At 42.1% G+C, this 57,671-nt stretch carries 47 protein-coding genes and 1 tRNA gene (2 of these 48 running past the window's edge); 28 read left to right on the top strand and 20 right to left on the bottom strand.

Annotated features, from left to right (window positions below; genetic code table 11):
• Nucleotides 1-239, top strand: the end of a protein-coding gene (locus ACI2JM_RS09135; protein WP_404643698.1) for a UDP-2,3-diacylglucosamine diphosphatase. The gene continues 616 nt to the left of window position 1, outside the view; only the last 239 of its 855 coding nucleotides appear in the window; its start codon lies beyond the left edge, outside the window; its stop codon occupies nt 237-239.
• A gap of 132 nt (nt 240-371) precedes the next feature.
• Here ACI2JM_RS09135 and orn read toward each other — a convergent pair whose 3' ends face one another.
• Nucleotides 372-959: an oligoribonuclease gene (gene orn / locus ACI2JM_RS09130; RefSeq protein WP_045446983.1), complete on the bottom strand. Its 588-nt coding sequence runs from the start codon at nt 957-959 to the stop codon at nt 372-374.
• Between the two features lie 220 nt (nt 960-1,179).
• Between orn and rsgA the strand changes: the two genes are divergently transcribed.
• From rsgA to secB, 4 genes are all read left to right on the top strand, one after another.
• Nucleotides 1,180-2,283 (top strand): ribosome small subunit-dependent GTPase A, encoded by a 1,104-nt coding sequence (rsgA, locus tag ACI2JM_RS09125; protein ID WP_055123794.1) that lies wholly within the window; start codon nt 1,180-1,182, stop codon nt 2,281-2,283.
• Between the two features lie 194 nt (nt 2,284-2,477).
• Nucleotides 2,478-2,933: a rhodanese-like domain-containing protein gene (locus ACI2JM_RS09120; protein WP_045446990.1), complete on the top strand. Its 456-nt coding sequence runs from the start codon at nt 2,478-2,480 to the stop codon at nt 2,931-2,933.
• A 317-nt stretch (nt 2,934-3,250) separates the two neighbouring features.
• Nucleotides 3,251-3,514 carry a glutaredoxin 3 gene (gene grxC / locus ACI2JM_RS09115; protein ID WP_045446994.1) on the top strand — a complete coding sequence of 88 codons (264 nt, stop codon included), beginning with the start codon at nt 3,251-3,253 and terminating at the stop codon, nt 3,512-3,514.
• Nucleotides 3,515-3,682: 168 nt separating this feature from the next.
• Nucleotides 3,683-4,135: a protein-export chaperone SecB gene (gene secB / locus ACI2JM_RS09110; RefSeq protein WP_045446997.1), complete on the top strand. Its 453-nt coding sequence runs from the start codon at nt 3,683-3,685 to the stop codon at nt 4,133-4,135.
• A gap of 240 nt (nt 4,136-4,375) precedes the next feature.
• Here the strand turns inward: secB and adk are convergent, their stop codons facing one another.
• The 6 genes from adk to ACI2JM_RS09080 all read right to left on the bottom strand — a co-directional run bounded on the left by adk (nt 4,376) and on the right by ACI2JM_RS09080 (nt 11,368).
• Nucleotides 4,376-5,032 (bottom strand): adenylate kinase, encoded by a 657-nt coding sequence (adk, locus tag ACI2JM_RS09105; RefSeq protein WP_045451169.1) that lies wholly within the window; start codon nt 5,030-5,032, stop codon nt 4,376-4,378.
• A 220-nt stretch (nt 5,033-5,252) separates the two neighbouring features.
• On the bottom strand, nt 5,253-6,533 hold the full coding sequence (gene ccmI / locus ACI2JM_RS09100) for a c-type cytochrome biogenesis protein CcmI (RefSeq protein ID WP_404643695.1): 1,281 nt from the start codon (nt 6,531-6,533) through the stop codon (nt 5,253-5,255).
• Complete coding sequence (locus ACI2JM_RS09095) at nt 6,530-7,024, bottom strand: cytochrome c-type biogenesis protein (protein ID WP_372862127.1); 495 nt, start codon at nt 7,022-7,024, stop codon at nt 6,530-6,532. The genes ccmI and ACI2JM_RS09095 overlap by 4 nt, the downstream gene beginning before the upstream one ends.
• Before the next feature lie 65 nt (nt 7,025-7,089).
• The gene (locus ACI2JM_RS09090) at nt 7,090-7,749 is read right to left on the bottom strand and encodes a DsbE family thiol:disulfide interchange protein (RefSeq protein WP_404643693.1); all 660 of its coding nucleotides are present in this window, start codon (nt 7,747-7,749) and stop codon (nt 7,090-7,092) included.
• A gap of 1 nt (nt 7,750) precedes the next feature.
• Nucleotides 7,751-9,781: a heme lyase CcmF/NrfE family subunit gene (locus ACI2JM_RS09085; RefSeq protein WP_055123789.1), complete on the bottom strand. Its 2,031-nt coding sequence runs from the start codon at nt 9,779-9,781 to the stop codon at nt 7,751-7,753.
• A gap of 252 nt (nt 9,782-10,033) precedes the next feature.
• Complete coding sequence (locus ACI2JM_RS09080) at nt 10,034-11,368, bottom strand: hypothetical protein (RefSeq protein ID WP_087815527.1); 1,335 nt, start codon at nt 11,366-11,368, stop codon at nt 10,034-10,036.
• Nucleotides 11,369-11,846: 478 nt separating this feature from the next.
• Here ACI2JM_RS09080 and mrdA point away from each other — a divergent pair, with 478 nt between their 5' ends.
• From mrdA to scpB, 8 genes are all read left to right on the top strand, one after another.
• Nucleotides 11,847-13,832, top strand: a complete 1,986-nt coding sequence (mrdA, locus tag ACI2JM_RS09075) for a penicillin-binding protein 2 (RefSeq protein ID WP_404643690.1) — start codon at nt 11,847-11,849, stop codon at nt 13,830-13,832.
• A gap of 36 nt (nt 13,833-13,868) precedes the next feature.
• A complete protein-coding gene (gene rsmD, locus ACI2JM_RS09070) occupies nt 13,869-14,555 on the top strand; it encodes a 16S rRNA (guanine(966)-N(2))-methyltransferase RsmD (protein ID WP_404643688.1) in 687 nt (228 codons plus the stop codon).
• 210 nt (nt 14,556-14,765) lie between these two features.
• A complete protein-coding gene (gene rplM, locus ACI2JM_RS09065; RefSeq protein WP_045447009.1) occupies nt 14,766-15,194 on the top strand; it encodes a 50S ribosomal protein L13 in 429 nt (142 codons plus the stop codon).
• Between the two features lie 10 nt (nt 15,195-15,204).
• Nucleotides 15,205-15,591, top strand: coding sequence for a 30S ribosomal protein S9 (gene rpsI / locus ACI2JM_RS09060; RefSeq protein ID WP_045451158.1), 387 nt, complete (start codon nt 15,205-15,207; stop codon nt 15,589-15,591).
• A 231-nt stretch (nt 15,592-15,822) separates the two neighbouring features.
• Nucleotides 15,823-16,914, top strand: a complete 1,092-nt coding sequence (locus ACI2JM_RS09055; RefSeq protein ID WP_404643685.1) for a lipid A biosynthesis acyltransferase — start codon at nt 15,823-15,825, stop codon at nt 16,912-16,914.
• 155 nt (nt 16,915-17,069) lie between these two features.
• Nucleotides 17,070-18,170, top strand: coding sequence for a tryptophan--tRNA ligase (trpS, locus tag ACI2JM_RS09050; RefSeq protein WP_404643683.1), 1,101 nt, complete (start codon nt 17,070-17,072; stop codon nt 18,168-18,170).
• A 158-nt stretch (nt 18,171-18,328) separates the two neighbouring features.
• Nucleotides 18,329-19,135 (top strand): ScpA family protein, encoded by an 807-nt coding sequence (locus tag ACI2JM_RS09045; RefSeq protein ID WP_226950294.1) that lies wholly within the window; start codon nt 18,329-18,331, stop codon nt 19,133-19,135.
• 136 nt (nt 19,136-19,271) lie between these two features.
• Nucleotides 19,272-19,817: an SMC-Scp complex subunit ScpB gene (gene scpB, locus ACI2JM_RS09040; protein ID WP_374190066.1), complete on the top strand. Its 546-nt coding sequence runs from the start codon at nt 19,272-19,274 to the stop codon at nt 19,815-19,817.
• A gap of 168 nt (nt 19,818-19,985) precedes the next feature.
• On the opposite strand, the gene lolA is transcribed toward scpB, so the two are convergent.
• The 3 genes from lolA to rplU form a co-directional block, all read right to left on the bottom strand.
• Nucleotides 19,986-20,672: an outer membrane lipoprotein chaperone LolA gene (gene lolA / locus ACI2JM_RS09035; RefSeq protein ID WP_045451149.1), complete on the bottom strand. Its 687-nt coding sequence runs from the start codon at nt 20,670-20,672 to the stop codon at nt 19,986-19,988.
• A gap of 454 nt (nt 20,673-21,126) precedes the next feature.
• A complete protein-coding gene (rpmA, locus tag ACI2JM_RS09030; protein ID WP_055123782.1) occupies nt 21,127-21,384 on the bottom strand; it encodes a 50S ribosomal protein L27 in 258 nt (85 codons plus the stop codon).
• Nucleotides 21,385-21,475: 91 nt separating this feature from the next.
• Complete coding sequence (rplU, locus tag ACI2JM_RS09025) at nt 21,476-21,787, bottom strand: 50S ribosomal protein L21 (RefSeq protein ID WP_010199185.1); 312 nt, start codon at nt 21,785-21,787, stop codon at nt 21,476-21,478.
• A 551-nt stretch (nt 21,788-22,338) separates the two neighbouring features.
• Here rplU and ACI2JM_RS09020 point away from each other — a divergent pair.
• From ACI2JM_RS09020 to hemB, 5 genes are all read left to right on the top strand, one after another.
• Complete coding sequence (locus ACI2JM_RS09020; RefSeq protein WP_404643681.1) at nt 22,339-23,364, top strand: polyprenyl synthetase family protein; 1,026 nt, start codon at nt 22,339-22,341, stop codon at nt 23,362-23,364.
• A 620-nt stretch (nt 23,365-23,984) separates the two neighbouring features.
• On the top strand, nt 23,985-25,382 hold the full coding sequence (locus ACI2JM_RS09015) for an efflux RND transporter periplasmic adaptor subunit (RefSeq protein WP_404643679.1): 1,398 nt from the start codon (nt 23,985-23,987) through the stop codon (nt 25,380-25,382).
• A gap of 34 nt (nt 25,383-25,416) precedes the next feature.
• Complete coding sequence (locus tag ACI2JM_RS09010) at nt 25,417-28,647, top strand: efflux RND transporter permease subunit (RefSeq protein WP_201554406.1); 3,231 nt, start codon at nt 25,417-25,419, stop codon at nt 28,645-28,647.
• Complete coding sequence (locus ACI2JM_RS09005) at nt 28,644-30,455, top strand: efflux transporter outer membrane subunit (protein ID WP_404643676.1); 1,812 nt, start codon at nt 28,644-28,646, stop codon at nt 30,453-30,455. Before ACI2JM_RS09010 ends, ACI2JM_RS09005 begins: the two co-directional genes overlap by 4 nt.
• A 241-nt stretch (nt 30,456-30,696) precedes the next feature.
• Nucleotides 30,697-31,704, top strand: coding sequence for a porphobilinogen synthase (gene hemB / locus ACI2JM_RS09000; protein ID WP_404643674.1), 1,008 nt, complete (start codon nt 30,697-30,699; stop codon nt 31,702-31,704).
• 104 nt (nt 31,705-31,808) lie between these two features.
• Here hemB and ACI2JM_RS08995 read toward each other — a convergent pair whose 3' ends face one another.
• Complete coding sequence (locus tag ACI2JM_RS08995; protein ID WP_404643672.1) at nt 31,809-32,786, bottom strand: glutathione S-transferase family protein; 978 nt, start codon at nt 32,784-32,786, stop codon at nt 31,809-31,811.
• Between the two features lie 307 nt (nt 32,787-33,093).
• Between ACI2JM_RS08995 and ACI2JM_RS08990 the strand changes: the two genes are divergently transcribed.
• Nucleotides 33,094-33,170, top strand: a tRNA-Val gene (locus ACI2JM_RS08990).
• A gap of 230 nt (nt 33,171-33,400) precedes the next feature.
• Here the strand turns inward: ACI2JM_RS08990 and ACI2JM_RS08985 are convergent.
• Nucleotides 33,401-33,628 carry a helix-turn-helix domain-containing protein gene (locus ACI2JM_RS08985; protein ID WP_404643670.1) on the bottom strand — a complete coding sequence of 76 codons (228 nt, stop codon included), beginning with the start codon at nt 33,626-33,628 and terminating at the stop codon, nt 33,401-33,403.
• Nucleotides 33,629-33,745: 117 nt separating this feature from the next.
• Between ACI2JM_RS08985 and ACI2JM_RS08980 the strand changes: the two genes are divergently transcribed.
• The 4 genes from ACI2JM_RS08980 to ACI2JM_RS08965 are packed head-to-tail and all read left to right on the top strand — an operon-like array spanning nt 33,746 to nt 35,787.
• Complete coding sequence (locus tag ACI2JM_RS08980) at nt 33,746-33,961, top strand: hypothetical protein (RefSeq protein ID WP_404643668.1); 216 nt, start codon at nt 33,746-33,748, stop codon at nt 33,959-33,961.
• 11 nt (nt 33,962-33,972) lie between these two features.
• Nucleotides 33,973-35,169, top strand: a complete 1,197-nt coding sequence (locus ACI2JM_RS08975; RefSeq protein ID WP_404643666.1) for an Arm DNA-binding domain-containing protein — start codon at nt 33,973-33,975, stop codon at nt 35,167-35,169.
• On the top strand, nt 35,166-35,456 hold the full coding sequence (locus tag ACI2JM_RS08970) for a hypothetical protein (protein ID WP_404643664.1): 291 nt from the start codon (nt 35,166-35,168) through the stop codon (nt 35,454-35,456). Before ACI2JM_RS08975 ends, ACI2JM_RS08970 begins: the two co-directional genes overlap by 4 nt.
• 10 nt (nt 35,457-35,466) lie before the next feature.
• Nucleotides 35,467-35,787, top strand: a complete 321-nt coding sequence (locus tag ACI2JM_RS08965) for a hypothetical protein (protein WP_404643662.1) — start codon at nt 35,467-35,469, stop codon at nt 35,785-35,787.
• 450 nt (nt 35,788-36,237) lie between these two features.
• On the opposite strand, the gene ACI2JM_RS08960 is transcribed toward ACI2JM_RS08965, so the two are convergent.
• The 6 genes from ACI2JM_RS08960 to ACI2JM_RS08935 form a co-directional block, all read right to left on the bottom strand.
• A complete protein-coding gene (locus tag ACI2JM_RS08960) occupies nt 36,238-37,062 on the bottom strand; it encodes a M48 family metallopeptidase (protein ID WP_404643660.1) in 825 nt (274 codons plus the stop codon).
• Nucleotides 37,063-37,090: 28 nt separating this feature from the next.
• Nucleotides 37,091-40,402, bottom strand: a complete 3,312-nt coding sequence (locus ACI2JM_RS08955) for a type I restriction endonuclease subunit R (protein WP_404643744.1) — start codon at nt 40,400-40,402, stop codon at nt 37,091-37,093.
• Between the two features lie 147 nt (nt 40,403-40,549).
• Nucleotides 40,550-41,293: a hypothetical protein gene (locus ACI2JM_RS08950; protein ID WP_404643658.1), complete on the bottom strand. Its 744-nt coding sequence runs from the start codon at nt 41,291-41,293 to the stop codon at nt 40,550-40,552.
• Between the two features lie 47 nt (nt 41,294-41,340).
• The gene (locus ACI2JM_RS08945) at nt 41,341-42,558 is read right to left on the bottom strand and encodes a DUF6161 domain-containing protein (RefSeq protein ID WP_404643656.1); all 1,218 of its coding nucleotides are present in this window, start codon (nt 42,556-42,558) and stop codon (nt 41,341-41,343) included.
• Nucleotides 42,558-43,799, bottom strand: coding sequence for a restriction endonuclease subunit S (locus tag ACI2JM_RS08940; protein ID WP_404643654.1), 1,242 nt, complete (start codon nt 43,797-43,799; stop codon nt 42,558-42,560). The genes ACI2JM_RS08945 and ACI2JM_RS08940 overlap by 1 nt, the downstream gene beginning before the upstream one ends.
• Complete coding sequence (locus tag ACI2JM_RS08935; protein WP_404643652.1) at nt 43,789-45,324, bottom strand: type I restriction-modification system subunit M; 1,536 nt, start codon at nt 45,322-45,324, stop codon at nt 43,789-43,791. Before ACI2JM_RS08935 ends, ACI2JM_RS08940 begins: the two co-directional genes overlap by 11 nt.
• A 156-nt stretch (nt 45,325-45,480) precedes the next feature.
• Here ACI2JM_RS08935 and ACI2JM_RS08930 point away from each other — a divergent pair, with 156 nt between their 5' ends.
• From ACI2JM_RS08930 to ACI2JM_RS08910, 5 genes are all read left to right on the top strand, one after another.
• The gene (locus ACI2JM_RS08930; RefSeq protein WP_404643650.1) at nt 45,481-46,584 is read left to right on the top strand and encodes an SEL1-like repeat protein; all 1,104 of its coding nucleotides are present in this window, start codon (nt 45,481-45,483) and stop codon (nt 46,582-46,584) included.
• Nucleotides 46,585-46,598: 14 nt separating this feature from the next.
• Nucleotides 46,599-47,276, top strand: coding sequence for a hypothetical protein (locus ACI2JM_RS08925; protein ID WP_404643648.1), 678 nt, complete (start codon nt 46,599-46,601; stop codon nt 47,274-47,276).
• Between the two features lie 600 nt (nt 47,277-47,876).
• Entirely contained in the window at nt 47,877-48,323 is a 447-nt protein-coding gene (locus ACI2JM_RS08920) for a hypothetical protein (RefSeq protein WP_404643646.1), read from the top strand.
• 49 nt (nt 48,324-48,372) lie between these two features.
• Nucleotides 48,373-50,847: a hypothetical protein gene (locus ACI2JM_RS08915; protein ID WP_404643644.1), complete on the top strand. Its 2,475-nt coding sequence runs from the start codon at nt 48,373-48,375 to the stop codon at nt 50,845-50,847.
• Complete coding sequence (locus ACI2JM_RS08910; RefSeq protein ID WP_404643642.1) at nt 50,834-54,175, top strand: tyrosine-type recombinase/integrase; 3,342 nt, start codon at nt 50,834-50,836, stop codon at nt 54,173-54,175. Before ACI2JM_RS08915 ends, ACI2JM_RS08910 begins: the two co-directional genes overlap by 14 nt.
• A gap of 298 nt (nt 54,176-54,473) precedes the next feature.
• Here the strand turns inward: ACI2JM_RS08910 and ACI2JM_RS08905 are convergent, their stop codons facing one another.
• Entirely contained in the window at nt 54,474-55,643 is a 1,170-nt protein-coding gene (locus ACI2JM_RS08905) for an HlyD family efflux transporter periplasmic adaptor subunit (protein WP_060491563.1), read from the bottom strand.
• Nucleotides 55,636-57,671, bottom strand: the 3' portion of a protein-coding gene (locus tag ACI2JM_RS08900; RefSeq protein WP_227678128.1) for a type I secretion system permease/ATPase. It continues 277 nt past the right edge of the window; 2,036 of the gene's 2,313 nt are visible here — the last part of the coding sequence; its start codon lies off the right edge, out of view; the stop codon is at nt 55,636-55,638. Before ACI2JM_RS08900 ends, ACI2JM_RS08905 begins: the two co-directional genes overlap by 8 nt.

Raw genomic sequence — 57,671 nt, 5'->3', positions numbered from 1 at the left:
AAGCCATAGCGGATAGCGATGCTTTACTGCACGGACATACTCATCGTCCAGCTATTCATCACGCGACTCATGATAAAAAACGCTACGTGCTTGGCGACTGGCGATTGTTAGATAAAGATACACGCCAGCCAAAAGTTAGTGCGGTGATTGGCGCAGTGACAGGCGACGAGCATTCAAATGACAGTTTTAATAGTACTGCTGCTGAATTTAGATTGATTGAGTTTACATCGCTCATTTAATGTCATTTTTTTTGAGCGCCTCTGAACAATAAAAAAGGTCTGTTGAGTTATCAACAGACCTTTTTTATTTAAATTACACTGCATGATTGAAGCGAATTTAAGTGTCAAACTATTGATCGCTCAACTCTTACTTTACGGTATTAATTTAAAGAAATGTTGACGATAATGCTTCAATTCACGAATAGAATCACGAATGTCATCTAACGCTAAGTGACTGCCACCTTTTTCAAAGTTTCTGAGAATATCAGGACGCCAGCGGAAACAAAGCTCTTTGATTGACGACACATCCAGATTACGATAATGGAAGAATTTTTCTAATTCCGGCATTTGACGCGCCATAAAGCGGCGATCTTGACAGATGGAATTGCCACACATTGGCGACTTACCACTATCGACCCATTTATTGAGAAACTTAATGGTTTCAGCTTCGGCCTCTGCCAATGTCACGGTACTACGGCGGACACGGTCGACCAATCCTGACTGACCATGCTGCTTGGTATTCCAATCATCCATTTTATTTAACGTTTGATCCGATACTTTTATAGCGAACACTGGCCCTTCGGCAAGGACATTCAAATCTTCATCAGTGACAACGGTAGCAATCTCGATAATCTCGTCATTCAAGGTATCCAGCCCGGTCATTTCTAGGTCAATCCATACCAGCCCTTTTTTGCCTTGGTTTCTAATTTTAATCTTGTTGGGGTGGTCACCGGTACTCATAAAATATCCTATGGTCAATAAAGTTTAGAACAACTTTGGAGCAATATTAATTAGATAAATCGCCTGTCAATGTTCATGCATAAGTAGCAAAACGTTGCATCTACTGATTTATAACCCTTAAAACGTTACAAAATCTCTGTCTGCAGCAGGCGCTTTAGGCTGTATGTTATCAAACTTTCACGCTACACTTAGCAATATTTTTTTAATAGGTTTAAAACCCATGGCATTAATTCGGCAACGCAAGCTGACTAAGCAACAGATTCGTCGCATCGACAAACAACAGCTGGCAAGTCAAGACAGCATCGATGACAGTTTGATGGATGGCGTGGTCATGGCGCATTATGGCAAGCAGTTGGAAGTACAAGTGACCAGCTTGCCTGCGGTGATACCTGTGCAGCCGGAGATTGCACCCGATGATCCTGAGCCGTTTTGGCAAGAGCTGGCATTAGGCGATATTTGGCGTTGTCATGTGCGTACCAACTTACCGATGCTAGCTGCTGGCGACCAAGTACGCTGGAGTGCTGATCCTAATACTGGCTTTGGACGTATTGAATCGGTCAAGCCGCGTACCTCTCTGGTCTCGCGTCCTGATCGTTATCATAAACTTAAACCTGTCGCCGCCAATGTCGATATTTTAGCCATTGTCTTCGCGCCGCTACCTGCTGCCGCGCCAACCCTCATCGATCGTTATTTGGTCGTCTGTCATCATGCTGGCGTAAAGCCGCTGTTGGTGCTTAATAAAGCCGATTTATTGGCAGAGGAAAACGGCGTCGATACCAAAGAATTACTCGCACAATATGCTTCTCTCGGTTATGAGAGCGTCTTGACCTCAGTCGACTGCCCTGAAAACGTTGCGGATAGCGATGAGCAAGAAGGGCTGGATGAATTAAAACGTTATATCGATAAAAAACTGGTTATTTTTGCAGGGCAATCTGGTGTCGGTAAAAGCAGTTTAATCAATGCACTGCTACCTGAATCGGCACAAAGCGTCAATATCATCTCTGATAACTCAAAACTTGGTCAACACACCACCACCACCAGTCGCTTATTACCATTTAATCCAGCTGACTTGACCCAAGGCGGTATCGTCGATACGCCAGGTATCCGCGAGTACGGCATTTGGCATCTCACACCCGATGATATCATTTCAGGATTTGTGGAACTTGCACCCTTATCTGGCAACTGTCAGTTCCGTGATTGTCGTCATACTCACAACAGCAAAGGCTGCGCACTATGGCAAGCGGTTGCTGACGGCGTGGTATTGCAGCGCCGTGTGGAAAACCTCGTGACTTTAAGAGAAGAGGCTGATACTAAGCCCTATTAATACGGGCAGTATTAATATTGGCAGTATTAGTATCCGCCTTATTAATCGTAATCGCTGCCTTATAGCTCGTTAATCGCTTGGTTGACCATCGCCCGTTTACTATGGATGGTCTAATCGGTATAATAGCGCCTTGTTCAGTATCGTTAGGCTGTCTTCTCAGCTTAACCGAACACTTATTTTTTTGGAGGTATGGTTTGGATCGTGCGCTGGAATTTGTGGGCAACCACCCGTTTTTATTTGGTATATTAGCCGTACTTGCCGTGCTATTTTTTACGATTGAAAACAAACGTAGTGGCAGAAAAATATCGCCCAATACCTTAGGTATGATGGTTAACTCGCAAAACGCGCAGCTAATCGATATTCGTGCCAAAAAGAAGTTTGAGACCGGTTACATTCAAGGCAGCCGTAACATACCGTTCACCGAGCTCAAAGACCGCTTAGAAGAAATCCGTGCAATTGAGCAGCCAGTGATTATCATTTGTGATATGGGTGTGCAAGCAGGCGCGGCTATTCAGATGATCGGCAAGGACAGTGTCTATCGCTTAGAAGGTGGTATCGGCGGCTGGCAAGCAGCGGGCATGCCATTAGTTGGTTTAAAAGACGCAAAGCCTAAAAATAAAGGCAAAGCCAAACCAAGTCTACATAAGTAGTCCGCTATACTGATGTTTAAAAATATTTAGCCCGTATCAATTGATATATGATTGAGGGGCGTTGAATATTTATAAATAAAAAAGACACCTTATCGATAGGTGTTTTTTTGTTTGTGGCATTTGTGCTACCGTCAGAGCTTTTATACTCAAGCATCTTGAATTTGCTCTGCTCATCCCCACTTTAATAACGAGCATTACCGAATCTATCTTCAATTTACTTGCTGGTAACGGATTATAAGAATTTTTATCAAATAATTATTTATAATACTTTTTATAATAAAACGATTACCTTCTAAATTTATAAATAAGGATTTACCATGACTGTCGCTGTTAAAGTTTACACCACCCCTATCTGCCCATATTGCTCAAACGCCAAACAACTCTTAAAAACTAAAGGCGTTGACTACGAAGAAATTGGCATGCACGATATGAGCCGCGAAGAGCGTCAAGAATTAATGAAAAAAACCAATAACTATCGCACTGTGCCACAGATTTTCGTCGGTGAGACCTTTGTCGGTGGTTTTGATGAACTCAATCAAATGAACCAACAAGGCAAACTTGACGAGCTATTAGCAGGTTAATCTGCTACTTTTCGTTGCTGTCTGTCTTTGCCTGTGCAATGATAGACAGCGGCAAAGATAAAAGAGAGTAATAAAAACATCCAGATTTTGTCTCGATTTACATTACAATGAACTTTTATTAAAATGACAGTTTGTCCAACTATTTGAATAACTTTTAGAGGATTTATCATGGCTGAAGAACAAGCACAACCACAATTGGCACTAGAGCGTATCTACGTAAAAGATATGTCACTTGAAGTCCCAGGCGCTAGTGTGTTCACCAAAGAGTGGAACCCAGAGCTTGATATCAATTTGTCTAGCAACGCTGAAAAACTCGATGACGATCATTATCAAGTCATCTTAACGGTGAGCGTTACAGCAAAAAATGCGGAAGAAGCGGCATTTATCGCTGAAGTGCATCAAGCAGGTATCTTCTTATTAAAAGACATCCCAGAAGACCAAATCGGTCAAATCTTAGGTGCATACTGCCCGAACGTTTTGTTCCCGTATGCTCGTGAAGTCATCAGCGACATCGTAACGCGTGGTAGCTTCCCGCAGTTATTGCTAGCCCCTGTCAACTTTGACCAAGCTTACGCGCAAAGCCAGCAACAAGCACAAGTTGATGCTGAAGGTAATGCATAAGTTTTAAGCAAAAATGTGCTAGCTTTATTCGCAGTATATTTTGATAAAAAAGCCGTTTACTCATTAGGAGTGAGCGGCTTTTTTGTGGATGCTGTTTAAGCGCTTATTCAAAAAAATCGTTGAGCAATGAGAGTTCTACTGAGTAATATTGTAAGACATACAGTTAAAACCATCAGACATAAAAAACCCTGCTAATAAACAGGGTCTTCAATCGCGTCATCAATTATTTAAAATCGATGATTAGCCTTTTAACGCTGATAAAATTTGTTGCTTAACATCATCGATGCCTTGCGTGCCATCAAACTTATCATAATTAGGGGCATCGGCACCTTCTTTGGCCTTGTCTTGATAAAAACCAACAAGCGCTGATGTTTGCTCATGATAAGTCGCTAGACGATCACGAATGGTAGATTCTTTATCATCTTCACGCTGGATTAGTGCTTCGCCCGTAACATCGTCGATACCATCGACCTTAGGTGGATTGTGATCAACGTGATAAACGCGACCTGAACCAGGATGTTGGCGGCGACCAGATAAGCGCTTGACAATCTCGTCATCCGGCACGCTAATTTCGATTACATGATCGATAGCAACGTCAGCATCTGCAAGTGCTTGAGCCTGTGGAATCGTACGCGGAAAACCATCCAAAATACAACCATTGGCACAATCAGGCTTAGCGATACGTTCTTTCACTAGGTTAATAATGAGGTCATCAGAAACCAAACCACCAGCATTCATGATGTCTTTGGCTTTTTTGCCAAGCTCGCTGCCTTCTTTGATTGCTGCACGCAGCATATCGCCAGTTGAGATCTGCGGGATATCATATTCTTTAGAAATAAACTGGGCTTGGGTACCTTTACCGGCGCCTGGTGGACCTAGCAAAATAATACGCATCATTACACGATTCTCCTTAATAGATAGGATTTTGGGACTAATAAAACTCAGGGATTGGTTGTTTGCCAAGCTACCTTACCTTGTGGCTTGGCAAAGCTCAAGTATTTTCATTATTTGCAGTGATAAGTTGTCATGACTTATCTGTTCATATAATGCTGTTGCGCGCTGCTGTATCGGACAACAGCGCTTACGTCAGAGGTGCTGACAACAACAGATATAAATACTATGGAATTTGTTGATTGATTTCAACATTGACCTGATTTTGTTCCGCACTAATCACCACTGGATTACCTGACAAATCCCCTGACTCTGCACTGGCAGTGCCACTATGGCTGATACGAGCGATGACAGCCAACTGAACTTTATCCGCTCTCGCCGATTTCAAAGTACGTTCAGGCATCATGGCATCCAAATCGCTTAGGCTAATACTGGCTTCACCTTGCTTGATGACACTGATAGGCAAACGTTTGGCAGCAAATGGTGGTCCACCATTGACATCACGTATGGCCACAAATAACACATCGTCGGCTTTGACTAACGGCAGCAGGCTGGCATTAATTTTAACAGTCACTTCAATACCTTCAGAGGCTTGCTGTTGCTGAGCGGTGACATTAGCACTTAGCTCATCTAGACTCGCCAATGCTTTGGTATGATCGCCAGGTTTAGCCGCAATACTGTCACGTAGACGCTTAATCCAGCCTTGTGCTTGATCAAAATTACTACTCCGTGCCTCACCCATTGCCATGAGCATTTGCGCGCCCTCATGCTCTGGATTTTTAGCCAACACGTCTTGTAGCACTCGGCGACTATTAGCGTCTAATTGGCCTTTATTGGCAAAGAAGCTAATCTGTGCATAAGTGGTTGCAATCTCTTCATTGTCTGGTGACAAACGATAAGCACGCGACAAGGCTTCAATTGCGGAGTCAGTGGCTTCTAATGATAAGAATAATTCTGATAAACGCATCCATCGATCTGGATCATCAGCGTGACGATAAACATTGGTCTGCATGGCACTAATCAGCTGTTGACCATCTTCAATCGCCCAAGCAGGCGGCTGATCAATCTTACCCGTTAATAAATCATCAGCCACTTGACCTACTTTATCTTCAGCTGCCCAAAGCTCGAACACAGGCGTACGATCGCCGACCATCAAATACGCCATCGCCGCGAGGACTGGCACCCAGACAGTAATGATCAGGCGGCTTTTGATACCAGGCGCGACCATCGGTGTGACTTCACGCTGAGCATCTAATAATTGACGTTCAAGCTCCAGTTTTTGGTTCTGGTAATGGCTGTCATCGATAGTGCCATTGTCTTTATCTGTTTTTAGTTCTGCTAGACGCTCACGGAACACAGCAACGTTGATATCCAACAGCTGATTGTCCAGAGGCTTTTCTGGCGAGCGTGACGCTCGCAGCCAAGGCATGATGGTAATAACAGCGAGTATTAAGGCGATGAGTAAGCTTAGAGCAATAAATAAGCCCACAGTAGAGAATATGGTCATTTTTTGTCCTTGAGGCTTGTAATATCATGGTCGTTTTTGTCATCGCTCGAAGCACGTGATAACAGACGATCAATCTCGGCTTTTTCAGCAGCAGACAGAGCAGCAGCCGTACTATTGACCGTTACCCCGCTTTCACCACTAGCGACAAGCTGACGTCGTTTGCTTTGCCAGAACCAGCCTATGAGTAAACTGATGAGTAATAGTGGCGGAAAAAACCACAAAATCCACGTTGATGGACGGACAGGCGGCTTATAAGTGATGAAATCGCCATAACGTTCCTGCATATAAGCACGAATCTCGCCATCACTACGACCGTCTTTTATCAAATCATACGTTTTTTGCTTTAGATCTTGAGCAATGGGCGCATCCGATCCTGCAAGATTTTGGTTTTGACATTTTGGGCAACGCAGCTCTTCGATGAGACCACGATATTGGGCTTCTTGCTGCACAGAATCAAAGTCATAGACCTCAATAGCAGCATAGCTTGCCATACTTATTAGACAAGCTATTAATAAGCTCGAGACTTTTAACGTAACGGTTGTTATTTTATTGGCTATCATTTACACGCCTCCGCAACCTGAGTCGGATCTGGACTGACGTTTTTATTATTGGCTTCATTGAGCACCATCAAGCAAGGCGTAATACGGCTTTGCCAGTTGCTTTCATTGATCTCACCAATGATGTGCTGACGAATAATACCATTACCATCGACTACGAAAGTCTCAGGCGCACCCGTCAAACCTAAGTCCAAAGCAAACTGACCAGATAAATCCTGAATAGACATCGAGAACGGATCGCCACCTCGGTTTAAGTAGCCTAGAGCATCACCAATGTCATCTTTATAGTTGACCCCGACCAGATTGACACCGCGCTCCTCTAGTTGCATAAGAAAAGGATGCTCAATAATACAAGTTGGGCACCAAGAGCCCCAAATGTTCATCAAAAAAGGCTTATCAGGTAGGTTCTCATTGGTCATGATACGACTGGTATCTGATAATAAAGGCAGCTCGAAAGCGGGCACTGGGCGCTCAAGTGCCGTATTGGTAACGATATCCGTCGGCTTACCCAAACGCAGATATAGCATGATGATTAAGCCAATGAAAACGATCAGTGGAATCAAAAACCATAGCTTAAGTTGCTTTTTGTTCATGGTTTTCGTGCCACCTACCTTATCTTGCTTTGCATTTTGCTCAGGGGATTGCTTTGATGTGCTCATATTAATTATCCCCTGTCTTTAATGCTGACGCATCCAAATCGGCGACGGTGGTAAAGCCTGCTTTATTTGCCGCAATTTGTGCAGGTGTCTTGGTTTTCTTAATACGATAGCGATGATCAAGAATACTCAATACTGCACCAAACGCCATAATCAGAGCGCCTAGCCATATCCAGCGGATAAGCGGTTTCACATAAATACGTACTGCCCATTCGTTGCTATCTTCGGCGATAGGTTCGCCCAGTGCCACGTAAACATCACGCATGAGGCTAGCATCAATCGCGGCTTCTGTGACTGGCATCATACTAATGATGTAATTACGTTTTTCAGGATACAGCGTAGTCACAGCACGGCCATCTTTGCTGATTTCAACCTCAGCTTGGGTGGCATCAAAGTTACTGCCTTTGACTTCACGAAAGCCTTTAACGGTAAAGTCATAGCCTTGGACATGAACGCTATCGTTTGGTCCAAGCGCGACATCACGTTCAATACTTAACGTACTGGTAAATGCGACGCCGATGACGGCAATAATGACACCGATATGAGCGGTCTGTTGACCCCAATAGCTCAGACGTAACTGGCGTAACCCTTTAACAAAATTGGGTGCGTTTTTGGTTTTGTCTTTGAAATCAACCACCATCCATAGCAGTACCCAAAAACTGACCGCCAAGGTAACGCCAATATTAAGCATCGCAGACGGGCTCACAAAATACGTGATAACTGCCGCAAGCACTAAACTACTGGCTGCAATGACCATACCAGCGCCCAATAGCGGACGGCTGTCTTTTTTCCAGCGAATGTTCGAGCCCATACCCATTGCCACTAAGATCAGCCACGTTAGCGGTACAAATAGCGCATTAAAGTAAGGAGGGCCGACAGACACCTGACCTAAATTAAAGGAGTCAGCAATGATAGGATAGAGCGTGCCGAGTAGTACGACCAAAGTCGAAATCAAAATAATAACGTTGTTAATGACTAAAAATGACTCGCGTGAGATCAGTTGATACTGACTTTCGACCGTTAAACGCCAACCACGTACCGCAAACATCAACAATCCACCGCCGATGATCACACCGAGAATGACTAGAATGACCAGACCACGCGTTGGGTCGGCGGCAAACGAATGCACCGAGGTAATAACGCCAGAACGCACGAGAAAGGTGCCCAATAGACTGAGTGCGAAAGCAAAAATCGCCAGCATAATCGTCCATGCTTTAAAGACACCACGTTTTTCTGTGACGGCAAGCGAGTGTAACAGCGCTGTACCAGCCAGCCATGGCATCAATGAAGCGTTCTCTACTGGATCCCAGAACCACCAACCACCCCAGCCAAGCTCATAATAGGCCCACCATGAGCCAAGCGCGATACCAACGGTCAAAAAGCCCCAAGCCGCCAATGCCCACGGACGCGACCAGCGTGTCCACACTGCATCTAAACGACCTTCCCACAATGCCGCCATACAAAAGGCAAACGGCACGACCAAACCCACATAACCCATATACAGCATCGGTGGATGAATAATCAAACCAAAATCTTGTAGCACAGGATTTAGATCCGCACCATCAACAGGCAAATTTGGTAATGTACGATCAAATGGCGACGAGGTAAAAATCAGCATCGCTAGCATCATCATCTGTACGCCGGCCAAAATCACCAACACTCGCGCACGCATAGACAGTGGCAAACCACGGCTAAAGTAAGAGACCAGCGCACACCAAGTAGCCATGATGGTCATCCAAAGCAGCAATGAACCCTCATGACCACCCCAAGTTGCCGACAGCTTATAATACCAAGGCAACAGCGTATTAGAATGCTGAGTGACATAGACGAGGCTGAAGTCATTATAATAAAAGCCTGCCATCAGCGCGGCAAATGATGTGATCATGGCAGCAAATTGTGCCCACGCCAGACTTGGTGCCAGACGCTGCCACGCAACGTGGTCACGCATGATACCGACGGTTGGTAATACCACCTGCAAAATCGCCAATATAAAGGCGGCTAGCAAGGCAAAATAACCCAATTCTGTGATTAACATACGGTCTAACCTTGTTTACCTTAATACGGTCATTGTTTATTTTAGGGATTGGTTTTGTAGGATATTCGAAAGTATCCAGTAATCGTTACTACGAGTATTTATAATGCTGGTCTTTATTAGTATTATTTATTATAAAAGCGCCATTAGCCATTGCAGCTGAGGGCGCTTACAGCAAGGTACATTAGCGTCAACTTGTCACGTTTCTGTATCCACTCTGTATGCGATGTGTATAAAGACCTAAAAAATGCGTCATTACTGAATCGCAGGAAAAAACACTAAGACCAGATGCAACCAGCCTGCTAAAAACCCTGTCAAACCACCCAACACGATTAATGTCATTTCATCTTCACGAAAAGCGGGACGTAATAAGTTCTGAAACTCATCTGGCGTCAGCGCGCGAATACGGTCACGAAACAGCCCAAATATTTTACTGGCACGGCTTTCATTGAGCTCAGGATCTCGCAATGGCACCATTGTCGCAACAATTGACTTATCAATGATGGTGTTTTTTAGCTGTCCATATTCGCGGCGGCCCAAGCCTAGGCGCAGTGTCGTACTAATCACTGGCGACTCTAGCACTTTATATAAATGCGACTTCATCAACTCACGCGTTTGCGCAGCACGGTCACCATACATCATCTCATTCATGATGTTCTCAAGCGTCACCAAATCTTTTACCACAATCTCAGCAAAAACCTCAGAAACTTCCTCTTGGCGTTTCATAAAACCGCCTTGCAAACGATACTGGGCGATATGTGGTAATTGCGGTCTAATAAATGGAAAGCGACTCTGGACGGCAAAAAACTTCACATAAGGAATAAATCGCGGCTCTACAGGATTAAACACCATCCAAATAGCAATCCAATTGGTAAGAAAGCCCCAAATCGCGGCAAAAAACGGCACTGTCCAATGCTGCGGCACCACCAAAAATATAAACATTTGGATAATACCGAAGACCAAGCCAATCAAAGCACTGATATGCCAAATAAAATCGATCTCTTTTTGACCAACCTTCAAAAACATATTGACCATTAAACGACGATCACTTTCCATCGTGTTAACAATCATTTTGCGCATATCAACCAAGTCTTCGACGTTATGGGTCAAGTCAGTCACCAAAGACTGCATGATATTAGGCAGCTCTTGATGCGCTTGAGCGTAGACACGGCGCTTCAACGCATAAGGCAGATTACCCCACAGCGCTGGCGAATGGTCCAACATGATTTCATCAATCAATGCTTCAAGGTTTTTGTCCACGGTATCCGTGATAAATACCGCCATCTGCTCAGGCTCCATCGCCTGAAAAAATTCATCAAGCGAGCCAAGCTTTGACAGCGTTTGATCCACGATAACGCCTGATATCTTGCCAGCCTTTCGTGGGACGATACCTTGCCAGCCAATACCCGGCAACCCAAAAAACGGGAAGTTTGGAATACGAATACCCCGAAACTTAATCGGATAGAACAGCATTTTAAGCGCCATCCACACGTGTATCCATGTAACAAATGCGGTCACAGGCGGAATAGTCAGCATGGCAAAAAACTCTGGGTGTTCAGCTATTGTCTGCCACAATGAAGTTGCATCCATGACTTATCTTGCCCCTGACAGGTTAATTGTCGTCGCTAATTAAAAAGGATTAGCAAATTAGAACGCTTAACAAAAAGCCGCTCTGCCCATGATGATTATTATCAAATAAATCGCCTGATTTTAGCATACTTGCCATTCATTAGCACACGTCGAGCCTAGGTAAGTTGTGACTAGGGATGACACGTTTTACTATTACTTTCGATAGTAACAATATTAATATCATCTACAGGCGCTTTAGATAATAACGACCACAAAATAAATGGCGGTATACTGCGGCGGCTCATTTGTTCTGTTATAATTTGTGATTGTATGACCGCACATCGCTGTATATAGATTGAGGGATTATTATTTCAACTCATATCAGTCCATGTAATTGAAATTCTTATTATTATCCTTTATGCTCGCCGCACTTTGATGAACGACCCTGCCCTTTTACTCTCTTTTATTGACTCACTGACCGTTTGGGCTCTTACTTTCTATGAATAAACCGCTAACCCCCAATACTGAACAGGTCAATCGTGTTTTCACCAGTCGTATTATTATCCTTGGAATTCTGATATTTATTGGATTGAGCGGCTTGATCGTGCGTTATGGTTACCTGCAAGTCTATGCGCACGATAAGTATACGACGCAAGCAGACAATAACCGTATTAAACTGATCTCTGCACCGCCCAGCCGCGGCTATATTTATGATCGCAATGGGGTCATATTGGCAGATAACCAGCCCGTATTTACGGCCATGTTAAGCCCTGATGAAGTCGAAAATCCAGAGCGTACGCTAAATTTGCTTGCGCCTATTTTTGAGCTAACAGATGAGAATATTACCGATATTTTAGCGCGATTGAGTAAAAGCAAAAACGATCCTGTGACCATTAAAATTGACTTAACCGATGCCCAATTGGCGCAGTTTAGTGAGCGTAAACCCTTCTTTCGCGGTGTGACCATTCAAAGCAAGCTGACACGTTCATACCCTTATGACGAGCTATTTGCACACGTCATCGGCTATGTTGGGCGTATCAATGATAAAGAAACCAAACGCATTGACAAAGATCGCTACGCTGGCACTGACCTTATCGGTAAAATCGGTATCGAAGATTATTACGAGGACATATTGCTAGGGCAACCGGGTTATCAGTCGGTAGAAACCGATGCTCTTGGCAATATTTTGCGTCAATTAGACACTAAACCACCCGTAGCTGGTAATGACATTACGCTGAGCTTAGATTATGGCTTACAGCAAGTCGCCCAGCAGCAGCTAGACGGTCGTCGCGGCGCTATCGTGGCAATCGATCCAAAAAATGGCGATGTATTGGCGTTTGTCAGTAATCCAAGCTATGACCCCAACCCTTTTATCTCAGGCATCTCCTTTAAGGATTATGGCAATCTGCGTGAAGATCTGGATCAGCCGCTCTATAATCGTGCGCTACAAGGGATGTATCCTCCTGCCTCCACTATTAAGCCTTTTGAAGGCTTAGGCGGCATTCATTATGGGCTGCGTAATTGGGAAACCACTATCTATGATCCCGGTTATTTTAGCTTACCGGGAGACTCACATCGATTCCGTGACTGGAAGCGCGGTGGTCACGGGTCAGTAGATCTTAAAAAATCAATTATGATGTCGGTGGATACCTATTATTATAAATTGGCCTATGAGATGGGCATCCAGCGCCTACACGATTGGATGACACGCTTTGGATTTGGTGAGCCGACAGGCATTGATTTGCCCAATGAAAAATCAGGAATTATGCCATCACCGAAATGGAAAAAAGACACCTATGGTAAAGGCTGGTTGCCGGGTGAAACCATCTCAGTCAGTATCGGGCAGGGTTATTTCTTAGCCACACCATTACAGATTGCCAATGCAACCGCCATGACAGCGAATAAAGGCTATCACATTACTCCGCATCTACTAAAAAGTAGCGATGGTGCAGCACAAGTTAACGTAATCACTAAACCAGATGGTAAAATTGACTACAATGGCAAACCCTCTGACTGGTTACGTATGCATGATGCGATGGAAGATACAGTCAAAAGGGGGACTGGACGTGGGATTTATACGCCGCGCTATCGTATTGCGGGCAAAACAGGTACTGCGCAAGTCAAGTCCATTGCGCAAGGCAAACGTTATGATAAATCTGCCATAGACAAACGTCACTGGGATCATGCTTGGTTCAATGGTTTTGCACCCGTAGACAATCCTGAGATTGCGCTTGCCGTATTGGTCGAAAATGGCGGTGGCGGTAGTAAAGTCGCTGCACCGATAGGTCGCGCACTATTTGACTACTGGATATTACAGCGCAAAAACGACCCTATCTTGCCACCAACGGCTGACCAATTAAAAGTCATCAAGCGCCAAAAAGCTTTTGAAAAATTGATGCGTGATGCCCAGCGTGAAAAAGAAGAAAAAGCGCTAGAAGAAAAGGCAGAGGTGGAAGCAGCCACAGCCGCCACAACCTCTGAGTAAAAGTACGCTAAACCAGATACGGTAAATATAAATATTATGAAAAAATCTATAAGCAGCCGCGAGCATAGGAATAATCATAAGAACAAAAATATAGCTGCGGGCGACGTGCGGATCATTGGTGGTCAGTTTAAACGCCGTGTTGTACGTTTTATCGACGCAGAAGGTCTACGTCCTACCCCAGATCGCTTGCGAGAGACGCTGTTTAGCTGGCTACTTCCTGATATTCATGGCGCTTATGTGCTTGATAGCTGTGCTGGTAGCGGTGCCTTAGGTTTTGAAGCATTGTCTCGTGGTGCCGCGCACGCAACCTTTATCGAAATAAATCCTGCGCAAAGTAATATGCTGCGTCAAAGTGCTGAACAGTTGCATCTGAGCGCTGATACCCATCAAATTATCCAAGGCACTGCAGAAAGAGTATTGATGCAAGAGCAGATTGTTCCGCGCCCTTTCAATATTGTATTCATCGATCCACCGTATGCTCAAGATCTGTGGCAACCTATTTTAATGGCACTGATTACCCAGTCGTTAATTGATAGTGAAACACTGATTTATCTAGAAGCGGATAAAGATTTAAAAAGCCAATTGAAGCAACTGGAAGAGACGCTTAATAAAAATCCAGATATCCAATCAAGTACTATTCAGCAAATAATCCGCTTTGAATGTGTGAAACAGACCAAGGTTGGACAAGTTGTTGCTGGACTTTATCGTTTATCATCGTCATAATTGCCTAGTTAATGCCTGCCATTAACAAATTTTACAAATGTTTAGAACCGCTAAAAACTGGCCAACGCTGCAGTTTAATGTATATAAGGCGAAAATAAACCCCAATGCAGCTTGCAAGCGTAGGCACTACTGCTTATAATGTGCAGTCTGTTTTTTGAGAGCCCCGTTCCCAGCTAAACTCTCAACGAATTCTAATTTTAAGGTTTTATCATGAAAACACTTAGTGCAAAACCAGCTGAAGTGACCCATGACTGGTATGTCGTAGATGCTGACGGCAAAACCCTTGGTCGCTTAGCCACTCAAATCGCTAGTCGCTTACGTGGCAAGCACAAGCCTTCTTTTACGCCGCACGTTGACACTGGTGACTTCATTGTTGTCATCAATGCTGATAAAATCACGGTAACGGGTAAAAAAGCGCAAGATAAAAAATACTATCGTCACAGTGGCTACCCAGGTGGTATCAAGGAAACCAACTTCAGTAAGTTGCTTGCACATAAGCCTGAAGATGTTCTACACAAAGCAGTTAAGGGTATGCTTCCAAAGGGCCCTCTTGGCTATGCGATGATCAAGAAGCTGAAGCTATATGCGGGTACTGAACATCCACATACTGCACAGCAACCTAAAGAACTAGACATCTAAGGATATACTTATGGAACGCAATTACGGAACTGGTCGCCGCAAGACGTCTACTGCTCGTGTCTTTTTAGCTAAAGGTACTGGTAGCATCGTTGTTAACGGTAAGCCACTTGATGAGTATTTTAGCCGTGAAACTTCACGTATGGTTGTTCGTCAGCCTCTAGAATTACTTGACTCACCTACTGCTTATGACCTTTACATCACTGTAAAAGGTGGCGGTATTAGTGGTCAAGCTGGCGCAATCCGTCACGGCATCACGCGTGCATTGATTGAGCTAAACGAAGCCAACAAACCTGCACTAAAAGCAGCTGGCTTTGTTACTCGTGACTCACGTCAAGTTGAACGTAAGAAATTGGGTCTACGTAAAGCACGTAAACGTCCACAATTCTCGAAACGTTAATCAAAGCTATCTCTTATCTTTTTGCGGCTGTTGTCTTTATCTCAGAGCGACAGTCACAATTTTAAAGAAAAGAGTAGATTTGCAAAACCTTATAAGCTGTCCGCAGCTTATAAGGTTTTTTTATGGCTGATGACTTTTGCATTTGCTCGTGATTTTGTGCGTAAATCACCTTGCAAAGCAATGCTGACTACCTCATCATGATGATAACTTTTCATTATTAGTAACAATTTTATGAAAGCGCCTGAACAATACGACCCCAGCAAACCACCTACCAAAAGCAGCCTACCACCGTCAAGTACGCAGCAGCCTGCTAAGTCCCCAGCGATACCTGCTGGCATGCCAACGATTACCCAAAATCATAAGCGCACAGCACCCATCGAAAAAAAGCCTTTTCAATGGCAGTTTTTGTTGCCCAAATATTGGGGCATTTGGCTATTGGCAGCAATAATCTTACCCATCATATATTTGCCACTACGTTGGCAGTTTTGGCTGGGACGTCAGCTGGGCATATTTATCTATAAAATAGCAGGCTCACGTCGGCGTGATACGCTTATCAACTTGAAACTAGCTTTTCCAGAAAAGCCAGACGTCGAGCGCGAATTGATGGCAAAACAAGTCTTTGTCAATCAAGGCATTGGTGTGTTTGAAACTTTATGTGCTTGGTATCGTCCAAATGTTTTTACTCGTACCGTTTCAATTTCGGGATTACAGCACGTTGTCAATGCACAGAATGAGGGTCGTCCTGTCATTTTACTGGGCGCTCATTATACGATGCTTGATCTAGGCGGCATGCTCTGTACGCAATTTTTTCCGATGGATGGGATGTATCGACCGCAGAATAACGCGCTACTTGATTGGTTTGTTTATAATGGTCGTGCCAGTATTCTTAGCAAGCAAATAGCCAGTCGTGACATGCGCAGTTTTGTTGAGTCAATTAAAGCCGGTCACGTGATTTGGTACTCACCTGACCAAGATTATGGTCTAAAACAAGGCGTCATGGCACCATTTTTTGGTGTGCCAGCAGCGACTATTACAGCATCACGGCGCATGGCAAAATTAGGCGACAAGGCACATCCACCCGCATTGATGGCGCTGCATACTTACCGGCAGACACCAGACAGCTTACCCAAAGGCAAACGCCCGCACTATCATCTAACGATTACCCCAGAAATTAAAAACTATCCAAGTAACGATGAATTGGCTGATGCGATGCGAGTCAATGAGTTGCTAGAGGGGTTGATTCGTATTGATCCCACTCAGTGGATGTGGTTCCATCGTCGTTTCAAAAATGGTCCTGATGGTCGTACTGATATCTATAAGTAAGCGTGTATTGCTACGAAAGATCGCCAGAAAATTTGCTATACTTTGCAGCTTATATTTTTTATATTACCTACATATAAATAACAATGAATTTATAATAAATTGAAAAACAAAACTTTTATAAATAAAACCTTGATGAACCAAATAATGGATTTACCATGAATAACACTCATATTTCTGATAACCAAAGTTCTGATAACCAAGCTCCTGATCACTCAACGCAAGCCAAACGCATTTTGACGGGCATCAAACCGACGGGTACCTTGCATTTAGGAAATTACGTTGGCGCGATTCGTCCAGCCATTCAGTCTATCCAAAACAGTGATGACGAAGCATTCTTTTTTTTAGCAGATTACCATGGCATTATCGGCTGTTATGATCCTGCTATTATTCACGAATCGACCAAAGCCATTGCAGCGACTTGGCTTGCCTGTGGACTTGATCCTGAGCGCGTCACTTTTTACCGTCAATCAGATGTGCCGGAAATACCAGAGCTTGCTTGGATTTTGAACTGCTCATGTGCCAAAGGTTTAATGAATCGTGCTCATGCTTATAAAGCAGCTGTTGATATTAATATGAAAAAAGAAGACGTCGATCCTGACCAAGGTATCAACATGGGATTGTTTGGCTACCCTGTACTCATGGCAGCAGATATCTTGATGTTTAATGCCACACATGTACCTGTCGGTCGCGACCAAATTCAGCATGTCGAAATGGCACGTGATATTGCTGGTACCTTTAACTATCGCTATAAAACGCTCTTTACCTTACCATCTGCCGTTGTAGATGACGATATCCCATTACTGACGGGTTTGGATGGTCGCAAGATGAGTAAGAGCTATGGCAACACCATTCCGCTATTTGGTGATTCTAATCCACAAGTTAGCGCCGAAAAGCAGATGCATAAAGCCATCATGAAAATTGTGACCAACTCACAATTACCTGCTGAGCCAAAAGACCCTGATGACTCTGCTATTTTTGAGATTTATAAAGCCTTTGCGACCCCTGCTGAGATTGCCGATATGCGCGCGCAGTTTGCTGCTGGTATTGGCTGGGGCGATGCCAAGCAAGCCCTGTTTGAGAAAATAAATACGGAAATAGCACCCTTCCGCGCGCGTTATGAGCATCTTATGGCTAACCCAAAAGAGCTAGAAGAAATCTTACAAATGGGGGCAGAAAAAGCCCGTCGTCATAGCCGTAAGCAACTAGACAAGACTCGTCGTGCCATTGGTATCCGTCCACTTGCCAAACTTAAATAATCATTTGATTATGTTAACCAAGATGGATACTAAGCGTGCAGACTGAGCTAAAAAATGAACAAGCGGCTTTACCAAAAGCCGCTCTTCTTTTAACTGTGCCTCAAGCCTCTGATTCTTTAGATATTAAGCGCGCGCACGACGGCTCAGTTATCAATGATATGTCTTTACGCATTTACCAGACATCCGTACAACATCTACCAGAAGATCTCTATGTGCCGCCGCAAGCCTTTGCCATTTGGCTTGAGCAGTTTGCCGGACCATTAGACTTTTTATTATATTTGGTCAAAAAAAATAATGTTGATCTGACCCAAATGCCGATACTACCCATAACTGAGCAGTATTTGGCTTACATCAGCGAATTAGATACCGAGCATTTTGAATTGGCAGGCGATTATCTGTTGATGGCGTCCACGTTGATTGCCATTAAAACCGAGCTGTTGCTGCCCAAACCTGAAACTCCGAGCGATGAGCGTGATCCAAAAGCAGAACTGATTGAGCGCCTTGAAGAATATGCGCAAATCAAAGTAGCCAGTCAACGCTTAGATAATCTGGTGCGTCTTGAGCGTGATGTGTTTTTAGCCATGGTCAGTATGCCCGGTCAAGACGTCATGAATGCGGAATTACCTAGCTATTCGCCAAACCTTTTGATTGACAGCTTATTTAAAATGCAACTGCAGCCCGATTATCAAATGCATACCATTAAAGTCGACGCTGTTCCCCTTGCTGATCGTATTGCCAGTATTAGCCGACAGCTCAGTACGGATGGTGAGCACTCTTTTTATGAGCTACTAGATAAAACACAAGGTAAAATAGGTGTGGTTGTCAGCTTCGTCGCCATACTAGAGCTGATAAAACGACAGTTGGTTGGTATCGTAAATACTGAGTTAGAAAGTCACCCTACCACTGACAATAATGATGCTGAAGACAGTCATATTAAACCCTTAACGTTACAGTGGTTGGCATAGTTATTATCGACCTGTCTATTCCTATAAATATCGATACACATTATCATTTAAAAAGAGTCGCTTTCTAATGACAGATACTGACAATACCAAGCAAGATCATGACAAACCATCCTCATTATCTACCGCTTTACTGTCATTGACCGATGAGCAGCGACAGCATCTAGAAGACTTAAGCAAGCATATTGAAGTGCTATTACATGCGTCAGAAGCGCCCCTCACCGCCACTGTCTTAAGAAAACACCTGTCTTTAACGGCTAAAGAGCTAACACAGGCTTTGGCGCTACTAAGACAGCGCTTGGATATGGGCGTGCTAAGCTTGCACGAAACTGCCAGCGGTTATCGACTGCAAGTCGCGAATAACTATAGTGCTTTAATTCAACGCGTCTTCCCACAGCGCCAAGAACGCCTGAGCCAAGCCTTACTTGAGACGCTTAGTGTGATTGCTTACAAGCAGCCAGTGACTCGTAGCGACATAGAGCACGTGCGCGGTGTGACGCTATCAAGCAATATATTGCGTCAACTATTTGATAAAGGCTGGATTGAAGAGAAGGGCTACAAGGAAACATTGGGTCGCCCAGCATTGCTACATACCACGCCACAATTTTTAGATGCCTTTGGACTGAGTGAGTTGAGCGAGTTACCACCGATGCCAGATATAAGCGCCATCAAAGCAATGTCTTAAGCATTTAAAAATCATTAAGCATTTAAAACATGATATAGAAGAGATTTAGCAGTATTTTCCAGAGAATCCTCATTCAAAAAAAAGACAGACCACATAGGATCTGTCTTTTTCATTTAATCAATGAAGTCGTTGATTAGCCTTTAATAATTGGCTCTTGCTAACGGCCTGTTATTGATTGATAACATCAACACCTTTTGGTGGCGTAAACTTAAACTGACTGCTACTGATGCTTGGGTTTAGTTTGATACTACTGAATTTGATGGAAGTGGTTTGACCAAGGCTGTCATTTAGCACCATCATTACTGGCTTCCCACCGCTAAAACTCATTGATAAACTCTTAAAGCTAGCACTGTCTGATTTTGGGTACAGCACGTAGTAATTTTTATTGTCATATGGCTGGGTAATTTTAAAATTCTTGTCAATTTGGCTTGGGTCGCCTGATAACAGCAGTGCTGGTGTATTGCCAACTTGGCTGTCAACGTTTTGCTTGGTCGCTTGCTCTAAATCCTTGTCATAAACCCACATGGAGTTACCATTAGCGACGATCAGTTGCTGTGATGGCGACTTTGTTTCCCAGCGGAAATTATTTGGGCGTTGTACACTCATCGTACCCGTAAAAGTACCACTGTTGGCACCTTTCGTCGTTTGGCTAAAGTTAGCCGTCATGCTTTTGGTATTTGTCAGCAGCTTGTTTAAACGTTTGGCAGCGGTCAAATTATCAGCTGGTGCAGCAGTAGCTGATTGTGTCAATACCATCATTGGGGCTGCGACACCAAGCGATGTCATTAATACACCAGCTAAAGCACCGCTCATCATTTTTTGTTTTAAAGTTGTTTTGTTGGTTAATAAAGTCATCATAAATCCTCTCTAAAAATGCATAATCGCTTAAAAATTGTCGCTTTAAAATAAGACATCTTATTAAAATTTTTGTTTTCCATAAATGTTTATCTAGCCACCATAAAACGGCGGCTCATAAACAATGACAACAGTGTGCCAGTTTTTTTATTACACGCCTAGTCATGATTTGCAATCTTTACTACCGCTGCCATACACGCTTGTAACTACTCTTTTGAGCATTTTTGTGATCATAAGCGGCTACACAATAATAAACCGCATGGATGGTGAGTTTTTTACCTATTCATTATTTCCTAACGTTATTTACTAATATTGTTTAGCAGCATTAAGCCAATTTAGTATCCATAACCACTACGAAAATAACTAAAAAAAAGCCCCTACTACCAAACGGTAATAGAGGCTTTTTAGTCATCGGATTATTTTAGTCTTTGACTAAAACAACCTAGATGGGCAATTATGCGCTTTCAACCATTACATAACGACGGTTGAACTTACCTTTGGTCGCAAACTTTACCACACCGTCATTCAGTGCAAATAAAGTATGATCACGACCCATGCCAACGCCTTCGCCTGCGTGGAATTCTGTACCACGTTGACGAACGATGATGTTACCAGCTGTGATAGCTTGGCCACCAAAGATTTTAACGCCTAGCATTTTTGGGTTTGAATCACGACCATTACGGCTTGAACCGGCAGCTTTCTTATGTGCCATGGGAAAATCTCCTTGTTAATTTGACTTATCGCTGATGCGATAACTCTTAAGCATTTAGTGCACTATTTAGCAGTAATTGCTAAGTGGATAATTAGGCATTAATAGCTTTGATTTTTAACAAGGTATACCATTGGCGGTGACCTTGCTCTTTGTGATAATGCTTACGACGGTTGTGCTTAACGATACGGATTTTTTCGCCGCGACCATGTTCAACCACTTCAACTTCAACGCTAGCACCTTCAACGATAGGCTGACCGATTTTGACAGTTTCGCCGTCAACAATCATCAATACATCTTCGAATTTAATTGTTGCGCCAGTTTCTGCTTTTAGTAGTTCAACTTTAAGCAACTCATCGACAACTACACGGTGCTGTTTACCACCAGTTTTGATTACTGCGTACATTGTATGACTCCGTTTAACCCGTGTGCCGTGGCTGATGTTATACCAACGCTTTTACGACGAACACGACAGGGAAAAATTAAAGGCAAGATTTTACGGCTTTTTGCTCATAAAAGCAAGCCGTCTATCTCACTTGTTTGACTGGTTTTTGTAAGGCAGTTACACGAATAACCACCTCACTTTTTATTATATCTACTGCTGATTAGGAGCGCATCTAAGATGCTACTCCAACAAAAAAACACTATATAATAATAGTGGCTATTATAACTTATATAATCAGCGACTTACAGCCTTTTATACATCTCTTAAATGACCTTAAATACCGCTGATAAATGACCATTAATTATAGTGAAATTTCAGCTAATTTTTACAGTTTTTATGTCAATTTCTATATATAGTAAATCTTATATAAAAGATAGGCGCGATGTTTTAGGCACGTTTTAACCCACAATCTAAAGGCATAGCTATGCTATTATAGAAAATAATGCCTTACCTATCTATAAAACTAAGGCTATAAAAAATTCTCTTTATTCTTATTAATATGACTATTTATTATGACCAGCATCCCTTCACATAAAACAGATTCAATGACTCAATCAACGCCTAATTATGCTGATATCCAAAGTATCGTGGCGGATGATTTTGAGATTATGGACAAGCAAGTATTTGGTAGTCTTAATTCCAAAGTTCAGCTGGTAATGAGCGTCTCACAGCATGTAATCAATGCTGGTGGTAAGCGCATGCGACCGCTGATTACCTTGTTATGTGCACGCATGTTTGAGGACAAGCCCTCAGAAAAAGCCATGCATCTAGCCGCTATTACTGAGATGCTGCATACAGCGACCTTGGTTCATGATGATGTGATTGATGAGTCAGGACAGCGCCGTGGTAAGCCGACTGCTAATGCCACTTGGGATAATGCCACTGCGGTACTGGTCGGTGACTATCTGATAGCTCGTGCCTTTAATTTATTAGTTGGTTTCCAAAGCCTGCCACTGTTGCAAGTATTCTCAGATGGCACCTGCGATATCGCTGAAGGCGAAGTATTACAGCTCCAGCATCAGCATAACCCTGCCGCGACAGAAGAGGATTACTTGCGCATTATTGATGGTAAAACCTCGCGGCTGTTTATGATGGCGACTCAAGGCGCTGCAATTTTACAAGACAGAATAGAGTATATGCAGGCTTTAGGCGATTTTGGTCAACACTTTGGCAATGCTTTTCAAATTATCGATGATGTGCTCGACTATAGTGGTGATAGTGAGGTAATGGGCAAAAACTTAGGAGACGACCTCGCTGAAGGTAAGCCAACCCTACCAACCATCAAAGCGCTTGAGCTGCTAAAAGACAGCGACATCGAAGGCTATGAACAGTTGCATGTGGCTGTACAAACTGGAAAGACACCAAATGCTGAGCAACTTATTGAGTTAGTGCGCCGCTCAGGATCATTAGATTACTGTAAGCAGCGGGCTTGGGAAGAAACTAAGCTGGCACAACAAGCATTGAGTACGCTACCTGACAATCGTTATCGCACAGGCTTATATCAATTGACTGAATTGGCTAGCGCGCGCTTGCTGTAGTCAGTATTGTCATAACAGCTATTAATATTTGCGGCTAGCAGCCATTAGCTGTTGGTAAAGACCATTAATGAGTAATTGTGTTAATGGTCACAGTTAATAGTTGCTAAAGTTTGTGTTTTGTTGGCAAACCTTATTTATCATTCATTAAAGACCTTACAATCTATATGGTTATGCCATTTTCACAAAAGTTTACAATTATTTCTCATTGACCGTTGTATGACTGTACATTAGCTGTTAATGAAGATGGCGCTTGCCATGACAGCATTTCATGCATTCACAAAAGCTGATATTACGATTTCTAACCATAAATCCTGCGCTCAACTACTTGACTGTAGGGTTATCCCGATAGTTTATAATTACTCGTTAACTTTACTAATCAAGGTTGTGGTTTGGCTACAGCTTTGATGCTTAAGATTCTTACACTGATACTTGATACTTATATCGCTATTAGAGGTTCTAATAGTGATGTTTGGCTAAATTCATATTATTAAGAACAAATTTAGCCGAGAAAGTAAAGATCATTAGAATCAATACTCATTTTTATATTCAATACGCTTAGATTTATTGATAAACTTTTTATACTGTCATTACTTATTTTATACCTATTGCCGAGGACATTGATGAAGCACTCTACTCTTGCGCTTGTAATAGCATCTGTACTATCTGGAGCTGTACTGATTGGCTGTGACAAAAACGAGGACGCCGCTGGCGCAGATGCCGCACAGCAGCAGATGCCGCCTGCGGTTGTTAACGTCCAGACTGTCACGCTCGATACTGTACCCCAAGTACAGACTTTTTCTGGACGTACCACGGCTTATCAGACTGCCGACGTCCGCCCACAAGTTAATGGCGTTATTGACGAAGTGTTGTTCCGTGAAGGCGGCAACGTCAAAAAAGGTCAGCCACTTTATCGTATCAATACTGATAACTACGCTTCTTCTGTCACCAGTGGTCAAGCAGCAGTGCAACAAGCACAAGCAAATTACCAGACAGCACAAGCAAATAATGCCAATGCAAAAGCCGAGCTAGCCAGCCGTCAAGCATCATTAGCACAAGCGCAAAATGATTTACAGCGCTTACAAGGCTTGGTCAGCATCGACGCCATCTCAAAGCAGCAGTATGAGCAGGCACAAACACAAGTACGTACTGCACAAGCAGCGGTACAAAGTGCGGCCGCCGCTGTTGGACAGACACAAGCAGGCATCGAAAGTGCAAAAGCAGGCATTCAAACTGCTCAAGCGGGTTTAGATGCTAGTAACCTAGATCTTAACCGTACCATCGTACGTGCCCCGCTGTCAGGTCGTACTGACCGCTCTAGTGTCACCGCTGGTACTTTGGTCAGCGCAGGTCAGGCTGATCCGCTGGTGACTATCTCACGCTTGGATCCTATCTATGTTGATATCAGTCAATCATCCTCTGAGCTATTAAAACTGCGTCAGCAAATCGCTGAAGGCAAAGCACAGCCGGGCATGAATTCGGTTGAGTTGGTATTAGAAGATGGCTCAGTCTACCCAGCACGCGGCAAGCTTGCTTTATCTGAAGCAAAGGTTGATGAATCAACAGGCGCTGTGACCTTGCGTGCTATTTTCCCTAACAGCAATAACATCTTGCTGCCTGGTATGTATGTGACGGCACGTTTGACACAGAGCGTGATTACCAATGCTGCATTGGTACCGCAAAGCGCCGTAATGCGTACACCGAAAAGTGAGACGCAAGTTTACATCGTTGATGAAAATAATAAAATCCAAGTACGTCCTGTCACTATTAATGGCACTTATAAAGGCCAGTGGGTTGTCATTGACGGCTTACAAGCAGGGGACAAGATAGTTGTTATCGGCGGCTCAAAAGTTAAGCCTGAACAAGAGGTAGTCGTTAAGCCATTAGAGAATCCAAACCCAGCACCAGCTAAAGAAGGTGCCCCTAATGCCCAGACGCCGCCGCAAGCTGCTAAAGCGATGGATAAGCCAGCTAGCAAAGATGCCACTGCTCAGAAACCAGCAGAGTCTACCGCTAACTAATTCCATTCAAAGATAGGAAGACTAGGAATATACTATGTCACGTTTTTTTATTAATCGCCCTATTTTTGCATGGGTTATGGCTATTTTAGTCATGCTCATCGGGGTGATATCGGTCATTAACTTACCGATTGAGCAGTATCCACGTATTGCACCACCGACGATTTCAGTCAGCGCAAGCTATCCTGGTGCTAATGCTCAAACGGTTGAAGATTCAGTCGTTCAGATTATTGAGCAACGCATGAAGGGTCTTGATGGTCTGATGTATATGTCGTCATCGAGCTCCTCGAATGGTGCTGCATCCATTACGCTCACTTTCGAAAATGGTACAGATTCTGATACTGCACAGGTACAGGTACAGAATAAACTCCAAGCCGCCATGAGCTCACTACCCGAGTCGGTACAGCGTCAAGGCGTCAACGTTAATAAATCCTCTAGCAGCTTTTTAATGGTGCAAGGTTTTATTTCTGAAGATGGCAGCATGGATCGTGCGGATATCGCCGATTATGTCAACTCAAACGTTGTTGACCAGTTAAGCCGTGTGGAAGGTGTTGGTGAAGTACAAGTTTTCGGTTCTGCTTATGCCATGCGCATTTGGTTAGATCCGGCGCGCTTACGTAGCTATAACATGGTACCAGCGGATGTGGTTGAGGCAGTACGTGCACAAAACGCCCAAGTATCTGCCGGTCAGCTAGGTCAAGCACCTGCTGATACCAGTCAACAGGTTATCAATGCGACTGTCACGGTTCAAAGCTACCTACAAACGCCTGATGAATTTAAAAACATTCTATTAAAAACCGATACCGCTGGCGCAAAAGTGCGTTTAGGTGATGTGGCAGAGGTTGAGATTGGTAGTGCAGACTACGGCGTAGTGTCGCTATACAATGGTAAAGAAGCAGCTGGTCTTGGTATTTCATTGGCGGGTGGTGCAAACGCACTGGAAACTCGTGAAGCCGTTGGGGCTCGTATGGCAGAGCTGGAAGCAAACTTCCCAGCAGGTCTAACATCCGTTATCCCTTATGACACCACACCATTTGTGCGCTTGTCTATCGAACAAGTGGTTATGACACTGCTTGAGGCAATTGTTCTCGTATTTATCGTTATGTTCGTTTTCTTACAAAACTGGCGTGCGACTATCATTCCTACTCTTGCCGTACCTGTGGTACTACTTGGCACCTTCGCTGTACTTTACATCGCTGGTTTTAGTATTAACGTCTTGACCATGTTTGCCATGGTACTATCCATCGGTCTGTTGGTCGATGATGCGATCGTCGTCGTCGAAAACGTTGAGCGTATCTTGGAAGAAGATCCTGATATCTCTATTAAGGATGCTACCGTACAATCAATGGGCGAGATTAGTAAAATCGTTATTGGTATTGCGCTGATTCTATCTGCCGTATTCGTACCGATGGCGTTCTTCGGTGGCTCAACAGGTGTGATTTATCGTCAGTTCTCTATCACCTTGATTACCAGCATGGTGCTATCAGCCTTAGTGGCGCTTATTTTTACCCCTGCCCTTTGTGTGACCTTACTCAAGCGTAGCAAGAGCCATGATAAAGGCAATACAGAAGAGCAAAAAGGCTTCTTTGGTTGGTTTAACCGCTCGTTTTATAAAGTCAGTCGTAGTTACGAGAATTTAGTTGGCAAAAGTTTCCGCTTGAAGTGGCTATACTTAATTCTTTATGCTGCCATTATCGGTATTATGGCAGTGGTATTCTTACGTATTCCCGGCTCGTTCTTACCAGAAGAAGATCAAGGTATTATGTTTACCTTGGTTCAGTTACCTGCTGGTGCGACGCTTGATGAAACGCAAGAAGTGCTCGATAAAGTCAGTGATTATTACAGTACCCAAGAAGGCGATAATATCGCTTCAGTCTTTACGATCGCAGGTTTCAGTTTTGCAGGACAAGGGCAGAATATGGGACTGGCCTTTGTACGTTTATCGGATTGGGCTGATCGTCCTGGTGAAGAAAACACTGCACAGGCTGTCGCTGATCGCGCCATGGGTTACTTCTTTACCCAATTAAATGAAGCACAAGTATTTGCGATTGTACCGCCAGCCATTACCGAACTTGGTAACGCCAGTGGTTTTGACTTAATGATTCAAGACACCGGTAACCTTGGACATGAGGGTCTACTCGAAGCACGTAATATGCTGCTTGGCATGGCTGCGCAAAACGACAAAGTCGCGGGCGTTCGTCCAAATGGTCAAGAAGATGCACCGCAGTTAAAAGTGAATATTAATCAAGAGCAGGCCGCTGCTTATGGCTTGTCACTTGCTAGTATTAATAGCGTTATTTCTACCGCTTGGGGCTCAAGTTATATTAATGACTTCGTCGATCGCGGGCGTATTAAACGCGTCTTTGTTCAAGGTGAACCAAGCAGCCGTACTAATCCTGAAGATATTGCTAAATGGTATGTACGCAACGATGTAGGTGAAATGATTTCATTTGATGCGTTCTCTAGCAGCGAATGGCAATCTGGCTCACCGCGTCTGACCCGTTATAACAGCTTACCATCGATGAATATTCAAGGTAGTGCTGCACCCGGTCTAAGTACGGGTGAAGCGATGAGTTCTATGGAAGCAATGATGGAGAATCTGCCTGAAGGTGTGGGCTATGAGTGGACAGGTATGTCACTTGAAGAGCAAAAGTCAGGTGCACAAGCGCCGATGCTATACGCGCTTTCAATCTTGGTGGTATTCTTATGTCTAGCAGCCTTGTATGAAAGCTGGTCTATCCCCTTCTCGGTGCTATTGGTCATTCCACTTGGGGTATTAGGTGCAGTCATCTTTACTTGGCTACGTGGCTTTAATAACGATATTTATTTGCAAGTAGGTCTACTCACAGTCGTTGGTCTATCCGCTAAAAATGCTATCTTAATTATTGAGTTTGCAAAAGAGCACCAAGAGGAAGGCTATAGTCTGAGAGAAGCCGTTATGACAGCAGCGCGTCAACGTTTGCGCCCGATTATCATGACCTCGCTTGCCTTTGGACTAGGTGTTGTGCCATTATTTATCGCCACAGGTCCTGGTTCAGGCAGTCAAAATGCCATTGGTACCAGTGTACTAGGTGGCGTCGTGACCGCGACATTGTTAGGTATCTTCTTTATTCCCATGTTTTATATTTGGGTACGTAGTATGTTCCCGTACAAATACGAGAATAATAAACCAAATGATAAAGATGATGATAATAGTACGCCTGACCCGCAAAACCCAACGCCTTCTGAGAATTATCAGCCTGCAAGCTTTGGAGACAATACACAATGAGTGCTCAGAAAACATATAACACCAACTCAGCAGCGGTAGCAAATATTGCTATCACTGCGCAACCAGCATGCTCACATATGCGCAGAAATGCTGGTCGCCTAATCGGCTTGACCGTTTTAGCGATGAGCATGGCTGCTTGTAACACGATTCCAAAAGCAGATATGCGCCCTGTGCTTGCTGAGCCAAATATCCCTATCGAACAAACCTATGGGGCATTCGATAAAGAAACGGTTAGTAGCGCTGATCAAGTAAGTATTGCGGGTCAACGCTGGCAGAATTTTTATAGTGACGAGCGTTTAAAGGGCTTGATTGCTTTAGGGTTAGAGAACAACAAAGATTTTGAAAGTGCTCGTTTAGCAATCGAGAAAGCACGCGCACAGTATCAGATTACCGATCTTAATGATCTACCAGCGATTAATGGTAATGGTGGATACACGCGTCAAGCACAAAATAGAACCGACAAAAACCCCAACAGTAGCTATAACGTCAACCTAGGGTTGGCTAATTACGAGTTGGACTTTTGGGGTAAAATTGCTAGCTTAAAAGATCAAGCGCTACAGAATTTCTTAGCCACTACAGCGGCCAAAGATTCGACCCAAATCAGCTTGATTAGTAACATCGCTCAGAGCTATGCCAACTTGAGCTATAGCTTAGCGCAGTTAAAGCTGGCAGAAGCCACGGTTGAGAGTCGTGAAAAGTCCCTGTTTATCGCTGATAAACGCTTTGAAGCAGGCATTGATCCGAAGCTGCCATCTTTGCAAGCCAGTGCGTCATTAGAAAATGCCAAACTTGCTGTCCTACGGGCACAAAGCAGCATTTTAAAATCACGTAACGCCTTACAGTTCTTGGTGGGTGGACCAATTCCAACCAATCTAATTCCAACACCAGCAGTCAGCAACATCACTAGCCAGCAGATATTTAGTGCAGGCTTACCAAGTGAGTTGCTACGTTATCGCCCAGATGTACTGCAAGCAGAATACAACCTAAAAGCCGCTGGTGCCAATATCGAAGTGGCACGCGCGTCTTATTTCCCGTCTATCAGCTTAGCCAGTAGCATTGGGGTTAGTAGCGGCAGTTTAGATGACTTATTCAAAAGCGGCGCTGTCGGTTGGTCGTTTGGCCCAAGCATTAGCGTGCCTATCTTTGACGCTGGTCGCTTAGACGCCAATTACGATGTGGCTAAAATTGAGCGTGAACAAACGCTCGCAGGCTACGAGAAATCTATCCAAACTGCGTTCCGTGAAGTGTCAGATGTACTCGCGACACGAGCCACATTGGGTGAGCAGCTCGAAGCACAATACCGTCTACAAGATAACTTTGAACAAACGTTCCAGATAGCAGATGCACGCTTTAAAGCAGGTATTGCCAACTATCTAGATGTGCTAGATGCACAGCGTTCATTGTTCTCAACGCAGCAAGGTATTTTGGATTTAGAGCTACAAAAAATTGTGAGCCAAGTCGAGCTATACCAAGTGCTGGGTGGCGGTGCCAATCTGGATGTACCAACGGCGATTCCTGTACCGCATAAAAACTTAGTGCAACTAGTGAATCTACCTGCCAGTAGCAATAAAGCAAAAGCGGCAAATGCTATCGATGCGGCTAGCTCAGCGCGAGTTGCTTCTGCACAAGAAGCAAACGCCATTAAACAAGCGCAACCCTCGGAAACGGCCACTTTTGAGCCAACCGCTGTCGTTGATGTCAATAATGATGGCAAAAAAGATGCTGCCGTAGGAGTCGTTACCAAACAGACGACGTATAACGAATCCAGTGTTGAGCAAGTACCGGTCACGCAGATCGTTGAGCCTTAAACACTCATAAATAGTGTGAGGTGATTTCCTTCACATTGATAGTCGATAAGTACAAAAAGCCCTACCGACTTGGTAGGGCTTTTTGCTTTTGTAAGGCGCTTTTAGTTATAGTAGGGAAATTAGCTTACACATACTTTTATCCACTTATTAATGTCCGTGATATAAAAAAACATATGCTTCAAAACAGCTTATTTAATCAAGCTGATAAATAACAATGACTAAAATCTAATGAGGACAAATCATGACTTATACCTTTAACCGTCAATTCCCTGAAACTCGTCTACGTCGATTACGCTACAACGATAACGTACGCGCGATAATTCGTGAAGTTGAGCTGCATCCTAAGCACTTTATCGCCCCTGTCTTCGTCTTAGAAGGCAAAAATAAGCGCGAAGCAATCGCTAGTATGCCAGGCGTTGAACGCTTATCGATTGACCTGCTGATCAACTATGCCAAAGAATTATTAAGCGAGGGCGTCACTACCATCGACATCTTCCCTGTTATTGATAATTCCTTAAAAACACCTGATGGCAAATCAGCTTATGACGAAAACGCCCTTACTGCTCGTACCGTAAAAGCGATCAAAGATGCTGTGCCTGAAATGGTGGTAATGACCGATGTGGCGTTAGATCCTTATACCTCGCACGGTCAAGACGGTCTGCTCGATGACAGCGGCTATGTGGTCAATGATGCAACGGTCGAAGTATTGGTCAAGCAAGCATTGGTACACGCTCGCGCTGGTGCTGATATCATCTCGCCTAGTGATATGATGGATGGCCGTATCAAAGCCATGCGTGACGCCTTTGAAGCCGAAGGCTTTGTGAATACCGCTATTATGGCTTACTCTGCCAAATATGCTTCTGCATACTATGGCCCGTTCCGTGATGCAGTCGGCAGTGCTGGCAACCTAAAAGGTGGACACAAGAAACAGTACCAGATGGATTTCGGTAATCGTGCCGAAGCCTTGCACGAAGTGGCGATGGACATAGCCGAGGGTGCAGACATGGTCATGATTAAGCCGGGTCAGCCGTATCTAGACCTTATTCGTGAAGTTAAAAACACCTTTGGCGTACCGACCTTTGCTTATCAAGTGTCTGGCGAATATGCCATGCACATGGCTGCGATTCAAAATGGTTGGCTAACCGACGCGGTGATTTTAGAATCGTTGATTGGTTTCCGCCGTGCAGGCGCTGATGGCATTTTGACGTATTTTGCGCTAGAAGCCGCTCGTCAGTTGAATAATGCCTAATATAAATTAAGCAGCTTTTTATTTATACCATCAATCTATCGCGCCAACTGTGATCAATCAGCTGGCGCGATTTTTATTACCTTATATTAAAACTTCACTAAAAATTATAAACGTGTACGCTCGTGTGGTTCATTAAAATCAAGCGCTGGACCAACAGGAATGATACGCGTGGGATTGATATTGGCATGACTAGTATAATAATGCTGCTTAATATGCTCGATGCTCACCGTCTCTGCAATACCTGGCACTTGATATAAATCACGCAGATAACCCCAAAGATTGGGATAATCAACAATGCGGCGAATATTACATTTAAAGTGTCCGACATATACCGCATCAAAACGCACCAGCGTGGTAAATAAGCGCCAGTCCGCCTCAGTTATCGTATTACCTAGCAAATAACGCTGGTCTGTCAAACGTGCCTCTAGCGTCTCTAATGCATCGAATAGCTCCGTCACTGCTTCTTCATAGACGGATTGTTTGGTGGCAAAACCCGATTTATAAACCCCATTATTAATCGCATCATAGACAAATGCATTGATCTCATCGATTTCCGCTATGTAATCTGCTGGTAAAAAATTACCTGCTAGTGCCCCAATCTCATCAAAAGCTGAGTTAAACATACGAATGATCTCAGAGGACTCATTACTGACGATGGTATTGGTTTTTTTGTCCCATAATACTGGCACCGTCACCCGTCCTGTATAGTCAGGCTTTGCCGCCGTATAAATCTCATATAAGTAATTCGCATTTACAATAGGATCAGCTATCACGCCTGCGCCCTCTGCAAACGTCCAGCCCTTATCGCCCATAAATGGATGCACCACTGACAGCGAAACCAGGTCTTGCAAACCCTTTAGCTGACGGTAAATAATGGTACGATGTGCCCAAGGACATGCAAGCGAGATATATAAATGATAGCGATCAGCTTCGGCTTTAAAACCGCTAACACCTAATGAGCCTGCGCTGCCATCGACCGTGACCCAATTTCTAAAACCGGCATCTTCTCGCTCAAATCGTCCACCGCTCGCCTCTGTGTCATACCATTTGTCTTGCCATTGACCATCAACCAATAAACCCATATCACTCTCCTCAACATTCTATTTTGATATAATTTTTGTGAACTATGAGTACTGTGAAACTATTATCACAATCCTCACTTTATTTTGAGAATGATACCAGTTATATACTGCCTAGCTATTAAAATTTGTAGTTCTACTGACAATAAAAAATAAACCAATTTCAATAACTATTTAATATAACTACATAAAAAAAACATTAAAAGTCATTCAATATAAAGCGTGATAGTCATTATTACGCTAATAAAAAAATTTATTAGAAATAAAGCTTGCAAAGTCTCAAAAACTTGATAGAATACTCAACCTAAATAGGCGTATAGCTCAGTTGGTTAGAGCGCTACCTTGACATGGTAGAGGTCAGCAGTTCGAGTCTGCTTATGCCTACCAAATATTTAGAAAGCCCCAATCTCACGATTGGGGCTTTTTTTGTCTGTAATATATGGGCTGTAGGGAAAAATTCTTGCTTGCATCGACTCGTAATCATGATTATTTAATCAGCTTTAAATCATTTGAAAAAGCGACGGTGACCAAATGGTGACCAAAACGTGACCGACCCTTAAAAACAATTAAAATTAAAACCCTCTTTTTGACCTCTACTTCAAACTCTAGGCTAGAACCTATTTCTTAGTATTTTTCTCTTCATCCTCTCTTACATATTCAAAAATATCTCCCACCTCTACTTCTAAATACTCGCAAAGCTTATCTATAGTATCGAAATCAATTCTAGATGATTGATCGTTATATATCTTGTGCAACGTCGTTTTGCTTACTCCTGTTGCTCGTACGGCATCCGCTACTTTTAGCCTTCTTTCAGCTAACAAAGTTGGGAGATGGTTAACTATCATCTTATAAACTCCAATTATAATTATAAAAAGTACTTGCATAGTTATAAGTTTATGGTAAATTACAACTATGGTATCTAAAAGTACTATTATGGTTAAACTTTATATAAGGAACATATTATGTCACATACCTACCTAACTACCCAAGAGTTTTCTGAGCTCATCAAATACAACCCTCGTACGATTCGTAATGAGCTCAAGGATAGTGTGCTTATCGAGGGCATTCATTATATACGCCCGTTCGGTGGTCGTAAGATTTTGTACATTTGGGAGGAGATTGAAAAAGATATGCGCACTGGCGTCGCCGGTAGCATCAATGCCATGGCACTTCAATAAGGAGAAATAGGATGGCTAGTATCAGAAGTAGATACGGCAAGCTGGTTGTAGATTTTTACTATATGAGTATACGCTGTCGGGAGACGACAAACCTGACAGACACACCGACGAATCGCAAGAAGCTTGAGAAAGTGATTGAGAAAATGGAAGCAGAAATCATCTTAGGTTTGTTCAACTATGCTAAGTACTTTCCAAAAAGTGACAAAGCAGCAGAAATGGTAGCGTTGAACGATCGCAAGGAATGTATCAACACTAATACGCCTTCCTTTGAGCAGTTTGCAAGATTATGGTTTTCTGAAAAAGAAATTGAATGGCGTGATACTTACAAGCGCAAAATAAAGGAGATTATTGATATGTACTTGATTGTTAAGTTTGGGACTAAGCCCATTCATCTCATAAAAAAGACAGATGTATTAGCCTTCCGTTCATCCCTCGCCAAAGTGACTTACGGAAAAGCTAACAAACATCTGTCAGCGGCACGCATCAATTCGATCATGGTACCTTTAGGTATGATACTAAAAGAAGCGGCTAAACGCTATCAATTTGATAATCCCTACTACGATATCAATGCGCTAAAACAGCCTAAAACAGATATTCAACCATTCACACTGAATGAGGTTTGGACGTTTATCAATGGTGTAAGAGCAGACTATCGCAATTACTATCTGGTACGTTTTTTTACAGGTATGCGTACAAGTGAAATTGATGGATTGACGTGGGAGAACATTGACTTTAATCGACGTGAGATTGTGATCAAACAAGCTTATGTTAAAGGCAAAATTGTTCCTCCTAAGACTCAAGAGTCTTACCGTGCGATTCAAATGTCACCTTGGGTCTATGACGCTCTAAAAGAACAGCAAACGATCACTTATAAGCGATCTGACTATGTGTTTTGCGCGCATACAGGTGAACCACTTGATTATAACAACGTGAATAAGCGTGTTTGGCACCCTACTCTTAAGATCTTAGGTCTCAAGAAGCGTAATGCCTATCAGAGCCGTCATACTGCAGCAACGCTCTGGTTAGCTGCTGGCGAAAGTCCTGAGTGGATAGCCAGCCAAATGGGACACTCTACGACCAAGATGCTATTTAACACGTATAGCCGTTACGTACCGAATATGACTAGGCAGGATGGTAGTGCATTTGAAGCATTGGTCAATCGCAGTCAGATTGCTCAAGTATCTATTGACAAGGAGACGTCACAATGAAAATCATTGATTACGATAAACTGCATGCGACGTTTAAACCTAGTGGCTATATCAGTAATGATGCAAATAATATGGCTAACTCTCTAATTTGTGAGCTCTGTATTCAATCAGGTACTGGTTTGGCTCGTTTATTAAATGTAGATAGCTGCTTCGATAATCATATGGCAATGCGGGTATGGGTACAGAAGCGCTTAGACGCTAATCCTGATTATATACTTGATGAGATGCGTGGTCAGTTGGAGATTGAGCTTTACAAGCTACTACCACACACTGGCTATGGATACTAAGGAGGATATCATGAGTATGAACTTCGTTTTTGATTTAGCTCTAGAGTGTGCAGAAAAGCGTTTGTGCCATGAGTATTGGTCTTATGTGTCGCCCAGTAATTATATAGCGCATTTAGAATTGCTTTGTTATGACCACAACATGGAGGTTGATGCATTGTTTGCTACGCTTACAAAATGTCAGGTTTATTTAGATGACATACACTGCGAGTACTGTGGTCGTCCCTATCAATTAGATGTTCCAGCAGATATACCTTATGCAAGGCGATTAAACTCTTGGTTTTGTGAGGGATGTATCAGTTTTTCTGGTGGACGGCTTGTCTTAGGTAGGTAGAGCTTCAAATAGTGAGAGATAGCGGTTAGTTTGAAATAGGAAAAATAAAAAAAGCCTCAGCTCGTAAGTTGAGGCTTTTTCAGTTTAGTCAGTTTAGATATATTTTAACTAAAACTTTTATAAGATTACACCTTACAAACTACACTGGCTTCTTTAGCCTTCTCATAGAACCCGTAAGCATCTAATCATAAAGACTCTACATCATCAAGATATTCTTTTGTACCTTTTTAAGTGGAAATTTCCAATCTGGGATAAAGTCTCATCTGAGGCAAAAACCAAAGGGCATATGTTAACTGTGTAAGTTAAAGTGAGGCATGCAGGTACGCCATAACTAAAAATTTAGTCAGAACTGAGCTTAAAACAACCCGCCTGATGCGGGTTGTTTTAGTTGATAGCTAGCTACTTTTTTGAAGGTAGTTTTTATACTAATTACGATAAAAGTATTATGACTCACTCATTCAAATATAGCTCAGCCATCCCATCAAGTCTGGCTTTAACTTCTTTCCAGTTCGGCATTACTTGCGTTAGTAGCCGCCAGAAATGCTCGCTGTGGTTGTGTTCAGCTATATGACACAGCTCATGCAATATCACGTAATCAATGCATTCCTTTGGTGCTTTTACCAAATGTGGATTAAGTATTAGATTGCCTTTAGTAGAGCAGCTACCCCATTGTTTTTTCATTAACATTAGTCTCAATGAAGGACTATTTTTTACCCATGATGCCTTATATATCAAGGCTTCAAGCCTCTCTCCAGAGATCGACCTAAATTTATTTTTATACCATTCGTCAATAAGACGTTTAACTAAGACAGCTCGTTCTTCAGTGTCCAACTCAGAATCACTTTGAGACAATTCTACGTTTAACTTACCGTGACTAAGCTTCACAGTGCTATGTATTACATTGGCAGTTTCTATATTGGTTATCACTTTTAACACGTAACGACGGCCTAGATAAAACTGGGTTTCGCCGCTGACATAACGTTTGGGTAATACATGATCTTGCTGTTTTGCAAAAGCCTGTAGGCTCTGCCATATCCAGCGAGCGCGTTTCATCATCGCATCATGTATTACCTCATCGGTAGCATCGACAGGTGCGGTCACAACCACACGCTGATCAGGATGTACCTTGATAACCACTTTTCGAGGCTTGGTCTTTTTAGCAATCAGCTTGTCGCTTTCAGGCTGGTTTATCTTTTCTTTATAAGTTACTTCTTTACGCACAACTTCATAGTCAATTTTATCTTGACCATAATAAAACACACCATTCTCAGTCATTACCTACTACCCTCTTGCTGCTCTTAGGCTACTTGTCTCTCGAAAGTCCAAGACGGGTAATCTTTAGCACTTCCTCGATGAGCTGTTGCGCTTTATCGATACCCAAATCCATAAATAACATCGGCAGCAATTTGACACTAATAGCATTTTCGATCTCTGCTGGATTAATAGAATACTCAGCCACTGCTGTTTTAACGATATTATCAATCTCAAAGGCGTAAGCGACTAGCTTGTCGTTATCTAGCGCTTTATCCGCTAAGAAGTCGGCACCAAATAAGTGCTTAAACAAACCAAAGTACGCCTGGGCATGTTTGTTCAATTTACCACTATCATCGACAAACTCATTCGGTACATCAGCGACATCACGGTCTTTGACAGCTTGCTCAAAGTCAGCAAACATCATGTACTGCTTCACGGGTGCATCAAACATTGCCTTGGCATCCGCAATCGCTTGTTTGAGCAATTTAGAAAAATACTCTTGGGCATAAGGATCATCAGCCAAATCTTGCTCAATCATCTTGGTCACCCGACCAGTGATTTTATCCGTTTGGTTACGAGCTTCATCCTCACTCATCGCTTCAGGCTTAACATTCTTACCTAAATTATCGACAAGGTAAACGCCCTTTGCTTCTTTCACCTCAAGCCCTGCAATGTGCTTATCGAGTAAGCTGCGAATATCTGCTTCATACTCATCGTAATCGATGGTTTCATCAGCATCTTCGCGCACTTGCTTGCGTAGATTAACAAAGGCTTTTAGATCGGCTTTGTAGCGATCACGTTTGTTATCGAATGATTTGTCTTCAAAGAAAGACGCTGATTGCAGCGCAATTTTCATGGCGTTAGAAAATGCGGTTAAAGCTGCATAAAAGTCATCACGCTCTTTGAGCTTGGTATCGACTACCCTGCCATCGATTTCCTGCATCTTTGGTGCAAGCACCTGCCTTAGCGCTTGTCCATCTTGCTTGTTTTTCACTGATGAGAATATCGCCCACAGCTCGCTATGCAGTCTTGGTAGCTGCTTATACTCGGTATCCATCGCGTTATATAGACCTTTGAGGTCTTCGATATCAAAGCCACCTTGCGTACGCTCGGCTAAATCTTGGTATTTCTCAATAGTGATATCCAGCTCTTTTAAGATGCCACGATAGTCAATCAGATAACCAAAGCGTTTCTTCTCATGCAAGCGGTTTACCCGTGCAATCGCCTGAATGAGGTTGTGCTGCTTTAGCGGTTTATCGATATACAGCACGGTATTCTTTGGCTCATCAAAGCCCGTTAATAGCTTATCAACGACAATCATAATATCCGGACCATCGTCTTGACTAAAGGCTTCTATAATAGCTTTGGTATAGGCTTTTTCATCACCGCCATACTCTTTGGCGACATTGGCTTGCCACCAGTTCTGGACAATGTCTTTTGATTCGCCATCGACGGTGTCATGCCCTTCACGAGTATCAGGTGGTGACATAGCAACCACTGAGGTCACTTTGCCAATCTTATCTAACGCCATCTTATAGCGGATAGCTGAGGCTTTAGAGTCACAAGCCAACTGACCTTTTAGATGCTGCTGTTTGAAATTTTGAAAGTGATCAGAGATGTCATGAGCGATAAGCTCAATACGACCTTCAACCTGATAGATTTGACCTTTTTGGGAGAACTTACGTTTGAGGTCAGTTTTTTGATCATCGGTCAGCTTTTGGGTGATACGGTCAAACCAAGCATCAATGGCTTGGTCATTGGTATTAAGCTCAGGGATACGCTCTTCGTATAAGAGTGGCGTGACCGTTTTATCTTTAACCGCTTGCTGCATGGTATAAGAGTGAATAATGCTACCGAATTTGTTTTCAGTCTTATCATCCTTAAGCAATGGCGTACCCGTAAAGGCAATAAAAGCAGCGTTTGGCAAGGCTTGCGCCATACGGATATTATTCTCACCGTTTTGGCTACGGTGACCTTCATCGACCATAACGATGATATTTGGGCTGTCGTTATAACATTCATCATATTTAACGGCTGAGCCAAACTTATTAATAATGGAAAAAATAACCCGCTCGTTACCGTGACCGATTTGCTGAGCTAAACGGCGACCAGAGGTTGCCATGGCATCAGTTTTATCGCGATCACTAAGCACACCACCAGAAGCAAAGGTTTTACTAAGCTGAGTTTCAAGATCAACACGGTCGGTGACCACAATGACACGGCACTTGGCGAGCTCCTCTAACCAAATAAGCGCCTTGGAGAAGAATACCATCGTGAATGATTTACCACTGCCTGTAGTATGCCAAATGACACCACCTTGCCGACTACCCGACTTACCATCAGAGCCGTCAAAAGTGCTGATACGCTCAATCAGGGCTTTGATGCCAAAGACTTGCTGGTAACGGGCAACAATTTTGCCCACCTTTTTATCAAACAAGGTAAACATGCGTGTCATTTCAAGCAGACGCTGTGGCTGCAAAAGGCTGATGATTAAGCGGTCTTGGTCGGTGACGGCTAGATCACCGCCAGCAATCAATGACTTATATTCATCTGCAATAGAGACAGGACGATGATCAAATAGGTTATTAATTTGCTTAGGACTGAGTGCTTGGTTCTTTAAACGATGAAACTCAGGCTCAGAGATTTCTTCTTCGACCCATTTTGCCCAAAACTTCTCAGGCGTACCGCAGGTAGCATACAGACCGTCATTACCATTGACCGCTAGTAATAACTGGCTATAGGCAAATAGATGCGGTATTTCTTTTTGATGTTGATTGCGAATATGTTGGGACATCGCTTGGGCATTGGTAGATTGCCACTCTCTACTGGAGTCAGGACGTTTGGCTTCGACCACTGCCAGCGGTAAACCATTCACAAAGCAGACAATATCTGGCCTACGACTACTCGTACCTTCACTATTGAGTACGACCAGCTCTTCGGTAACGTGAAAGCTATTATTGTCGATGTTATTCCAATCTATCAGAGCGATGGTCTGCGAAGTTTTCTTACCATCGATAAACTCCGTCACGGTCACGCCATAGAGCATGGCGTTATATAGCGCCTCATTTGCAGCCTGCAAGCCTAAATTCATTGCGGGGTTCAGCTCATGCATGATCTTATCAATGGCGCTGTCTGATAAATGATGCGCCTTACCTTCAAACGTAAAAGTCTGCTTGGTTAAAAACGCAAGCATGATAGGCAGTAATACAACTTGGTCAGTAGCCTTATTTGAAGCTACTTTTGAGCGCATGGCATTGCATTGATTGGGCGAAATAAACTCGTGCCCCAAGGTGGTAAGCAAGGTTAAGGCAGGGATTTTTGAGCTGAATTCTTCTTGGAAGTTAATGCTAGGATTGGTCATATTTACCCATTTTAGACATAGCGTTTGTTTGGTCTTATCGATTGTAACTGATAATGTCATAAAAAAGGCAAAGAAGAACCGCCAATGTTGCGTGTTACCCAAAGGGCTTAGCGTGGCGGTGATGGCAGAGTCAGCTTTATAGTTACTTTACGACTCATCTTGATTTTCGATGGCTTGTGTCCTATCAGCAGATATATCAAACACTGATTCTTTCGTTAAATACACGTCATTAAAATCAGGATTTTCATTCAAATACTTCTCAATTTTCTCAGAATTTTTCATTTCAGAAAAAATATTTAGAAATAAAAATGAGCCCCATAACATCACTATAATATAGATAATGATGACAATAGCAGAACCTATATCATCTTTAGATAAAATATTAGTAGAGTCTGTCATAAGCAAAAAGCTTATAAGGTATAACGTTAAGAATGTTGCTATAGCAGACAATACTAAGAAGAAAATACCAGAGAATATTCCAAACAATTTTTCAAATTTATTTATAGAAACTTTAAGTCGATTATCCTCGTAAGATAGATGAATTTTAGATCTCTTAAAGTTAGATAAGGTTATACTCCCCTTTGAATACTCATATAACTGCAATATAGCATGACGTAAATAAAAGTCTAACCTCATGCCTGTAGACTGATAAAAGTAGTCCTCGGCTATTTGCTTTTGTATACTCTCGCGAGTTAGTGAGTCTAGATATGGTGATTCTAAAGACTTTTCTTTATCTCTAATACTTCTTCGGCGAGCGTACGAAAATGTATCCATAAACTCTCTAAGCTTCTGGGGGTTTAGTAATATCCTTATCAAAGTAATTGAAACTATGATTACTGGTGCCCATACACCAAAACTATCATAAAGCTCTTTAAAGCTCTCTACATTCATTGATTTTCTCTTTTTTTAATCGATGCGCTGACACGCACACTACGCTTCTATCTATTCGATGATGCATTAATAATTTCATGTACCCCAGGCATTGTTGGACTAGAATCACCTGATATAAGTCCTGTATCTGCTCGGCTAAACAAGGCTTGTAATACAATACTTCGTGCATCGGTATCAAAATCATCTTTTTCATGAGTTAATGATAGATATAGATAGGTCAATTGCTCACGTTCTTCTGCATCACGTTGCAAATGGTAAGAGCTAAACACCAGTTTTGAAAGTGCTTTTATAGCAAAAGCATAGACTGACAAAAGGGTAATAAATAGAACAACCCCTTGCAGGCTATCTATACTTATAGCCGTACTTTGGGTATTTACCCACGTATAAAATAAAACACCAAAAATGCCAAGTCCAACAGCGACGAATACTGAAAGAATTATCGCCCATCGATTGCCTAACTTTTTATAGTCTTCAGCTTTTTTACTCCAATAGCTTGCAGCAGGTTCAAGCCTTAACTTTTCTTGATAAGTATTTTCAAGGTTATTGACTTTCTCAGACCATTTTTCATGTTCTTTTTTGAACTTATCTACTTGTTTTTGACTAGTATCGTTATATTTTTTTGCTGCATCTGTAATCCAATTTTTAAATATATTTTGAGATTCAGTTGCTTCTTCAAATAATTTATTCTTTATTGCTAATATCTCATTCCTTAATTGATCAATGGAGGCTTCTTCCGCATTTCTGCGAGAGGTTAGCCTCTCTTCATCTTGCATTTCGAATTCATACGCAAGAATTAAACCAAATAATGAGTCACGATTGTTATCAATATTGACACTACCTACAAAAACTTCGAAAAATGCATTTGCAGTCCTCACACCCTGTTTTTCTAAAATATTAAGACCTCTAACTACAAAAGGGTGCGATGAAGATAACCAGTATGAGCTTAGGTCATTAAGTTTTGAATTGATATATTCAATGCTTATAGAGTCATCAACTGAGAGCCTCTGTAACTGATCTTTCAATTCTTCCAAAAGACGTAGTGAATATTGCATTAATATCAAAGGAGCATTGTTATTCGAGTAACCTAAATCTTCTAGATGTGTTAGTTCATTTTCATATTTAACCCAAAAATCAAACTCATCATCTATAAATATTTTTAACTCCTCAAAGTTAGAGACACTAAATTTTATACCCAACATATCTTTGAAGTCAAAACTACTTTCATCATCTTGAACATCAATGTTTCTTAAATCGTTTATATCCATCAAACAACCTCCCCATCAATCACCACCCGCTTCTTACCCGTCAACAACACCTGCATCAGCGCCTTTTTCTCTTGCTGTAAATCAGCCAATTGCTGCTCAAGCAAATCAATTTCTTTATCGGCATTGGTTAATACAGTGGCGATTTGTTGTTGTTCTTGTTGAGTTGGAAGCCTGATCACTAAATTACGTAAAACACCTAAAGCAACAAATTTTTGTGTGCCGCCAGCATTTAACCTATGGATTTGCTTATCTATGTCATGACTCGATAAGTAATAAATCAAGAAGCCATTTAACAAACCTCCTGTTTCTTTTATCAAAGCCACATTTTTTATTGCATAATTAGATGATTTCACTTTAACTGGATTACCAATTGTTCCTATCATTCCAAATAAGATATCTCCGTCATTTACGCCTGAGCGTTTATTGATTTGAAGATAATCCTCTTCTGAAATGAATTTAACATTTGATAAGTCTAATCTGCCTGAAGATAGTAAGTTCTTAGAGGTAATTAGAGGATAGCCTACATCTATGAACTCAGGGCTGTCATGAGTTCCATCCCTAACATCAGAAATCTTACCAAGCTTAACCTCTTCCCACTCACCCTTGAACCGTTCACCCGACTCATCAAGCAAACGCTTTTTACCCGTCAGCAACTGCTGCATCAATGCTTTTTTCTGCTGGGTACTATTTTCAATCAAACGCTCAGTGGTACTAATCGCTTTATCCCAAGTGGATAAAATTTTGGCGATTTTTTGTTGTTCTGGAAGTGGTGGAACTAACATAGGTAACTTTTCTAAAGTAGCTTTATTTAATTTAAAGCGTCCAGCACCTTGTCTTGATAGAAAGTTAGTAATGTTACGGTGTTGAAAATATATATAAAACCATTCGGAATCGCATGTATCTGAACTTTCAATAATATGTGCATGGTTATTAACGGTACATTTTCCACTAATAAACTGTGTTTGACGCATTGTTTCATATTTAAGGAAATGATCACCATCCTCACCAATCAACGCATATGTACCATCTTGTTCATAATCAGCAATATAATCTTGGATTTTAGTCGGTCCGTAGTATGGGTAAGGACCAGGAATAAGTGAGCGTACTTCTTGGCTTATGGGCTTGCGGAAATTATTCTTTATATTTAAGGCTTCCCCAACTTTATCGAGTTGCCATCCTTTAGGTATAAAGCCAATTCTAGCTTGTATAAGCTCAAGCTTAGAAATCTCATTAGGCACCATAACCCAACTCCTTTAAAAACCCTGCCATCTCAGTCTCTAGACTTTCTAATTCAGCTTTTAACTGAATACGCTCAGCACGCACCGCGTCTAGATCAATCTCCGCCTCTTCTTCAAAGGTATCGACATAACGTGGAATGTTTAGGTTAAAGTCATTTTCTTTAATTTCATCAAAGCTCGCTAGATACGCGTATTTATCTACGTTTTCACGCGCTTTATACGTCTCAATGACTTTAGCGATATTGTCTTCGGTCAGCTGGTTCTGGTTTTTACCTGATTTAAACTCATTGCTGGCATCTATAAATAACACCGTGTCATCAGTTTTGTTCTTCTTAAACAGCAAAATAGCCGCTGGAATACCCGTCCCAAAGAACAGTTTTTCTGGCAAGCCAATCACCGTATCAAGTAGGTTTTCTTCAATAAGTTGTTGACGGATTTTACCTTCACTTGACGCACGGAACAGCACGCCATGTGGCACGACCACACCCATACGACCAGTGCTTGGTTTAAGCGTTTCGATCATATGACTGATAAACGCATAGTCGCCCTTAGTCTTGGGCGGTACACCGCGATGGAAGCGACCATAGGGATCGCTACTGGCATCTTCATGACCCCATTTATCTAATGAAAACGGCGGATTGGCGGTCACCACATCGAACTGTAATAAGTGCTTGCCGTCCTTATCGAATAGCAGCGGATTACGGATGGTATCGCCCCACTCGATACGGTGGTTGTCCTCACCGTGTAGGAACATATTCATCTTGGCCAGTGCCCATGTCGAGCCAATGGCTTCTTGACCGTATAGCGCATACTTTTTAGAGTTTGAGTTTTTGCGTACCATCGCCCCGCATTTAATGAGGAGCGACCCTGAACCACAGGCTGGATCACATATCTCATCACCTTCGACAGGCTCAAGGATAGTCGCCAGTAAGTTAGACACTTCGGGCGGCGTATAGAACTCGCCAGCCGTCGCCCCACTACTGGCAGCAAAATGCTTGATTAAATACTCATAAGCATTACCAATCACGTCTAAGCTACCGACACGCTCAGCAGAGAGATTCAGAATATCTTTGCCAAAATCTTCTAATAAATGGCGTAATAGCTCATTCTTTTGCTTTTCTTGACCGAGTTTATCAGTGTTAAAGCTAATGTCTTGGAAGACGTTTTTGAGCTTGGTGCCGTTAGCTTCTTCGATAGCGTGTAGCGCCTCGTCAATACGTTGACCATTGCCCGGCTGATGACGCAGATCATACAAGTCCCAAAAGCTGGCACCTTCAGGCAGTACAAAACGCTGCTTGGACATCATGGCATGGATCAACTCAGGATTGTCGCCAAACTGCTCGACCAGCTTGTTGTACTCATCGCGATATACATCAGATAGGTACTTTAGGAACAGCATGGTTAGGATAAAGTCTTTATAGGTATCGGCGCTGATGACCCCGCGAAACGTGTCACAGGCATTCCACACGGCTTTGTTGATGTCGTCTTGATTGATTTGGGTAATATTATCAGTGGTACTGGCAGGCATTTGTTATTCCTTAACGCGCTGGAAAATTGCTGGTTGTTATAGTGGTGTAATGATAGCAGGGTATACGGTCGATATCTTAAACTGACAATCATTTAATTATGGAACACCCTTAAAATAGTGTAACATTTGTTTATTAAAATATTGGAAGATAAAAAGATGAGTTTGTTTCAAACCTTCATCCAGAAAATAGGCATAGTAGTCTTAGTCTTGGGTATAAGTGGTTCAGTATTAGCGGCAGATTTTGAGTCTATTAAAGCATCTGCAGAATCAGGAGATATCAATGCTCAGCTTGAGCTTGCCGAAAGATATGAAGCGCTAGAAAAGTCAAATCGTAAAGTTGTCAACTTTGAACCTCAAGAATTATATTATGAAGGTAAAGCAGTAGATAAAAATGCTAAAGAAGCTTTGAGCTGGTACCTAAAAGCAGCTAACCAAGGTAATGCTGTCGCCCAAGCGAAGGTTGGCGCTATTTATCATAATGGTAGATATGTCAAACTAGATTATTCCAAAGCATTTGAGTGGTATCAAAAAGCGATCAAAGAGAATGTAGCCGAAGCACAGTTTGGCTTAGGGCTGATATATGCTTACGGTAATGAAGTACCTAAAGATCCAGAAAAATCACAATATTGGCTTACAAAAGCAGTAGAACAAAACTATGTTCCCGCTTTATTTAATCTTGCATATGAGTATCATGGTCACTACGACGATCATGAAAGTCAAATAAAAGCGCTTGAACTATTTAAAAAAATGGCTAATGGAGATGACCCAAACGATGAGTATGTTGTTCGTTCTCAGTATGCATTAGGCTCTATGTACTACGATGGTTATGGTACTGGAGAAGATTATCACAAGGCGGCATACTGGTATCAAAAAGCGGCTGAGCACGGACATACTAGCGCGCAAATAGAGCTTGCTAGGATGTACTCTAGAGGTGAGGGTGTAGCTCAAAGTCATGATGAATCTATAAAGTGGTATAAAAAAGCAGCGAATCAAGGGAGTTTGCTGGCGCAGACGGGGCTAGCAATGATGTACTACGATGGTGAAGATGTCGCGCAAGATTATACTCAAGCCTTTAAATGGTTAAATAAAATAGTAGAGAGCGGTAAAGACGACTACTCTATTCAATTGATGCTTGCTTCGTTATATCTCAATGGCGATGGAGTCACTCAAAACGATGCTGAAGCGACCAAATGGTATGCTAAAGCTTGTCAAAACGGTAATCGCTACGGCTGTATTCAATATCGAGAATTAACCCAATAATAGAACAAATCCATATGAAAACAGTCACATTCTGTCTACTAGCCAGCCTAGTTTTAAGCGCTCACGCAGCGGAGATAAAAACCAACTCATCGCTCGATAGTGCTTATCAAGTGGTGAATCAATTTCCGGTAGAGACTGCCTTACTCAATATCTATACTAAAGAAAGCAGTAGAACCTTGTCAGCTATTGTATATGGTCATAAAGAGTCAATTGAAATCAAGGTAACACCAAAAGGAAACCTGACATTTGAAAACGTACTTGTTCAAGGTGCCGAGCAACGCTTCACCTATAGGTACGATGATGAGGTCATCGAAGAATCTATCGGCATCAACTACTTCACCCTTAATCCTTTAACTTTTTACGGTTTTGATAAGCCTTCAGGCAAGTATTCATTAGCGACGCAGACAGCGGTCATTCCTAAAATGGCGAGCATTGGTGATTCAAATCAGTTTGTCACTGAACGTATCTACTTAGATAGTAGCAAAAATACACCAGTTGATTTTTACAACTTAACTTGGTCCCTATCACGTGCCAGCGCAAATACTGCATGGCTCTGTATAGATATTGATATCTATGAAAATTCGTCCGAATGCTATCAGATCGATGGCAGTGGCAATATATTGCAGAGCAAAAAGCGTTTGCAGTATTGGGCAGAAAATAGCTTTGAGATCATAAACTATATGAGTGAATAATGGTGTCAAAGCCACCTTCAGTAAAAACCACTTATCCTTACCACCAAATTTATATGATTTAGACACACAGGCATTCGCGTTTATGATCAACATTTCTTTCATGTCGATAATTAATCGAGTCTGTCATGTATGTGTTCATTGAACAAAAAGTAGCTTGAGCTATATGAATTAAGAATGAAAAATATTATAAATTTTAAGAAGTGATTTGAAATAACACTAAACCCTATTTTGACATCTTAGAATTACAGGTCAATCTGTATCAGGCGTCTGAGCTTTACTTTTCTATTAATAGAACATTTTCGCTCCACTTTCCACTCCCAAGCTATCACCCTAAACTACGTTTCTAGTTATCTTATCCATTCATACACCTACAAACTCTAGCTAAACTCCTAAACTCCCTCAGATAAGATCACCATAGATTGTCTATAAAAGCTCAAAAGCATCACAAGACGTCATCTGATGTCGTATATTTTATGCTTTTGCTTCAAATATTAGCAAATTAGCTTTCAATTGTTTGCTAATCCTCGTAAATTATTAGTAGAGGTCAATACACAGGATATAACGACCAAACCATCAACTCGATATCTCAGTGAGAAATATATGAAATCACTATCGATTGCTAAGCTACAAACACTCAATGTGCTTGTATATCCAGAAATCGTTGGTTTATTTGATATTTATACCTGCCATATTAGACCGCTGCTTGACAGCAAGACTATCGAACTTGAGCAAAGTAATGCTTGCTCGAAACTTACCTCCTTTATAAAAGAGGATAAAAAATGGTTCTTGCTCAATAACTTTGAGCTATTTTATATAGTAAAAAGCCCTTATATTGATTTTGATGTATTAAGACAAGAAGTGGCTGTGAAATACACCTCAAAGAGTCAGTTTGATTTTGGCATCAGTTTTTACGAGCTTATTGACCTCATTGCTCAACATAATAAAAAGATAGATATTAAGCTCGTTTATACGCAGCTAAACGAGCTATTGGATCAAGAAATAAACCAAAAACTATTTTTGCTATTACTACATTTTGTCGGCTTATAAAAATAAATGAGCAGACTTATCATAAACGTCGTCCTACTGGAGTATCGTGATGGCTCAAGATAATGACACCTCACCCAATGAGGAACAATGGCTGTCTGCAAAGACCATTGATTATTTAAAGAGTGAGGAAGCGTTTGTTTACCCAGAAGCTATTATAGATGCTATCTCCACCATCATTATCGCAGTACATGACAGTTATAAACCCTCTAATAATTCTATTGAACCTTTATTAGAGATGACTGTACTAATACTACAAGATGAGCCTATTGCCTCTAAGTATATGCAAATCAGTCGTACTCATTTAGCAGAAAAACCACTGATGATGCAGCTGCTTATCCTAATGCAGAATATTGTCACCAAACAACAATTAGGCCACTCATTGCAACACCTAGTTTGGTTAGCAATAGCAATGCACACTGCAGCTTTACTTATCATTCAAGATAAGAAAACTCATACCAATAATATACTGATGCAGTTTAAGATGGCGCAATTCTCAGCATCTTCTAGGCGCAAATGGCTTTGGAACGCACTTCCTGACATCTTCCACACTGAGATGAGTATAGAGCGTATATTATCGGTATTTAATAGTCTATTAGATCAGCAAAAAAGCGAACTTGTAGCACTAATCAATGGCCAAGCTACTCATACAGAGAAAGTAAAAAAAGACAAGTCTGACATAAAAGCCAAGCTGAGCCAGATAGATAAAATAACGACTGCCTACCAACACGCACACGACTTGCATGCACCAAAACCTGAACGCAAGAAGCCACCGAAAAATAACAGCATTAAACCCATAAACCTATCCGATGATAAACCAATATATCCTCTCGATTATGAAGCTACAAACTCTAACTGGAATAGCGAGCCTGATAAAGACAATTGGAACACCACACCTGATGATGTCGAACACAGCTCTACCACCATAGACCTAGCATTTCTGGAAGCTAATACCGAAACCTATGAAGGGTTAACGACGAGCTTTGAAGAGCACATCGATCACAATGAATTGCCCTATATCAGCTACGAAAACTATCCAAACCCTCTAGTTAGAAACTCTATACCGCTGCAAACTATCGACTTATCGCTGCAGCAAAACTATATGTCCCAGCGCAACCTTGCGCTCAATTCTAATACACGACTGCTTTCCCTCGCTGGTTACCAATCACTATTTGCCGCACTACACCAAGATGCCAAATCTTTACCAGAGTCAGAGACTAATAAAACCTGCGCTGGTATTTTATTGTTATCAATGCTCACTGGTCTCCCAGTTAAGTCATTACTCATATCAGGCTATATCGGTCACCCTCGTATTTTTAGCATCCATGATAAGAGAGCTTACATTCAGCATAGCCTTGGTATTACTAAGCGGTCCGATAGCCAAACGTTAACAAAGGAAGATTACGAAAATCATTCTGATACTATTAAAACTCCACTTCCGTTATGGCTAATTGATAACCTACTGGCTTGCCAGTTGCCTAGAAAAGAAGAGTTTACGACTTACCTTGCCAACTTGCGTAATAGTCTTGGACTGCCCTACCTTTCGGTCAATCGAATAGAAACAGCGTTACATGTTGTACTCTCTCGCTATACGCCAGATTGTCATTCACATATTGCCGATATCATTTGCCGCACGCCAGCGCCCCATGCTCCAGCGATGTACTATAGCAGCCATACTAGTGAAGGGATCATCGCTCACTATAAGTCGGCGCTAAGTGTACTCAGCAATATAAGTAGTTTTGACTTAGCTTATATCACCCCTTGGCATAAATACACCATAGGCTCTGGGTTTGCACTCAAGCTCGAAACCGTTCGTAACATCATAGATGAGATAAAAACTTGGGTAGATCAAAGTACAAATTATGATGAGCACTTTAATAGAACCAGTATTTTTATATGGTTTATCTTTTGCCTTTTAACGGGTGTGCGACCGAACAACGGTCTTGGCAAGATGTACGATATCGATCTTGATATGGGGTGGCTAGAGATCAACGATAAGCCCGTTAAGAAAGTAAAAAGTGATCGTCTGATACCACTATGCCTCACCCTTGTACGCCATTTGACAGAATATAGAGACTATATAATTGACTATCAGGCTAAGCATCAATTGAAGCATGACATCAGCACTACCATTGATGATATTCGCTTAGGTAACGATGAAGCGTTATTGAAAATTTTGTCTGCAAGTGTAAGTAACCTAAAAGATATTAAGCGCGGTGACACCTATAATTTTACCAAAAACGTTATTGATGCCAACCCTTACTGGACTCGTCACTTTGTGCGTACTCAGCTTGAGAAACGTAGTGTTCAGCTGCCACTCATCAACACTATTATTGGTCATGAAAAATCTCGTCAAGAGGTATTAGGACGTTTCTCATCGAGCAGTAAAAGAGATATAAGACGTGTAGCACCTGTATTTGAGCAGATCGCTGAACAGTTAGGGTTAAACCTTATAGAGATAAACAACTATTCTAAGATAAGCCATATTGAAAGAATATATGCGGGAGTAGACCATGTTGATAGATAATATTCACCTGCCCAAAATCATCGATGGCTTGGCAAACTTTGATGGCAGAAAAAGACGCTACGTGCCTTATCCTTCTGAACTCAAAGACGATAGCCCTAAAAAATACGACATACAGCTACTGGCCGACCTGCAGACTGAGTGGGATTCCCTACAAAGAACTCATCCTGGTAATATTAGGTTCACCAAATCTTTTGACAAATATTACGAACAAGTACTTTGGCCAAGTAATGGCACCTTTTTAGTTATACCAAGCCCTATAAGTTTTGCTGATGAGTTATGGTTATTACAGAGTCAAGAACTAGACCAATTTCAGCGTGACTTTGATAATAAACTAAAACCCTTATCTAACGAAGGGTTCGATAAGTTTCAAGTTGTTGTTCAAGACAAAATTTCTAAAGCCTATAAAACAACCAAAAAATTAACACAAGCATGGCAAACTATTAGTCAATTTATTGATTATCAAAATCAATATTACATGCTTGCAAAACACTATTACCCTAAGATTGTCGCGCCGCAGCCCACAAAGTTCAATCCATTGATTATTAATAACGACTGGGTCAAAAATGGCAAGTCACTGGTCAAGATTATTCGTGTCGCACAAACACACTGGAATCAAACAGCTGCTTATAGCCAAGATCAGATCTTAGGCTGGCTGATATTTTCAGGGATTGTGTATGGTGGTATTAATGAAATACAGATGCTCCAAGGGTGGCTTACCTCATTGCTCGCCAAAAAACATCAGCCATTCATCAAAGAAAGGATAGTAATCTCACCGCGCTTTGTGCAAAAGCGCTTTGGTAATGAACGAGAAGAAGAAAGTGACAAGCTTTATAACACCAAGCAAATCGTCGTAGATGTAGTCAGTCAGTGTTGGCTGATCCGTTACCATAAAAACAGCAGTCAAACAGATATCAATCATATCATTGACAAGCTGTCAGCAGATAAGATTGAGCTATACTTGACCACTGTTTTATCTGACCTAATAAAGCCTTTAAATATTAAACCCCTCTCCTTTTCAAAATTTTTATATTACGCAAGCTACCACTGGGAGATGCTCGATGGCGCTGATATTGATCATGCTGCAGTTGGTATACTTCGAGGTATGCATAACACTGCTGGACTGAGCACGCAGGATTTTGATAATTTTTTGAACCAAAAATATCAACATAAAGTTGAGCACTATAATCTAGAACATATTTTAGCGCTATCTATCAGTAAAAGCTCTATTGCTCAAAAAGAGACGGCCAACATTTCTACCAAAAAAATAGAGGTTAGAAAGTCTGATTTGATTATGAGTCTCACTAAAGACTTTAAAATAGATAAAAAATATGCAAAGAAAAAATCCAATAGCAATCCGTACACAATTATCGAAAGAGTACAAAAACGCTATAAGCAATATGATGACTTAAGTGAAAAGATTTTATTAGATTGGGTGCTCAGTTTACTCAATCGAAAAGAGTCAAAATCACTTAGTAATGAGTCTATTTTGAAATATATTAGAACCATAGGCTATGAGTGGTTGTATTTCACAACAGCGCAACCGCTTGATATTTGGTCAGAGGAAGAGTTTGAGGAACTTTATGAAGATATTTTAGAGTACAAAGCTGTCGTACGGAACAATACTGACATTGGATACTCTGCCAATTTATTGAAGAGTATGCACAACTTTGCTAAGAGCAAATACAATTTACCCTCCGTGAACTTTCAACAGTCGAAAAACGGTCGGCGTGTACGTGCCGAGCTGATATCACCGCAAGCGTACCAAACCATTATCACGCAAATACTGGGTTCTATAGATATACTAGAGCGGGAGATATTCGCGCTTTTATTTATCTTAGTCTATCGTACTGGCATGCGCAAAAAAGAGCTGTTGGGACTTAAGTATAATGACATCGAAGGCTTAAAAACAGCTGTACCATCAGTGATAATCAGGCCCAATAGCTATCGTCCAACCAAGACTCAAAGTAGTATTCGCCGCGTTCCCTTATTTGCCTTCCTCAAACCTAATGAACTGAATTTTTTTATTAACTTTGTGCAGAGTAATATTGGCGACAGTTCAAACAAATTTATCTTTACCTTATCATCGGATCAGCGCCCTATTGATGACCATGTTCCGTTGCAGTTACTCAAACGAGTTTTAAAAGACATATCGGTAGATGATAATGTCGCAACGCATACCTTTCATGGTTTTAGGCATACGGCAGTGAGTAACCTATCTTTAGCGCTATTAGGTCATCCAGATCTCGTAAAAGCCCTCACCGATTATGACGAAAAAGACATATTGCGTATAAAAAAAGGCCTACTTGGGGAGCATATAAATGCACAAGATCGTTGGTACGCTCTATCGGGTATTATGGGGCACTTATCGCCTGAGCGTAGCTTTGAGTATTACAATCACTTTGCTACTCTGATGGCTACTTATGCGTTGAGTGTTGTTGACATCGGACTACCCAAGCAAACACTGTGCAACATTACCGAATTCCCTCCTAGAAGGATTGAGGATAATGCTGACATTACTGCTAATGGCATAGTCAGCATACCTAGCATGCGTACACTTTTATTTAAAAATATTATAGAAGGCAAACGCAAGTCACCGAAATTCACGATCGAGAACTGTGATAAGCGATTTCTCTTGAGTACAAATACGCCAGCCACTGATGAACTGTTTGGTCGTTATGGTCTAAACCGAGTACAGCTGCTACTACAGACCTATGATAAAGAGATGCCTTTAAGTAAAGCAGCCCAGTTAGCAAATATTTCTATTCATGATGCAAACATTTTAATAGAACGTGCGAGCGAGGTTGCCGCTATCACTACCAAACGCGGCAAACCTCGCTTTGTAAAGCTATCCGATTCAAATAATTCCGTACTGAGTCCACTGAACATTCAATACCAAAGTGATTTAAGATTACTATCGCTTTTGTTAAGTAATGCCTACCGTCTACGAGAAAAGTCAGGGGCTGACTGGACTTGGTTTATTGAGATATGTAGTCAAAAACTGTCTAGTAGCAGAGCATACCTACCATTTAGAAAAGGAGATGAGAAAGAGTTGCAACGTTTCATTGATATTGCTAAGAAACTGCTGCCTCTGAAACGTTGGCTAATGAGTAGCAACGAAGCCTTGTTGATGAAAAATATGTCACCTAACGATTATCAAGATATTAAGCAGCAATCTAACGACTCGATAGAAGCTATTCATATTGGTATTGCTAGCCGAGATCCTAGAGATCAAACCAACAAATGGCAGTATTCGCCCCTACTACGGTTTTTTGTGCATATGATGCTAATTACTGATGAGAGGCTAGTTATTAATGATAGTCAGACATAATCATTATTGAATAAGCGCACTCAATGCTTTACAAAAATTGACTAAAACCCTATATCCTGACACCTATTATTTTTTATCATCACCGCAATGACCTTATATCAGAGTTATTCAAAACGATAACGAAACCATTCCATCCATCATCGTCTCCACACCTCCTTTAATGATCTATGCGGTCAAATCCGTAGACATTAACTTGGCAGATTTTAGTTATCCCACCTAATATAATAATAAAAAAAACGCTACCCGATAATTAATCAGATAACGCTTTCCTTATTACTTGTCTAAACTATGTTAAACACTAACGCTCACCCAAGCCTTCAGAAAAGGTTTTGGTTAATGGCTTAGTCAGATAGGACAGCACTGAACGCTGTTGCGCTTTGATATCGACTGAAGCAGTCATACCAGGTCTAATGATAATTTCATCGCGACGCGCAGCAAACTCAGCACCGGTAATTTTTATTTGTACGCGATAATATGGCTCCTCTCCTTTGGGTGTTTGCTCAATCAAAGTATCTGGACTGATATAGGTCACCTTACCCGTCATAGCACCAAAGATAGAGTAATCATAAGCATCAAGCTTAACGCTAGCGACTTGATTCTCTTTGACATAAGCGATATCCACTGGACTAACTTTAGCTTCGACGATCAGGTCGCTACTGGTGGGCAATATCTCCATAATAACCTCACCAGGTTTCACAACGCCGCCAATAGTGGTAATTAAGATATTATTTACCTTGCCCTCAGTTGGAGCAAATAGCTTGGTCTCTTCCAATACTTGTGAATGATCACGCAGCTGCTCAAGCTCAGTATCCAGCTCTTCTTGTGCTTTGGTCATTTCCGATTGTGCTTCTTCAAAGTACTTGTTTCGCTTATTGGTAATTTGTGCTTGGATCTCAGCAACTTGTCGGCGCAGTTTAATCACGTCAGCTTGGCTGACATCACCATATTCTAACAGTGGTTCATTCATACTGAGCTCTTGCTGAGCCAGTACCATCATATTCTGTAGCGAGCTGACATCTTGATCAATGGCTTGCCGACGGCGGTTATATAGTTGGGTTTGGTTTTCTACGTATTCGCTATAGTTTTTGATTCCATCTGGAAACTTAAGCGGCTTTTCAAATATTTCTGCTTCAAGGCGAGATAACTTGGCTCTTAGCGCGGCGATCTTCGAACTTGAATTAGCGAATGCCGCTTGCGCCCGCTCTTCTTCTAGTGTGACAACCAGTTGTCCCTTAGTGACATCCTCTCCTTCTCGCACTAATATTTCAGTCAATACACCACCCTCAACTGCTTGAATATCCTGCGTTCTAGCACTGGCGATAACCGTTGCTGTGGCACGGGTTACTTGATCAATTTGAGCAAAATAGGCCCAAACTACCAAGACGATTACCCCTATAAGTGCACCCCAAATAATAATACGGGTACGCCCAACTTTAGGATCATGAGACTTATGCTGATAGTTATTCATTATCTTGTCCTACATCATCTGGGTTATTGCGAACATCGGTGGCTAGCGAGGTATTAGAGGTATTGCTAATGACTTTAACTTTAGACTTACTCACCTTAATTGAGGTTTTATTTTTATTTTCTTGATCATCATTACCTTTTAGTTGTTTAAGCACTTGCTCTTTTGGTCCATCCATCACTATTTTCTGATTGTCCATGATAATAATACGATCGACCAATTGTAATAACGGCATCTTGTGAGTAGCTACAATGAGAGTCGAGCCTTGTCCAAACTCTTTACTAAGCACATTGATACATTGCAACTCTTGACGGTTGTCCATCGATGCCGTCGGCTCATCCATCAATAAAATCGTTGGCTTGGTCAGCAGTAAGCGAGTGAAAGCGACCAGTTGTTTTTGACCACCAGATAGCCCTTTACCACCCTCACTAATAGGTAGATCCAAACCACTGGAGTGGCTAGCCACCAGCTTAATCAACCCCGTCTTTATTAGAGCGTCACGCATCACATCATCACTTGGCGCAGGTAGCCCAATCAATAGGTTTTCTCTTAGCGTGCCCTCAAACAGACGATGGTCTTGTTGTAAGTAGCCGATCTGTTCACTAAGAGACTCGCGGCTAATCTGTTGAATATCCAGTCCATCTAGCAGTATTCGACCCTGCGTTGGGGCATATAACCCTGACAGTACTTTTAATAACGTCGACTTACCTGAACCAATAGCGCCCAAAATTGCAATACGCTCGCCCGCTGTGATATATAGTTTATTAATGGCTAATGCTGGCTGCTCATTGTCTTGGTAATTAAAAGTCACTTTTTCTAAGTCAAAACTACCAGCAATATGACTGGGCGACAAGGGATGCGCCACGCCATGATTGTCTTGTTGTAATGAAAAAAGCTGTTCGATATTCAGTTTTGCAGCTTTCGCATGTGAATGCTGTACCAGTAAATTGGGGATACTCATGACAGGTGCTAAGATACGCCCTCCTAAAATAGAACAGGCAATCAACCCGCCCATAGTCATATCACCTGACATCACTACGAACGATCCAACAATAACAATGCCGACATAGCTTGTCTGCTGAACCATCTGTGACAGATAGCTTAAGTTGTCATTGGCATGCTTCATATCCAAATCATTTTTGGTCGTAATATTCATTACATCAAGCCAACGGGATAAAAACTTCCAATTACCCGAACCAGCCTTAATGGTTTCAATACCCTCGACTGTTTCAACCAAAATACCAGTTTTACGATAAGAGGCTGAGGCACCAACGGCCGCGATACTATCAATTTTTTTGCGTGCAGCAAACCCCAATGCAATAGCAATAATCGCCGCTACAATAGGTACTAAAGCCACTAAAGGATTACCAATAACGATGATCAAGGCTACAAAAATGATTGCCATCGGAATATCGACCAATCCAAACAAAGTACTCGCTGTATAAAAACCACGAACTTGCTCGTAACCCCGGAGCTGCGCGGCCATTGAACCCACCGACCCTGGCATTTGGTCAATCCGAACACTCAGAAGCCGCTGAAATACTTCTCGAGACAAGTGTTGATCAAGGTTGACCACTACTTTATCCATAATCTTTGAGCGCGCAAACTTCATAAATGTTTCAAATAAAATAACTAAACCGACACCACTTGCCAGAATGATTAAAGTGTATTCACTGCGAGTTGGAATGACTCGGTCATAGACCTGCATCGAAAATAGTGATACTGCTAACGCTAGCATATTAATCAAAAGTGATGCGACTACCGCTTCAATAACAATACCACGATAGTTTTTTAGATCTTTTTTAAGTATTTGATCAAATGATAACTGTTTGCGTTTGCTCGGCTCGCTTTCTAAGCGGATACGCAATAATTGTGTAAACGCATCACTTGGATGAACACTAATTTGCTCAGACTGACTAAACTGCCATAATCCTTGAGGGTTTTGTTGTTCAATGACCCCCCAACCTTGCGACGAATGTAATGCCAATAAGGGTAAAAAGGCAGCATCTGGCATCGGTAATGATTCTGGTA

The sequence above is a fragment of the Psychrobacter sp. NPDC064578 genome, assembly GCF_044901245.1.
Lineage (GTDB): Bacteria > Pseudomonadota > Gammaproteobacteria > Pseudomonadales > Moraxellaceae > Psychrobacter > Psychrobacter cibarius_C.
The sequence above is the reverse complement of the archived record's forward strand: the minus strand, read 5'-3'. Positions and strand labels throughout refer to the sequence as shown.

Excerpts from the sequence above, each read along its gene's own strand:
- orn (WP_045446983.1), bottom strand. The coding sequence starts at position 959 with ATGAGTACCGGTGACCACCCCAACAAGATTAAAATTAGAAACCAAGGC.
- rsgA (WP_055123794.1), top strand. The coding sequence starts at position 1,180 with ATGGCATTAATTCGGCAACGCAAGCTGACTAAGCAACAGATTCGTCGC.
- grxC (WP_045446994.1), top strand. The coding sequence starts at position 3,251 with ATGACTGTCGCTGTTAAAGTTTACACCACCCCTATCTGCCCATATTGC.
- secB (WP_045446997.1), top strand. The coding sequence starts at position 3,683 with ATGGCTGAAGAACAAGCACAACCACAATTGGCACTAGAGCGTATCTAC.
- adk (WP_045451169.1), bottom strand. The coding sequence starts at position 5,032 with ATGATGCGTATTATTTTGCTAGGTCCACCAGGCGCCGGTAAAGGTACC.
- ccmI (WP_404643695.1), bottom strand. The coding sequence starts at position 6,533 with ATGACCATATTCTCTACTGTGGGCTTATTTATTGCTCTAAGCTTACTC.
- ACI2JM_RS09095 (WP_372862127.1), bottom strand. The coding sequence starts at position 7,024 with ATGGCAAGCTATGCTGCTATTGAGGTCTATGACTTTGATTCTGTGCAG.
- ACI2JM_RS09090 (WP_404643693.1), bottom strand. The coding sequence starts at position 7,749 with ATGAGCACATCAAAGCAATCCCCTGAGCAAAATGCAAAGCAAGATAAG.
- ACI2JM_RS09085 (WP_055123789.1), bottom strand. The coding sequence starts at position 9,781 with ATGTTAATCACAGAATTGGGTTATTTTGCCTTGCTAGCCGCCTTTATA.
- ACI2JM_RS09080 (WP_087815527.1), bottom strand. The coding sequence starts at position 11,368 with ATGGATGCAACTTCATTGTGGCAGACAATAGCTGAACACCCAGAGTTT.
- mrdA (WP_404643690.1), top strand. The coding sequence starts at position 11,847 with ATGAATAAACCGCTAACCCCCAATACTGAACAGGTCAATCGTGTTTTC.
- rsmD (WP_404643688.1), top strand. The coding sequence starts at position 13,869 with ATGAAAAAATCTATAAGCAGCCGCGAGCATAGGAATAATCATAAGAAC.
- rplM (WP_045447009.1), top strand. The coding sequence starts at position 14,766 with ATGAAAACACTTAGTGCAAAACCAGCTGAAGTGACCCATGACTGGTAT.
- rpsI (WP_045451158.1), top strand. The coding sequence starts at position 15,205 with ATGGAACGCAATTACGGAACTGGTCGCCGCAAGACGTCTACTGCTCGT.
- ACI2JM_RS09055 (WP_404643685.1), top strand. The coding sequence starts at position 15,823 with ATGAAAGCGCCTGAACAATACGACCCCAGCAAACCACCTACCAAAAGC.
- trpS (WP_404643683.1), top strand. The coding sequence starts at position 17,070 with ATGAATAACACTCATATTTCTGATAACCAAAGTTCTGATAACCAAGCT.
- ACI2JM_RS09045 (WP_226950294.1), top strand. The coding sequence starts at position 18,329 with ATGTCTTTACGCATTTACCAGACATCCGTACAACATCTACCAGAAGAT.
- lolA (WP_045451149.1), bottom strand. The coding sequence starts at position 20,672 with ATGACTTTATTAACCAACAAAACAACTTTAAAACAAAAAATGATGAGC.
- rpmA (WP_055123782.1), bottom strand. The coding sequence starts at position 21,384 with ATGGCACATAAGAAAGCTGCCGGTTCAAGCCGTAATGGTCGTGATTCA.
- rplU (WP_010199185.1), bottom strand. The coding sequence starts at position 21,787 with ATGTACGCAGTAATCAAAACTGGTGGTAAACAGCACCGTGTAGTTGTC.
- ACI2JM_RS09020 (WP_404643681.1), top strand. The coding sequence starts at position 22,339 with ATGACCAGCATCCCTTCACATAAAACAGATTCAATGACTCAATCAACG.
- ACI2JM_RS09015 (WP_404643679.1), top strand. The coding sequence starts at position 23,985 with ATGAAGCACTCTACTCTTGCGCTTGTAATAGCATCTGTACTATCTGGA.
- ACI2JM_RS09010 (WP_201554406.1), top strand. The coding sequence starts at position 25,417 with ATGTCACGTTTTTTTATTAATCGCCCTATTTTTGCATGGGTTATGGCT.
- ACI2JM_RS09005 (WP_404643676.1), top strand. The coding sequence starts at position 28,644 with ATGAGTGCTCAGAAAACATATAACACCAACTCAGCAGCGGTAGCAAAT.
- hemB (WP_404643674.1), top strand. The coding sequence starts at position 30,697 with ATGACTTATACCTTTAACCGTCAATTCCCTGAAACTCGTCTACGTCGA.
- ACI2JM_RS08995 (WP_404643672.1), bottom strand. The coding sequence starts at position 32,786 with ATGGGTTTATTGGTTGATGGTCAATGGCAAGACAAATGGTATGACACA.
- ACI2JM_RS08985 (WP_404643670.1), bottom strand. The coding sequence starts at position 33,628 with ATGATAGTTAACCATCTCCCAACTTTGTTAGCTGAAAGAAGGCTAAAA.
- ACI2JM_RS08980 (WP_404643668.1), top strand. The coding sequence starts at position 33,746 with ATGTCACATACCTACCTAACTACCCAAGAGTTTTCTGAGCTCATCAAA.
- ACI2JM_RS08975 (WP_404643666.1), top strand. The coding sequence starts at position 33,973 with ATGGCTAGTATCAGAAGTAGATACGGCAAGCTGGTTGTAGATTTTTAC.
- ACI2JM_RS08970 (WP_404643664.1), top strand. The coding sequence starts at position 35,166 with ATGAAAATCATTGATTACGATAAACTGCATGCGACGTTTAAACCTAGT.
- ACI2JM_RS08965 (WP_404643662.1), top strand. The coding sequence starts at position 35,467 with ATGAGTATGAACTTCGTTTTTGATTTAGCTCTAGAGTGTGCAGAAAAG.
- ACI2JM_RS08960 (WP_404643660.1), bottom strand. The coding sequence starts at position 37,062 with ATGACTGAGAATGGTGTGTTTTATTATGGTCAAGATAAAATTGACTAT.
- ACI2JM_RS08955 (WP_404643744.1), bottom strand. The coding sequence starts at position 40,402 with ATGACCAATCCTAGCATTAACTTCCAAGAAGAATTCAGCTCAAAAATC.
- ACI2JM_RS08950 (WP_404643658.1), bottom strand. The coding sequence starts at position 41,293 with ATGAATGTAGAGAGCTTTAAAGAGCTTTATGATAGTTTTGGTGTATGG.
- ACI2JM_RS08945 (WP_404643656.1), bottom strand. The coding sequence starts at position 42,558 with ATGGATATAAACGATTTAAGAAACATTGATGTTCAAGATGATGAAAGT.
- ACI2JM_RS08940 (WP_404643654.1), bottom strand. The coding sequence starts at position 43,799 with ATGGTGCCTAATGAGATTTCTAAGCTTGAGCTTATACAAGCTAGAATT.
- ACI2JM_RS08935 (WP_404643652.1), bottom strand. The coding sequence starts at position 45,324 with ATGCCTGCCAGTACCACTGATAATATTACCCAAATCAATCAAGACGAC.
- ACI2JM_RS08930 (WP_404643650.1), top strand. The coding sequence starts at position 45,481 with ATGAGTTTGTTTCAAACCTTCATCCAGAAAATAGGCATAGTAGTCTTA.
- ACI2JM_RS08925 (WP_404643648.1), top strand. The coding sequence starts at position 46,599 with ATGAAAACAGTCACATTCTGTCTACTAGCCAGCCTAGTTTTAAGCGCT.
- ACI2JM_RS08920 (WP_404643646.1), top strand. The coding sequence starts at position 47,877 with ATGAAATCACTATCGATTGCTAAGCTACAAACACTCAATGTGCTTGTA.
- ACI2JM_RS08915 (WP_404643644.1), top strand. The coding sequence starts at position 48,373 with ATGGCTCAAGATAATGACACCTCACCCAATGAGGAACAATGGCTGTCT.
- ACI2JM_RS08910 (WP_404643642.1), top strand. The coding sequence starts at position 50,834 with ATGTTGATAGATAATATTCACCTGCCCAAAATCATCGATGGCTTGGCA.
- ACI2JM_RS08905 (WP_060491563.1), bottom strand. The coding sequence starts at position 55,643 with ATGAATAACTATCAGCATAAGTCTCATGATCCTAAAGTTGGGCGTACC.